Source organism: Flavobacterium sp. ov086 (assembly GCF_900187965.1).
Lineage (GTDB): Bacteria > Bacteroidota > Bacteroidia > Flavobacteriales > Flavobacteriaceae > Flavobacterium.
In genome coordinates, this window is the sequence record NZ_FZNL01000001.1 from 461,372 (window position 1) to 510,870 (window position 49,499).

A 49,499-nucleotide genomic window follows, 5' to 3' on the forward strand; every position below is an offset into this window, starting at 1 on the left:
TAGTTTTATAATGAACCTCAACTTCTTCATAAACTGCAAACGAATCTTCTGGATTTGCACCTAAATTCAGTAACGTTTTTTCAAAATCTGCTTTTGTAGCTCCAATAGGTTTTCCGTGCAATTCGCATTGTCCTTCGTACATTGTTCCATCAGCGGTAACGCAGCCTTTTCCCATAATGGTTCTACCAATAATCAATGTCGGTCGCTCTAATTCGGCGTGCGCTGCGTTTAAAGCTGAACGAATGTGAGTATGATTATGACCATCAATTGTGATTACTTTCCAGCCCCATGATTCGTATTTCATTGCCGTATTTTCAGTGGTAACCTCATCTGTCATTGACGAAAGCTGCACATCATTAGAATCATAAAACATGATAAAATTGTTCAATCCTAAATGTCCTGCAATACGTCCGGCTCCTTGCGAAATCTCTTCCTGAACACCTCCGTCAGTAATGAAACCATATATTTTATGATCAAATAAATTTTCAAATCTTGCTGATAAAAACTTGGCTGCAATTGCCGCTCCAACGCCCATTGCGTGTCCTTGACCTAATGGTCCCGAAGTATTTTCTACACCTCTCTTTACATCAATTTCAGGATGTCCCGGCGTTACAGAACCCCATTGTCTGAAGTTTTCTAAGTCTGATTTTTCATAATTTCCCAACAAATGATATTGGGCATACATTAAAGCCGAAAGATGTCCGGCATCCATAAAAAATCGGTCTCTAAAAATCCAATGCATATCTGTTGGATCATATTTTAGGTATTCAGAATATAAAATATGCATGAAATCGGCGCCACCCATTGATCCTCCCGGATGGCCTGAATTTGCTTTTTCGACCATCGAAATGGCTAAAGCACGTATATTATCTGCGGATAATTGGTCTATTTTGTTGTTCATTTCTAAGTAAAAATTTGAAATCTTTTGGTTTGGTTTAATAGCGTAACTTTATTTGTTTGCTCTGAATTTCAAATAGAAACAACTCTGTAATCTGAAAACAGAAGCAAACCAAATAATAAGTGTAAAATTTACATTTACAAATGTATGTAAAATAATTCCATAAAAACAAAAAAAATGTTTCGTTATTTTTTTTCCAATAAATTGGTCAAACAACCTGATGGGATATAGTCCTTGACAAATTATTCCATTGGAACATTTCATCGGTAGCCAAATAAATACGCATTTTTTACGTTCCACTAGGAACGTTTGATTTTATAAATAATAATAGGGAAAACACATACAGATTAGACACACAATTGGTCAAACGTCCCTACGGGACGAGATTTCTCACGATCTATTTTTTTTCTACCGATGAAATGTTCCGATCGAACAAATTGTTTTTGGCTAATTCTTTTGGATTTTAAAAGTTTGAAACCTCGAAAAACGGATAACGGGATTAGCTCCTGAAAAAGAAATTAATTATAAAACTGCTTCTTACAACGAATTTCTAATAATCAAAGAAGACTTATTTTCTATTTGGTCTTTATTTCCTTTAAGAACCATCTCTGCCAAAATTTTCCCCATTGTTTCAAAATGCGTAGAAATGGTTGTAATTCCGTTTGCGACAATCTTTTTTAATGGGGTTTCATTATAAGATATAATTCCAAAATCGACACCAAGTTTCAAATGTTGATCTCTGGCACTTTCAATTACACGTACTAAATCCCTGTCATTCGGAATAATATAAAGATCGCCTAACGTAATTTCTCTATCTGTAAACTCCGTTATGATTTCATATTCGAATTTATACTCGGTGCAAAAATGTTCAAATCCTATTTTCATTCCAAGCGGTTCTCTAAAACCCGGGAAGATCAAAATTAATTTTTCGTATTTGTTCAGTTTCACTTTTCCTTTAAACAAACCTTCAAAAATATCTTTTTGGTGATTTTGATAAATGGCGGGATATAATTTTAAATCAGGATTGGTCTGATCTAAAATAATTACCTCATTTACTGGTAGGGTTTTTAAAATATCTGCCACACCAGCCAAATTGGTTGGCATGATAATGTATTTGGTATAATTTCCGTTACTGTCGTTTATTAGTTTTCGAAATACCTGAACATTGAAGTGATGGAAGAAAATATCGACTTGTACATTTTTTCCAATATTTTTTAAAAATGAATTATAAATATCTTCTTTAAAAATATTTAACTCATCAAAAAGTAAAAAAATCTTTTGCTTTATGGTGGTTTCAACGCTCTTAACGTAATATCCTTTGCCGGGAATGGCATAAATAATTCCTCTTTTTTTGAGCTCATCATAACCTAACAAAACAGTATCGCGTGACAATGAAAAAGCCAGACAGACTTTATTTACTGACGGAAGTCGGTCTCCTTTAACTAATTTTTCTTCTTCGATTGCTTTTTCTATTGAGAGAATTATCTGCTTATATTTTGGTAATCCTATGTTGTTTTGGATAGAAATAATATTCATAAAAAAATAGATTTTGGTGCAATATACAAAAAACTGGTAGGTACTGGTATGCTAACGCAAATAATGTTTCTATTTTTGGATTTCATTTTTTGCAAAAATAGCATGGAAATAAAACACATATCGCATTTTCAAGATAAAACTATTTCTAATTTATTTGGTTTATCAACTGACAACGAAGAAATTCTAGCTTTTGAATTATTAAACAAAAACGGAATGAAAGTTCAGATTACAAATTTTGGAGCAACGGTTACTTCATTACAAATTCCGGTTACTAACGGAAAACTGGTAGATGTTGTTTTAGGTTTTGATTCGGGAACATCTTATCTGGCTTCTTATAATCTGCCAAGCGCTCCTTATCTGGGAACTACTGTTGGTCGTTATGCAGGAAGAATTAACAAAGGTGTTTTTTCTTTAAATGGTAAAACATTTCAATTAAATACCAATAATAATGGAAATGCGCTACATGGAGGAAATGCTGGTTTTGGAGAAAAACTATGGAACGTTACCAACATAACTTCTGATGAAAATCCGTCGATAACATTCAGTCTTTTGAGTCCTGATTTAGACGAAAATTATCCAGGAGCATTACACGTAGATTTAACCTACACGCTGACTGAAAATAACGAATTGCAACTGGATTATAAAGCTACTTCTACAGAAGATACTGTTATTAATTTAACGCATCACAGCTATTTTAATCTGGATGGTCATGACGGTTCTGTTTTAAATCAGGAAATGTTTATCAACTCTGATAAGATTTTAGAAACGAATGATGAGAATATTCCAACCGGAAATTTCACAGCTCTTTCTAATCATGATTTTGATTTTAGAACAGCCAAAAAATGCCCGGCTTCTATCGACAATTCTTTTGTAATTGAGCCTACGAATGAAGTTGTTGCAAAATTATTCAGCGCAAAAAACAATTTACAAATGAGTGTTTACACTAATCAGCCAAGTGTACACATATATGTAGGCGGAAATTGTTTTGATATTCTTAAAGGAAAAGAAAATGTAACATATCATACGTCAAGCGGAATTTGTTTTGAAACTCAGAATTTTCCGGATGCGCCAAATCATGCTCATTTTCCGAATTCAGTTTTGAAAAAAGGAGCTGAATACAATCAAAAAACAGTTTATAAATTCGAAAATATAAAGTAGTAATTCTAAACAATCGGTTTGCAAAAACTACCAGACAACACTATTACAATTAGACTATAATGAATGATATTTTAATACAAAACACAACGGCATTTTTTGAGAAATCATTTGGATCTGCTCCTCAAAAAATTGTCCTTTCTCCAGGAAGAATTAATATTATTGGAGAGCATATTGATTATAATGACGGTTATGTTTTACCAGCGGCAATTGACAAAGTAATTTGTTTTGCCTTTGAGAAAAACGAAACCAAAAAATCTAAAATAATCGCTATTGATTTAAACGAAGAATTCGAAATTGACTTAACGCAGGAAATTCAATTAAGCGATGTTGTCTGGACGAATTATATCCGTGGCGTTATAAAACAATTGCAGGAGAACGGATTTTCTTTTGAAGGCTTCAATTGTGTTTTTAGCAGTAATATTCCAGTTGGTTCCGGGTTATCTTCTTCGGCAGCTTTGGAGTGTGGAACCATTTTCGGCATAAAAGAACTTTTCGATTTAAAAATTGACAAGGTTGACATTGCTTTATTAGGACAAAAAGCAGAACATTGGGTAGGTATTAATTGTGGTATCATGGACCAGTTTTCTAGTGTTCACGGTCTTGATAATAAAGTAATAAAATTAGATTGTAACACACTTGAATTTGAATATCACAATGCTGATTTTAAAGATTATTCCTTGGTTTTATTTGACAGTAATGTAAAACATTCGCTTTTTACATCTGAATACAATACCAGAAGAATTGAGTGTGAGGAAGGATTGTCGATCATCAAAAATCACTTTCCGGAAGTAAAGAGTTTTAGAGATTGTACTGAAGAACAACTTCTGAGCATTCAGGATAAATTTAATACTACTGTATTTAAAAGAGTACATTATGTTGTAAAAGAAATTAGCCGTGTAACTAAAGCATGTGAGGCTTTGGATAATGGAAATATAGAAATTTTAGGACAATTGCTTTTTGAGACGCATTATGGTTTATCACAAGAATATGAAGTAAGCTGCGAGGAGCTGGATATGCTTGTAGATACCGCAAAAGCTGACGATAAGATTGTAGGTTCTCGTTTGATGGGCGGAGGTTTTGGTGGATGTACCATCAATTTAATAAAAAAAGGGCATGAAAATGAGGTTAAAAGTAAGTTTTCAAATCTTTATTTAAATACATTTGGGATTGAATTAAAATTTTATGATGTAAAAATCTCAAACGGAACAACACTACTTTAAAAACCACCAGAACAAAAATGAAAAATTTTGACATTAACGAGGATCCTCACAGACGTTTTAATCCATTACTAAACGAATGGGTTTTAGTATCACCTCATCGCGCAAAACGTCCTTGGCAAGGACAAAACGAAACAATTTCAACTGAATCTTTACCAAAATACGATGCAACGTGTTATCTGTGTCCGGGAAATGTTCGCGCCAACGGTGTAAACAATCCTAAATATGATAGCAGCTTTGTTTTTGAAAATGATTTTGCTGCCATGAAGCAGGACGAAATTATTTTTGAAGAAGATATCAAGCATACTTTTTTTAAAGCAAAACCAGAGCAGGGAATTTCAAGAGTAGTTTGTTTTTCGCCTAGACACGATCTTACATTACCGGAAATGGAAATTGACGGAATTGAGAATATCATTAGAACCTGGCAAAAAGAATATACTGATTTAGGAAATATCAAGTATATCAATCACGTTCAGATTTTTGAAAATAAAGGAAGCGTTATGGGGTGCAGTAACCCGCATCCGCATGGACAAATCTGGGCACAATCGTCATTACCAACTCAGGTTGAAAAGACACAAGCCAGTTTAAAATATTATTACGATAAAAACAACAGAACTCTTCTTGAAGATTATGTAAAAGCAGAATTAAAAGTTGGGGAACGTATTGTAATCGAAAATGATCATTTTGTTGCATTGGTTCCTTTTTGGGCAATCTGGCCTTACGAAACTATGATTGTAAGCAAAAAAGCGATCAGTAAAATCACTGATTTTAATGCAGAGGAAACTAGCGCTTTTGCTAAAATCTTAAAGCAATTAACAACAAAATACGACAACTTATTTAGTACTTCATTCCCATATTCATCAGGAATTCACCAGTCACCAACAGATGGTTTAGAACATCCTGAATGGCATTTTCATATGCATTTTTATCCACCATTACTAAGATCTGCAACGGTTAAAAAGTTTATGGTTGGTTATGAAATGTTAGGAGAGTCACAGCGAGATATTACTCCTGAAAAAAGTGCAGAAATTTTAAGACAACAGTCTGAAGTACATTATAAAAAAGAGGTGAAAATCAAGTAAAAAAAGGGCTTAACTGAATGTGATTTAAAAATTTAACAGAATATTTTATTTATAAATGTAAAAAACACATTTAAAATAGTGTAGTTCTCATTTTTTATTTTACTTTTGACTTTTATTCTTATTTTCATAAAAAAATAACAGAATAAAAACACATATCATATTTTAAACCAGCATTGGATAACAAAAACAAGTTTGAAGATTTTTCTAATCAATTAATTTTCGAACTTAATTAAACAATCATCTATACTAATTTTAAAAGACTACTAACAATGAACCAGAACCTCGCTTTCGCAGATTATGCGGTTTTTATTATTTACTTTATCGTAGTTTCTGCCTACGGTTACTCCGTTTACCGTAAGCGTAAACAAGACGAACATGATGCCAAAGCTTATTTTTTAGCTGAAGGAAATTTAACTTGGTGGGCCATTGGAGCTTCTCTGATTGCATCAAATATTTCAGCTGAACAATTTATCGGAATGAGTGGTGAAGGTTTCTTTTTAGGAATTGCCGTTGCTGCTTACGAATGGATTGCTGCTATTGCATTGATTATCGTTGCGGTTTGGTTTATTCCGGTATATCTTAAAAATAAGATTTATACAATGCCTCAATTCTTAAAAACACGTTATAATGAATCGACTGCGTTGATTATGGCTGTTTTCTGGTTGTTTTTGTATGTTTTTGTAAACTTAACTTCTATATTATATTTAGGAGCAGTTGCTATTAATGGTTTAGCGGGCGGAGAATATCTGCACGTAATCATGATTGGATTGGCTGTTTTTGCTTTGTTTATTTCTCTTGGAGGAATGAAAGTTGTTGCTTATACTGACGTTATTCAGGTTGCCGTTTTAATCATTGGAGGTTTGGTAACTTCATACATTGCTCTTACAACTGTTGGACAATATTTTGGAGTTGGTGAGAATGCTATCGAAGGTTTCAAAGTTTTAATGAGAGAAGCTCCGGAACATTTTAAAATGATTATCCCAAAACCACACGATACAGTAGTTACGGCCCAAACATCTCAACTAGCTATTGACAAATACCTAACTTTCCCTGGAATATTATCGTACTTGGCTGGTATCTGGATCATCAACTTAAACTATTGGGGTTGTAACCAATACATTACTCAAAGAGCTTTGGGTGCTGATTTACAAACAGCTCGTACAGGTATTTTATTTGCTGGTCTCTTAAAATTATTAATGCCATTAATCGTAATGTTACCTGGTATTGCCGCTTATGTTTTATACCAAAACGGACATTTACCTCAATTAGTTGGAGGAAAAGATGGCGCTTATTCTGCTGTATTGACTTTCTTGCCAACTGGATTAAAAGGACTTTCTGTAGCTGCATTGACTGCTGCAATTGTAGCTTCATTAGCTGGAAAAGTAAACAGTATTTCTACTATTTATACTTTAGATATTCATAAAAAATACATTCAAAAAGAAGCTGGCGAAAAACAACAAGTAAATATTGGTAGAATTGCCGTTTTTGCTGCAATGCTTTTAGCAGTTCTATTTACATGGAATGACCTTTTAGGCATTGGCGGTGTTGGTGGATTCACTTACATTCAAAAATACACCGGTTTTATTAGCCCTGGAGTTTTCGCAATGTTTATTTTGGGTATGTTCTGGAAAAGAACAACTGGAGCTGCGGCAATTGTTGGTGTAATTTTAGGATTCTTATTATCAGTTTTATTCAATGAATATGCTCCGGCATTATTCGGAAATGAGACTTTATTATATACGGCTTACTCTAATGGAAAAGGAGCATTCGAAATTCCGTTCCACATTTGTATGGGATTATCATTCTTCTTCACCACATTAACTATGGTTCTAATTAGTTTTGCAGGACCAAAAGTGAATCCAAAAGCTTTTGAGTTAGATTACGAAATGTTTAAAATAAAACCACAAACAACTGTTTTAATCGTAATCACATTATTATCAATTATTGCATTGTACGTTAAATTCTGGTAGTATAATTTTTTACTATATATTTTTTGAAGATCAAAAGAGGATACCAAATTGGTGTCCTCTTTTTTTATCTCATCTTACCAAATGTGCCTAAAATTTTAACAAGAAAAATAATTTTCTTGTTATCGAATTTTGAATTACATTCGCTCCTAACTTTTAACCAATATTAAAAAATGAAAAAACTAATATTTACTTTATTCCTTATTTCCGGAGCTGTTTCTGCACAGGACATGACTGTTGTTCAGGGAAACTTCGCTTTTTTAAAAGATCAAAAAGAAATAAATATCGAATTTGATTATAGTAATTTCACTATGATGAAAGAGAATAAACCCGAAGCACAATATGTAGAAGAACACAAAGCCGACTTAGACAAGAAAGCAAAAGGTAATGGAAACATTTGGCAAAAAAAATGGATCGCTGCCAAAGAGCAAATCTGGACACCAAAATTTTTAGAAATTGGAAATATTGTATTGTCTAAAGCAGGTAAAGAGATGAATTTTCAAGAAGGATTAAACACACCTTATACATTAATTGTAAAAACCATTTGGATTTATCCGGGTTGGGATGCCGGAATTATGAAACAAGAAGCAAAAGTTACTACCAATTTAAAATTTGTTGATACAGCAGACAAATCAAAAGTATTGTTAGAAATTAACAGCGAAGAAGCTCCAGGAGATCAATGGGGAAATAATTTCAGTAATGAATCAAGAATTGGTGAAGGATATGCTAAAACAGCCAAATCACTTTCGAAAATGATTATCAAAAAAGCATATAAATAAAAATCATTTAATATTCCGCAGGAATATCTCATCGGTAGAAAAAAAATAATTGTTTAGCATTGTGTCCTGTAAGGACACCTGGTTTTACAGAAATAACACATTTACCCAATTCAAACGTTCCTACGGAACGATGTATAACCGCAATTCAAATTCAATTCCTACCCAACAGACATTCCTACGGAATGATTAAAAGAACAAAGCCCTGATTATTCAGGGCTTTGTTCTTTTTGCATATTTAGTAAATACGCCATATTTTTGATCACGTGATCGTGTTTCTTTACAAATGGATTTTCTTCATTCCAAACATAACCTGCCAAAACTGAGCATATTTTTTCTTTTACATCTGGATTTTCGGGTTGGTGAAAAAACAAAGTCTGAAGATTTCCTGTGTACCATTCTTTCACGTAAGTGGTAAAAACCGCAATTCCGCGTTTCATATATTCTGTAAATTCAACTTCCCAGTCGACTTCAATTCCTTGTGATTCTTTAATATACAATTTTGCCGCCAACATTCCTGATTCTGTCGCAAAGGCAACTCCTGATGAAAAAACCGGATCTAAGAATTCAGAACTATTTCCTGTCAAGGCAAAACCATCGCCATACATTCTTTTTACAGCTCTCGAATAATTTTCGAGTTTCACTGGTTCAAATAAAAACTCTGTTCCTTTAAATCTTTTGATATAATAATCTGACTTCAGAATTGCATTTCTTAAAGCTTCAGCATTATCTTTATTTTCAGAAAGTGAATTGATAAAATCTGTTGGTCCAACAACTCCCAAACTTGTATTTCCATTCGAAAACGGAATTACCCATAACCAAACTTCGGTTTCCAGAATATCAAACGAAATCTGAGTTCCTTCCTCTCCTTCTTCTCTATTAATATCTTTTACGTGGGTAAATATAGATGAGTGTGGATCTAGTTTTGATGGTGTGTCAAGATCTAAAAGTCTTGGTAAAACCCTACCGTATCCGCTGGAATCAATTATAAATTTGGCGTAGATTTCTTTTAAATTTCCGGCTGCATCTTTTACGATTGTTTTAGAATTTTTCCCTTCAAAAGAAACCTCCAAAACCTCCGTTTCAAATTCCAGATCAATTCCTTTTCTAAGCACTTCCTGCGCCATTGTATTATCAAAATCTGCACGGGGAACCTGCCAGGTCCAATCCCAGCCTTCACCAAATTTCTGACTGAAATCAAAAACACATATTTCTTCGCCTCTAATAAAACGAGCTCCGAGTTTTTTCTCAAAATTCATTGCATCAAGACTTTCAAAAAGCTCAGCTTCAGCAAAATGATCCATAACTCTTGGTATTAAGCTTTCGCCAACAACAAGTCTTGGGAATTTTGTTTTTTCTACTACTTTAACTTTAACATTATTGTTATGAAGATGCGATGCCGAAACACATCCAGACGGTCCCGCACCTATCACTAAAACATCCACAAACTCCTTTATCATAATAAGAATGTTATTAATTATTAACTTACATTTGCCATCATCAAAATAACTACATTTATTTTGATAAATAAAATTAAATTAGCGCAACAAAAAACGATTTAATGAATACAATTAATGAATATTTAAGTTTAGGAGAATTTGAGTCCATTATTTTTGGAAATAACAAAGTTGCAATCAGCGATGTAGTCCTAAATCGAGTAAATGAAAGCTTTAATTTCTTGAAAGAATTTTCAGGAAATAAAATTATATATGGCGTAAATACAGGCTTTGGGCCAATGGCTCAATATAGAATTAAAGAATCTGATCAAATCCAGTTACAATACAATTTAATCAGAAGCCACTCCTCCGGAACAGGAAAACCTTTAAGCCCGGTTTGTGCAAAAGCTGCAATTTTGGCTCGTTTAAATACCTTATCATTAGGGAATTCAGGAGTTCATCCTTCGGTCATTCACTTAATGGCAGAATTGATCAACAGAGATATTACACCTCTTATTTTTGAACACGGAGGCGTTGGTGCGAGCGGAGATTTAGTACAATTATCACACTTGGCTTTAGTTTTAATTGGCGAAGGCGAAGTTTTTTATAAAGGCGACAGAAGACCAACTCAAGAAGTTTTTGAGATCGAAGGTTTAAAACCAATTCAGGTAGAAATCAGAGAAGGTCTGGCTTTAATAAACGGAACTTCTGTAATGACAGGAATTGGAGTTGTAAATGTGCATCACGCTAATAAATTATTAGATTGGTCCCTAAAATGTTCTTGTGCCATAAACGAATTGGTTCAGGCATATGATGATCATTTCTCTGAAGAATTAAACCAAACCAAACGTCATAAAGGACAACAGGAAGTGGCTTTAAGAATGAGAAAAAATCTTTCGGACAGTACTTTAATCCGTAAAAGAGAAGACCATTTATATTCTGGTGAAAACACGGAAGAAATCTTCAAGGAAAAAGTTCAGGAATATTATTCGTTACGTTGTGTACCACAAATTTTAGGTCCGGTTTTAGAAACCATAAACAATGTTGCTTCTATTTTAGAAGACGAATTTAACTCGGCAAACGACAATCCTATTATAGATGTAAAAAACAAACACGTTTATCACGGAGGAAACTTCCACGGCGATTATATTTCGCTTGAAATGGATAAACTGAAAATTGTTATTACCAAATTAACGATGTTGGCGGAACGTCAATTGAATTATTTATTGAACTCAAAAATCAACGAAATTCTTCCTCCGTTTGTCAATTTAGGAACTTTAGGATTTAATTTCGGAATGCAGGGCGTTCAGTTTACGGCAACCTCAACAACTGCCGAAAGCCAAATGTTATCAAACCCAATGTATGTTCATAGTATCCCAAACAACAATGACAATCAAGACATTGTAAGTATGGGAACAAATGCAGCAGTAATTACCTCAAAAGTTATCGAAAATGCTTTTGAAGTTTTGAGCATCGAGATGATTACAATTGTTCAGGCAATTGATTATTTAGAACAAAAAGACAAAATATCATCAGTATCCAAAAAATGGTATGATGATGTTAGAAACATAATTCCTGAATTTAAAGAAGATCAGGTTATGTATCCGTTTGTTCAAAAAGTAAAAGATTACCTGATCAACAGTTAATTTTAAAATTTCTAATCTTACCAAAAAATATGAAAAGAATATTTCTCTTATTATTAATCTGTATTCAATTAAGCAACGCTCAAGAACTGGCTTTGGTTAAAAAAGGTGGAAAGTTTGGTCTCCTTACCAAAGAGGGAACTTTTGCTGTTGAACCAAAATTTGATAGCGCCAGAGATTTTTCTGATGGTTTGGCTGCCGTTAAAGAAAACGGAAAATGGGGATTTATAGACGACAAAGGTACGTTGGTAATTCCAGCAACTTTTGATAATGCAAAAGATTTTGGCAGCGGAATTTGTATTATACAGCAAAACAACATTTGGTCTTACATTAATAAAAAAGGAGAAATTCTAAAAGGAAACCCGGCATCAGATAAATTATTTGATTTTAATAATGGAGTAGCCTTTTTTAGACAAGCCGATAAAGTTGGACTTATAAATAATAAGTTCGAAATTGTTCTTGCTCCAAAATATGACGTTATAAGAACCTTTTATAAAGGTTACGCAAAAGTGGCAATAAATGACAAATGGGGAATCATTGATCCAACCGGAAAAGAAGTTGTTGAAGCTGCTTATGATGAAGTTGGAGATTATTACAACAATACAACCTGGGTGAAAAAAGGAAAGTTTTTCGGACTTGTTCATAACGGGCAATTTATTAAAATAGATGGCGTAACTGCATTTGGATCTTTTGGAACGCAAGATATAATTGCTGCCAAAAAAGACGGAAAAATGGGATTTGTAAATTTTGACGGACAATGGATTATTAATCCACGATTTGACAAGGCAAAAGGTTTTTCTAAAAACTTAGCTCCCGTTTGTGTAAAAGAAAAATGGGGATACATCAATTTAATTGGCGCATGTATTGTAGAACCCATTTATTCTGATGCAGAAAATTTTAGTGAAAATGGTCTCGCTGCTGTAAAAAATCTTGATGGCTGGGGATTTATTGATGAAAAAGGAAAATTAGTTATTCCAACAAAATATGAAATTTCAGTAGCATTTGGAAACTACTTCCGTCAGGAAAAAGGATTTATTGACGGATTAGCAAGAGTAAAGCTTAGCGGCAAATGGGGTTTTGTTAAACCAGATGGTCAGCTTATTGGCGAATGGTTTCAAAATGCAGAGCTTTTTCAGAAATAATAAAAACAACTTCACATTATTAATATTGAACCTTTAAGACCATGAAAAAAACACTTATTTTTTTATTCGTATGTTGCATTCAATTTGTTAATAGTCAAGAATTGGCGTTAGTTAAAAAAGACTCTAAAATTGGATATATTTCTAAAGACGGAAACTTTAAAATTGAGCCTCAATATAAATCTGCAAAGAGTTTCTCTGAAGGATTAGCTGCCGTAGAAAACGGTGGAAAATGGGGTTTCATTGATACAAAAGGAAGCTGGATAATTCCAGCAACTTTTACGGATGCTAAAGAATTTAACAGTGGAATCGCAGTAGTAAAAAACGATAAAGACTGGGTGTATATTAATACTAAAGGCGAAATTCAGAAAGCACCAACTTCTGAAAAATTATATGATTTTGATAACGGGGTTGCTTTCATAAAACAAGGAAACAAAATTGGGTTAATCAACTCAAAAATGGAGGTAGTTTTAGAACCAAAATATGATATAATCAAGCCTTTTGAAAATGGTTTTGCAAGAGTAGGAAGTAATAAAAAATGGGGAATTATTAATACTTCGGGAAAAGAATTAATAGAACCTGCCTACGACGAAATAGGAAACTATTTTAAAAATACATCTTGGGCAAGAAAAGACAAAACGTTTGGAATTGTAAGCGCAGGAAGTTTTATTCCCGTTGATGGTGCCGAAAAAATCTGGGATTTTGAAACTCAGGATTTAACGTTTGCCAAAAAGAATGGAAAAATTGGATTCATTGACTTAAAAGGAAATTGGATTATTACTCCTATATATGATAAAGCAAAAGCTTTCTCGAAAAATTTAGCTCCGGTTTGCGTTGGATCTAAATGGGGATATATTAACCCAAAAGCAGAATTTGTAATTGAACCAACTTATAGTGATGCAGAAGTTTTTAGTCCCAATGGATTGGCTCCTGTAAAAGAAAAAAACTGGGGATTCATCAACGAGTCAGGAAAATTAGTTATTCCAACACAATATGGAATTACCGCGAACGGAATTATTGCCATGTTTGTACAACAAGATAAAGGTTTTATTGGTGGCGTTGCAAGAGTAAAAAACGAAGGCAAATGGGGATTTCTTAAACCAGACGGAACGGTATTAAGTAATCAATGGTTTGAAAACGCTGAATTATTTTCGAAATCATCAGAAAGAATTCAAACAGCCGAAATTGCTGCTGAAAAACCAAAACAAGAAATAAAACAAGCAAAGCCGGCAACCAAACCAGCAGCTAAAAAAAAGAAATAATAGTTATCTCCAACAAGAGGATAACATCTATTAAAAAATAAAATTTACATATGAAATGTATATTAGTAACAGGTGGTTCGAGAGGAATTGGCAGTGCTATTTGCAAAAAATTAGCCGTTGAAGCCAGCTATCATATTCTGATTAATTATCATTCGAATAAAACAGCTGCCGAAGAAACACTTCAGGAAATACAAAAATTAGGAGCAACGGGAGAAATCTTAGGTTTTGATGTTTCTAATTATGAAGAAGTACAAAGTACTTTAACAAAATGGCAGGAAGCAAATCCTGAAGCAATTGTTGAAGCGATTGTAAACAATGCCGGAATTACAAAAGATGGTCTTTTTATGTGGATGACTCCCGAAGACTGGAATGGTGTTGTAAACACCAGCTTGAACGGTTTTTTTAATGTAACACAGTTTTTTATTCAAAAAATGTTACGCAATAAATATGGCCGAATCGTAAATATGGTTTCTGTTTCTGGTGTAAAAGGAACAGCCGGGCAAACCAATTATTCGGCAGCAAAAGGCGCGATTGTTGCAGCTACAAAAGCATTAGCACAAGAAGTTGCTAAACGAAATATCACTGTAAATGCAGTTGCTCCGGGTTTTATCAGAACAGATATGACTAGCCAATTAGACGAAAAAGAATTACTAAAACTAATTCCGGTAAATCGTTTTGGTGAAGCCGAAGAAGTGGCAGATTTGGTAAGCTTTTTGATTTCTAAAAAGTCAAGCTATATTACAGGAGAAATTATCAACATAAACGGAGGAATATATTCTTAATAGTTCCTATGTTTGTGAGACTATTTTAAGTTTTTTAAACGTTGAAAATTGCTCGCAAAGACGCAAAGTCGCAAAGCTTTATTTAAATAATCTTAAAAAAGAATAAACTTTGCGACTTTGCGTCTTTGTGAGATTAAAAAAAATTACACTTTAAGGATAAAAAATACTTTGAAAGATGATGAATAAGAGAGTTGTAATTACTGGAATGGGAATTTATTCTTGTATCGGAACTTCTTTAGACGAAGTAAAAGAATCTTTGTATAACGGAAAATCCGGTATTAAGTTTGACGCCGAAAGAAAAGAATTTGGTTTTCAATCTGCCTTAACAGGAATAGTTCCGAAAGCGGATCTGAAAAACTTATTGACCCGCAGACAACGTATGAGCATTGGCGAAGAAACCGAATATGCTTATATGGCTACAATAGAAGCTTTGAAAAATGCCAATATCGACGACGCTTTTTTTGATAATCGTGAAGTGGGAATCATGTATGGAAATGATAGCGTTTCAAAAGCTATTATTGATGCTACGGATATTGTTCGCGAGAAAAAAGATACCGCATTAATAGGTTCCGGAGCTATTTTTAAATCAATGAATTCAACGGTAACAATGAATTTATCTACGATTTTTAAACTCCGCGGAATCAATCTTACTATAAGCGCTGCTTGTGCAAGTGGCTCACACTCTATTGGGTTAGCTTATTTTTTAATAAAAAGCGGCTTCCAGGATATTGTTATTACCGGAGGAGCTCAGGAAATCAACAAATATGCGATGAGCAGTTTTGATGGTTTAGGTGTTTTTTCGAGTAGAGAAAACGAACCTGAAAAAGCTTCCCGCCCATTTGATGCTGATCGCGACGGATTAATTCCGAGTGGTGGCGGTGCAACGTTAATTCTGGAAAGCTATGAATCAGCAATTGCACGAGGCGCCAATATTATTGCCGAAGTTGTAGGTTACGGGTTCTCATCAAACGGTGGACATATCTCTACGCCAAATGTAGAAGGACCGTCTATAGCCATGCAACGAGCGCTTGACGACGCACAATTAAAAGCAACTGATATTGATTATATAAATGCACATGCAACCTCAACTCCGGTTGGAGACGGAAACGAAGCAAAAGCAATTTTTGAAGTTTTTGGTGAGAAAAATCCTTACGTAAGTTCTACAAAATCAATGACAGGTCACGAATGTTGGATGGCTGGTGCGAGCGAAGTAATCTATTCTATCTTAATGATGCAGAACGATTTCATTGCTCCGAACATCAATTTGGAAAATCCTGACGAAGATGCTTCTAAATTAAATTTGGTCAAAACTACTTTAAACAAAAAATTTGACATATTTTTGTCCAATTCCTTCGGATTCGGAGGAACCAACTCGGCGTTGGTGGTTAAAAAGTTTAAATTGAACGATGAATAAAGAAGAGATTATAGCAAGAATTAATGGTTTTTTGGTTGATGAATTTGAAGTAGATAATGATGATATTGAACCAGATGCTAATCTAAAAGATACACTTGGGTTAGATAGTTTAGATTATGTAGATTTAGTAGTTTCTATTGAATCTAACTTTGGTGTAAAACTGGTTGAAGCTGATTTTGTTGGTATTGCTACATTTCAAAATTTTTATGACCTTATAGAAACCAAACTAAAAGCTAAAGCTGTTTAATGAGTCAATGGGATGGCAAATCAAAAGGAACAGTTTTAGGCTATAGAATATTCGTTTTTTTAATACAAAAAGCGGGTGTCAAGTCTGCTTATGTCTTACTTTATTTTGTTGCTTCTTACTACTTTTTGTTTCTAAAGAAAAGCAATCAGGCTATTTTTTATTATTTTAAAGAAAGACTGAACTATTCCTATTTCAAATCAAAAAAAATGGTTTTCAAAAGTTATTACACTTTTGGGCAAACCATCATTGATAAAGTTTCCATTTCGGCAGGAATGCGAAATAAATTCACCTATGAATTTGACGGAATAGAAACTCTCAAAAAGCTTCTGGCCGAAAAAAAAGGTGGAGTTCTTATTAGCGCTCATATAGGAAATTTTGAAATTGCCGAACATTTTTTGGGCGATATTGATCTTAATTTTCAAATCAATCTCGTTACAACAGATTTAGAACATTCGGCTATTAAGAATTATCTGGAAAGTGTTACCCAAAAACCAACCGTAAAATTTATCATTATCAAAGACGATTTATCTCATATTTTTGAGATCAATGCGGCTTTGGCCAATAACGAATTGGTTTGTTTTACGGGAGATCGTTATTTTGAAGGAACCAAATCCCTTTCAGAAGAAATTCTGGGTAAAGAAACCAACTTCCCGGCAGGTCCATTTTTAATTGCTTCACGCTTAAAAGTTCCTGTTGTTTTTGTTTATGTAATGAAAGAACCCAACTTACATTATCATTTGTATGCCAGAGAAGCAACCGTAAAACACCGCGACGAAAAAGGATTATTGAAAGAATACGTAAAAAGCGTAGAAAGCATTTTGCAGAAATATCCTTTGCAATGGTTCAATTATTTCGACTTCTGGAACGATCTTAAAGCATAAGAAGTTGCCACAAATTTTCGCGAATTATTTTTAGCAATTCTGTATGTAATTCCTTTAATTAAAATCAATTTAAGCATAACCAAATTAGTGAAAATTTGTGCAATTCGTGGCGAAAAAACACAACACTATTACCGCTTTATAACAAATCTTAAACAAGAAAATTCGTTTAAATAAATTTACTTATTTTTGCTTACCACCAAAGTAGCTAACCTAATGAAAAATGTTCTCGTTATTTTTTATTCCCAATCCGGACAACTAGAATCGATTGCGAAAAACATTGCAAAACCATTCTTAAATTCAGAGGAAATAAATGTAATTTTTCACGAAATACAATTAGAAAAACCATTCCCGTTTCCGTGGAATAAGGATTCTTTTTTTGATGCCTTTCCGGAATCTTTTTTACAGATTCCGACAAAACTTAAACCAGTTTCTGACGAAGTTTTAAACACAAAATTTGATTTGATTCTTTTTCATTATCAGGTTTGGTTTTTATCACCTTCAATTCCAATCAACTCGTTTTTAAAAAGTACAGAAGCCAAGACAATATTAAACAATACTCCCGTTATAACTATTAATGGTTCTCGTAATATGTGGATTATGGCGCAGGAAAAAATTAAAGTTTTATTGCGTGACGTCAATGCAAAATTGGTTGGAAATATTGCATTAGTCGATCGTGTTGGAAATTTAATCAGCGTGATCACAATTGTAAATTGGATGTTTTCTGGTGTAAAGAAACGATATCTTGGATTTTTTCCACTTCCGGGAGTTTCTGATAAAGACATTCAGGAGTCTGATAAATTTGGAGAAATCATACTTTCCCAATTTAAACAAAACAAACTAGACGATTTACAGCCAAAATTAGCCGAAATAGGTGCCGTAAAAATCAGTCCTTATTTAGTTACTGTAGATAAAACGGCCAATAAGATTTTTAATAAGTGGTCGAATTTGATTCACAAGAATCAAAAAAACAGGAAAACGCTTCTTAAAATATTTTATGTTTATTTATTCCTTGCTATATGGCTAATCTCGCCAATAGTATATATATTGCACCTTATTACCTATCCATTCAAGTTCAAAACCATAAAAAAAGAAACTCAATATTATCAAGGAGTTTAGAAGACGAAATTTAATTATGTTTGACGTATATATTACCAAAGCCGCAAAATATTTGCCAAATGAAGCTGTTTCAAATGATGAAATGGAAAGCTATTTAGGCCTAATAAATGACACCGCCTCAAAGGCAAGACGTATTATTTTGCGTAATAATAAAATTACAAGCCGATACTACGCCGTAGATAAAAACGGAAAAAGCACACATAGTAACGCTGAGTTAACACACAATGCCGTTTTACAACTATTTGATAATAACTTTACAGATCAGGATCTTGAAGTGCTTTCCTGCGGAACCTCATCACCTGATGTTTTAGCCCCATCACATGCTGCAATGGTTCACGGTTTATTAAAAAACAGATCGGTAGAGCTAAATTCTTCGATGGGTATTTGCTGTTCAGGAATGAATGCATTGAAATATGGTTTTCTTTCTATAAAATCAGGAAACTCAAAAAATGCCATTTGTACAGGATCAGAAAAAGTTTCGACCTGGCTTTCTTCTCCAAAATACAAGCATGAAGTAATCAATTTAAAAAATCTTGAAGAGCAACCAATAATCGCCTTCAAAAAAGATTTTTTACGTTGGATGTTATCTGATGGAGCCGGAGCCTTTTTATTAGAAAATAAACCAAGCGGCGAAATTTCATTAAAAATCGAATGGATGGAAGCGTATTCCTATGCATTCGAATTAGAAACTTGTATGTATGCCGGTGGAGATAAATTAGAAAATGGCGAAATCAAAGCCTGGAGCGATTACAATCCGGAGCAATGGTTAAACGAATCTGTATTTGCTGTTAAGCAGGATGTAAAAATATTAGACGAATTTATATTACCAAAAGGTGTCGAAAGTATGAGCGATGCAATGGCAAAGCACAACATTACGGCAGATCAGGTTGATTATTTTTTACCTCACGTTTCTTCTAACTTTTTTGTAGAAGGTCTAAAAAACGGATTAAACGAAAAAGGAATTGTACTTACAGACGAAAAATGGTTCATGAACCTTTTAAGAGTTGGTAATGTAGGTTCTGCCTCAATTTATATCGCCCTTGAAGAATTAATGTATTCAGGTAAACTAAAAAAAGGAGATCGCATTTTATTATCAGTTCCGGAAAGCGGAAGATTCTCTTTTGCCTATGCATATTTAACGGTTTGCTAATGGAAACAATATGTCTTTTAAATAAAGAAGCAGTCGAAAATTTATTGCCACAAAAGTTCCCTTTTGTTATGGTTGATAAAATGTATTCTTATACCGAAACATCATTGGTTTCCGGTTTAAAAATTCAGAGCGACAATATCTTTGCAAATAATAATTCTTTTTTAGAAGCAGGTATAATCGAGCATATGGCACAATCTGTGGCGTTGCATACCGGATATCATTTTTTTTTGAAAAACGAAACAGCCCCAACAGGTTACATAGGTTCTATAAAAGATATTGAAATAAAACAGTTTCCAAAAGTCGACGATACCATTCGATCAACCGTAACTATTTTGCAGGAATTTGCCGGAATAACTTTGGTTGATATTGTGACTACTTTAAATAATGAAGAAATTGCCCGCGGACAAATGAAAACCGTTTTGGCAAAATAATATACGTATGAAAATCGGAGTTGACATACAAAATTACCTTCCGCACCGAGCGCCAATGCTCATGGTAGATCTAATTTTGGATATAGATTCCAATTTTGTAGAAACGACATTCCTGATAAAAGAAGACAATATTTTTATTGATAATCATATTTTTATCGAAGCTGGTTTAATCGAAAACACAGCACAAACCTGCTCAGCAATTGTTGGCAAAAAGTATTTTTTTGAGGAAGACGGAACAGAAAATGAAAACGTAAATGTTATTGGTTTTATCAGCGCCTTAAAAAATCTGAAAATACATTCGCTGCCAAAAACCGGCGATACAATTATTACCAAAGCAAACTTAATGTCAAAATTTGTTGGCGACGATTATACCTTATGTACGATGAGCTGCCAAAGCTTACTCGAAGACAAAATACTTTTAGAATGTGAAATTAATTTGTTTATTCAAAAAACAGTTTCGACAACAACATAATTCTGATCGAAAATAAAACCGTCATGGAAAAAGAAAATGTACCTCAGCACGATGGAAATTTAAGCAAAAAGAACCTCAAAGAACTTGTTTATGCTACTGATGAAAATGGCAATTATACCACCGCATTAAGTACCGGTTGGGAACCAAAAGCCATTGCTCTTTCAAACGCAATTGATGATATAAAAGAACGTGCGGAAGAAGCTAAACTGAAGGTTCAGATTGGCGAATTAAGTCCGATTTGTTATTATATGGAACTCAATAAAATGGATCTTACTATTCTTGCCGGCTATGTCGATATGTGGAAATGGCGCGTAAAAAGACATTTTAAACCCACTATTTTTGCCAAATTGAGTGACAAAATTTTACAGAAATATGCCGACGCTTTTGAAATTTCAATAGCCGAATTAAAAAATATTAAAAACGATTAATGCAAACGACTTTCACACACCATCAATCTGCTCATTGTGAAAATGGAGTGGCTTCAAATCTCTTAAAAAACAGCGGATTAAATATCAGCGAACCTATGGTTTTTGGAATTGGTTCCGGACTTTTGTTTGTGTATTTACCTTTTATAAAAGTAAATCATGCACCGGCAATTAGTTACAGAACTTTGCCTGGACAGATTTTTAATAAAGTTGCCAATCGTTTAAATTTAAAAATAAAAAGACAAAAATTTTCTTCTGTTCCAAATGCCAGTAAAGCTTTAGACGAAAATTTAAAAAACAATATTCCAACCGGATTACAAGTTGGTGTTTATCATTTAAGTTATTTTCCTGATGAATATCGTTTTCATTTCAACGCGCACAATTTAGTCGTTTACGGAAAAACCGAAACTGATTATTTAATCAGCGATCCTGTTATGGAAACCGTGACTACTTTAACGCACGAAGAATTAGACAAAGTACGTTTTGCTAAAGGTGCGTTTGCGCCAAAAGGCCAAATGTATTATCCAATTCAGGTTCCGAGTGAAGTTGATTTCAAAAGTGCCATCATCAAAGGAATCAAAGATACTTGTCGCACTATGCTGGCACCCATGCCAATTGTAGGTGTTCGCGGAATTAAATTTGTTTCTCGCCGAATTAGAAAATGGCCTGCAAAACACGGCGTTAGAAAAGCCAATCATTATCTTGCACAAATGGTGCGAATGCAGGAAGAAATAGGAACCGGCGGCGGAGGATTCCGTTTTATTTATGCCGCTTTTCTACAAGAAGCTTCAGTTATTTTAAACAATGATGAATTGAAAGTGCTTTCGAAAGAAATGACTCAAATTGGAGATTCGTGGAGAGATTTTGCTGTTGAAGCTTCCCGTATTTATAAAAATAGAAGTGCCAAAGAAGACGCTTACAATGCCATTGCCGATGAACTTCTGGACATTGCTAATCGCGAAGAAATCTTTTTCAAAAAACTAAAAAAAGCAATTAGCTAACTATATTTTGCAAACTGTTATAAAAATAGAATCTCTTTCGAAAAAGTACAAAGATGCAGAACTGTATTCTTTGAACGATGTTTCGCTGGATATAAATCAAGGTCAGATTTTTGGCTTATTAGGTCCAAATGGTGCCGGAAAAACCACTTTAATCTCCATGCTTTGCGGATTGATAAAACCAACTTCGGGACATTTCACGATTGATGGTTTGAACTATGCTGGCCATTCCACCAAAATCAAAAAAATTATTGGAGTTGTACCTCAGGAATATGCTTTATATCCTACGTTGACAGCGAGAGAAAATCTACATTATTTTGGAAGCATGTACGGTTTAAAAGGTTCTGACTTAAAAGACAAAGTAATTGAAACTTTAGATCTTTTGGGTTTATTAAAATTTGCCGACAAACGCATTGAAACTTTCTCAGGCGGAATGAAACGCAGAGTCAATTTGATTGCGGGAATTCTCCACAATCCAAAAGTTTTATTTCTGGACGAGCCAACTGTTGGTGTTGATGTGCAATCTAAAAATGCAATTATAGATTATCTCAAACTTTTAAATCAAAACGGAACTACAATTATTTATACCTCGCATCATTTGGCTGAAGCCGAAGATTTTTGCACGACAATTGCCATTTTAGATCAAGGCAAAATTTATGCACAAGGCACACCATCAGGTTTAATCGCTTCTACCGAAAAAGCAAGAAATCTGGAAGAAGTTTTTATTTCATTAACCGGTAAAGATCTGAGAGATGATATATAAAATTTGGATGTCCGTCGTAAAAGAATTTCTCCTGCTCAAACGAGATTTAGGAGGTTTAGTCATTTTATTTATAATGCCTTTGGTTTTGGTTATCACCGTAACGTTGATTCAGGACAGCACTTTTAAAACCGTTAGCGATACTAAAATTCAGATTTTATTGGTCGACAACGACAACGGTTCCGTTTCTAAAACTGTTTTTGATAATCTCGAAAAGAGTCAGCTTTTTAGTGTTGTTACTCAAATAGACAACAAACTACTTACAGAAGAAGTTGCCAAAGAAAATGTTTACAAAGGAAAATTTCAATTGGCGATTATAATTCCGAAAAATCTAAGCACAGATTTACAAGCCAAAATCGATCAGAATGTAGAAAACATTGTGAGTAAAATGGGCTTCTCAGATAGTATTGCAAAACCGCAAACTTCAAAAATAATTCAGCAAAAAGAAGTAAAATTATATTTTGATCCAGCAGTTCAGCTTAGCTTCAAAAACTCTGTGATGAGTTCGATTGATAAAATGATTTCGCAAATCGAAACAAAGTCAATTTATACGACTTTCCAAAATCAATTGGGGGAAGAAAATACCAAATTCGAGCAAAAGAGTTTTATTACATTTAAAGAAATTATTCCAAAAGTAAACAACAAAGAAGTGCTACCAAATTCGGTACAGCATAACGTTCCGGCTTGGACACTTTTTGCGATATTTTTTATCGTAATTCCGTTGTCTATCAATATTGTAAAAGAAAAATCACAAGGAACTTTTGTTCGATTATTGACCAATCCGGTTTCGAATTTAATTGTCATTATCGGAAAAACCATTACATATTCAATCATTTGTATGATTCAGTTTTATATGATGGTTGCCGTTGCAATATTTTTATTTCCGTATATTGGTTTGCCCCCCTTAAATATCGAAGGGCACTTATTTTTAATGAGTGTTGTTGCTTTATTTTCAGGATTTGCCGCAATTGGTTTCGGAATTTTATTAGGCACAATTGCGAATACACAAGAACAATCGGCTCCGTTTGGCGCAACAAGTGTAATCATCCTTGCTGCTATTGGCGGAGTCTGGGTTCCCGTTTTTGCGATGCCAAAAATCATGCAGCTTATTGCCAAATCATCACCAATGAATTGGGCTCTTGAAGCTTTTTATGATGTTTTATTACGCAACGTTTCTTTCCTGGAAATTATCCCAAAAATAAGTTTGCTATTTTTGTTCTTTATAATCACAACATCCATCGCATTATTCTATGACAAAAAGAAAAGAACAGTTTAACGAGGCAACTGAATTAACGGTCACGCACGAAATCAGAATTCGTTTTAACGAAACTGATCCACTCGGAATCGTTTGGCACGGCAATTATATTACCTATTTTGAAGATGGACGCGAAGCGTTTGGACGCCAACACGGACTTACGTATTTAGATATTGCCAAAACCGGATTTACAACGCCAATCGTAAAATCAAAATGCGAACATAAATTGTCTCTGCGTTATGGCGATGTCGTAACAATTGAAACAACCGTTGTTGATACGCCCGCTGCCAAAATGATTTATCGTTTTAGAATTTTAGATGACAAAGGCGAAATTGCCTGCACCGGCGAAACCGTTCAGGTCTTTCTGGATAAAGAAGGAAATCTAATGCTAACGAATCCTCCTTTTTATGAAGAATGGAAACGAAAAGTGGGATTATTAATGTAAGCACGAATCCCTTTCCTGCAAGGTTTTCAAAACCTTGTAGGTATAAATACAAAGCATCATATAAATCTGCTTAATCTGCAAAATCTGCGTGAAACTTTTTTCAGACAAAGCTTTAAAATGAACACCTACAAGGTTTTGAAAACCTTGCAGGAGAGATCGAAAATCATAAAATGATAAGAGAAGTATATATAAATGAGACCAATTGTATCACCCCTTTAGGTTTTGATGTTGAATCAAACATCGAAGCGATTCTTCATGGTGAATCCGGTATTCAATTACATGAAGATACTACTTTAATGCCGATTCCGTTTTATGCTGCAATTATTAGTGATGAAAAAATAAACAGTGCTTTTGAAAAAATCAGTACTGACGGCAACTACTCTCGTTTAGAGAAAATGATGATTTTGGCTTTAGAGCCGATTATCAAAAAATCAGGAATTGAGTTAAATTCAAAAACTGCCTTTATACTTTCGACTACAAAAGGAAATGTTACAGCATTAAAAAATGATTCGGAAGAAAGTTTTAATAGTGCCCATTTAGATGTTTTGGCTCAAAATGTAGCCAATTATTTCGGGTTTAAAACACAACCAATTGTAGTTTCAAACGCTTGCGTTTCGGGAATTTTAGCTATTTCTGTTGCCAAAAGAATGATTCAGTCTGAACTTTATGATAACATATTTGTTGTTGCCGGCGACGAAGTTTCAGAGTTTGTTTTGTCCGGATTTAATGCTTTTCAGGCAATGAGTGATTTGCCTTGTAAACCGTATTCTAAAAACAGAACCGGTGTAAGTTTAGGCGAAGCAACCGCAGCTGTTTTAATTTCGACGGAAGCCAAAAACGCTAAAATAAAAGTTATTGGAGACAGTTCGATAAACGACGCCAATCATATTTCGGGTCCTTCAAGAACCGGTGAAGGTTTGTTCAGAAGTATTCAAAATGCGTTGAAAGAAGCGCAAATCAATTCAAATCAAATCGATTATATTTCGGCTCACGGAACCGCAACTCCATTCAATGACGAAATGGAAGCGATTGCACTAAATCGTTTAGATTTACAAAATGTTCCGGTAAATAGTTTGAAAGGATTTTACGGTCATACTTTAGGCGCTTCAGGATTATTAGAAACGGTAATTGCAATTGAATCGGCCAATCAAAATATGCTTTTTGAATCGAAAGGTTTTGACGAAATCGGCGTAAGCGAAACGATTAATATTATTGAAAAAAATGAAGAAGTAAATATTGATTTTTTTTTGAAAACAGCTTCTGGTTTCGGAGGTTGTAATACAGCTGTAGTTTTTGAAAAAATATAAATGAGAAGGTTAAAAAACTTAAATATTAGGAAAAGTATCGAACAAAATAAATTGGTCTATTCTGAAAATTGGTTTGATAAATTCGATACAATAACAATATATCTATTTTTTACTTGGGCATTTTTAACGCCTTTTTTGGTTTATTTTAATCCTTATCGGGATAAATCTAAAACTGGAATTGAATTTTATTTATTTTTTATTTTTAGCTTTTATTCTTTGTATGTGATATATAGAAAGGCAACTGAGAAACATCTCACGAAAATTACCAGCAAATACAATAAAGAAGAGAACAAATTACTGATTAATGAATATTGCGAAAAAAAAGGTTTTGAAAAACATAGAAACTCTGGAAATCTGATAATTTATAATAACCTTAATTATCTCGCAATTAATTCAAGATTTCAAACAAGTAGAATATTTATTTTAGACAAAAATGATATTTATTTAACAATAATAAAAGAAAATCAAAAGATGAATATTCCTGTTCTTTTTTCACAAATTAGTTTAAAAAGAGATATTAAAAAATTATGTCAATAAGGTTTATGAAGTTATCTAAATTCATATTTATAATTTTTCTTTCTCTTTTTGGATGTAAACAAAAGGAAATTGAAAAAGTCGATGAACTACGATTTGAAAAAAACGTGTTAAAGAATGTTTTTGTAGAAATTGTAGATTCTATTTATATGGATAGAAGAATAATTCTTCCACCTCCACCAACTAGATTTAATTCAGAAACTAATAGAGTAGATACAACTGGGCATCATGCTGAATTAAAAGAATATTGGCGTTATCGCGACAGCATCAAAAATGATAAAACAAGAATACTTCTTGGTGTTTATGCCGATGTAGAGAAAATTAGTTCTTTTGAAACTGAAATGATAGATAGACAAATTAATATTTCAGCGTATACTTACGACATTTCAAAAGAAACAGACAGTTACAAATTTAATTTAAAAGCTTTTGAAAATAACAAAAAGTTTAATTTTCAAAACACATTAAAATATCCTCACGAAAAAAATTGGAATTTAAATGACACAAGTAATTTACGATTTCCCGTTGGAACTATTTCAGTATCAAGAATTCAATTTAATAAAACAAAAACGAGAGGAATTTTATCCGCTGGCGCTTCTTGTGGTGGAGGAAGATGTGGAAGAGGTTTTATAATTATAATTGAAAACAAATCTGGAAAATGGAAAATTGCCGAAGTTATTCCTACTTGGGAGTCTTAAATTATAAAACTAATTTTCAAGATTAGTTAGTTTAATTTTCAAACCAATAACCAATCCATGCAAATTAGTGCAATTAGTGTTTAAATAAAATGACGCAAAAAACCTACATACAATCCTACATTACCATCCAAAACAACGAAATTGTTTTGAACGGAGCTTCTATATTCAAAATTGAACCAACCAATTTTGCTGATTTTTCCAAACAAGCCTATCGTAATTTTGACATTCAATATCCAAAATTTTTCAAAATGGATGCTTTGAGTAAGTTGGCTTTTTTAGGTGCCGAATTGCTTTTAAGCCCGATAATTTCTTCTGAACACGAAAATAATATTGCTTTGGTTTTGGCCAATAAATCATCAAGTTTAGATACTGATGTAAAATATCAGGAATCTATTTCGGACAAAGAAAACTATTATCCAAGTCCGGCAGTTTTCGTTTATACTTTGCCAAATATTTGCTTGGGAGAAATAAGTATTCGTCATCAGCTGAAAAGTGAAAATTCTTTCTTTATATTTGATGCTTTCAACACAGAATTTATATCGAATTATTCGAATATTTTGCTGAATTCAAACAAATCCGATACAGTTCTTTGTGGTTGGGTTGAATTTTTTAATGACAATTATAAAGCTTTTCTTTGCACAATTAGTAAAGAAGAAAGCACAAAATATACGAACGAAAATATCAATACATTATATAATAAATAATCATGGAAGCATTAAAAGAAGAATTAAAAAACAAAATCATTACCACTCTTAATCTTGAAGATATCGCAATCGAAGACATTGCTGATAACGATCCTTTGTTTGGAGACGGTTTGGGTTTAGACTCAATTGATGCTCTTGAATTGATCGTGATTCTGGATAAAGATTACGGAATTAAACTGGTTGACCCAAAAGAAGGAAAATCAATTTTTCAGTCTATTGAAACAATGGCGGCTTATATTAATACCAATAGAACAAAATAATACTGCTTAGACTGGCTTAGATTTTTAGACAACTTAGACAAAAACTGTCTAAATCTAGAAGTTACAAAATCTAAGAAGTCTAATGTCTAATAATCTAAGCAAGTCTAAAAATGAAAGGTGTTGCAATAACGGGAATGGGAATTATCTCTTCGATTGGAAATTCAGTCGAGGAAAATTTTATTTCGTTAATCGAAAATAAAGTTGCTATAACTCGCATCGAAAACATTTCAACCGTTCATGTTGATGTTATTAAGGTTGGAGAAATTAAGAAAACTAATGCTGAATTGATCGAAGAATTAGAACTTTCTGAAGACAATAACTTTTCGAGAACGGCTATGATTGGTGCTTTTGCAGCCAAACAAGCGGTTCAAAATGCCGGAATTACATCAATCAACGAATTTAGAACCGGACTTATTTCGGCGACAAGTGTTGGCGGAATGGACATGACCGAAAAGCATTATTACAATTATTTTAAAGATCCTGAACTTGTTAAATATATAAGTTGTCATGACGGTGGCGATGTTGCCGAAAAGATTGCTGAAGAACTTGGCTTGAAAGGAATGGTTACTACTATAAGTACCGCATGCTCCTCTGCAGCAAACTCAATTATGTTGGGCGCGCGTTTGATTAAAAACGGAAAACTGGATCGTGTTATCGTTGGCGGAACTGATGCATTGGCAAAATTCACCATCAACGGATTTAAAACTTTGATGATTTTATCTGACGATTACAACAAACCTTTTGATAATAACAGAAAAGGGTTAAACCTTGGTGAAGCCGCTGCATATCTGGTTTTAGAATCTGATGAGATCGTTGAGAAACAAAACAAAAAAGTTTTGGCTCGCGTTTCAGGTTACGGAAATGCAAACGATGCTTTTCATCAAACTGCTTCTTCAGAAAATGGTGATGGCGCTTATTTGGCAATGAAAAAAGCCTTTGAAGTTTCGGGTTTAAAACCTAGTGATATTGATTATATCAACGTTCACGGAACTGCAACGCCAAACAACGATTTATCTGAAGGAAGGGCTTTACTCCGAATTTATGGAGATGAAAAAGTTCCTGATTTTAGTTCTACAAAACCTTTTACGGGACATACTTTGGCCGCAGCAGCAGCAATTGAGGCCGTTTACAGTGTTTTGGCAATTCAGAATAATGTGGTTTATCCAAATTTGAATTTCGAAACTCCAATGGAAGAATTTGATCTGGAACCACAAACTGCTACAAAAATGAAAAATATCGAACACGTTTTATCCAACTCTTTTGGTTTTGGAGGAAATTGTTCAACACTTATATTTTCTAAAAGCGAATGAAAAAGACCTATATAAATGGAGTAGGTTGTATTTCGACTCAAAAAACATTTGATACTGTTTTTTTGGAAGAAGCGGTGCACAATCAAAATGACACTATCCTTTCGATAGTTGCTCCGGTTTACAAAGATTTTATTACACCAGCCGCGATTCGTAGAATGGCAAAAGGGGTGAAAAACGGAATTGTAGCTTCGGCATTGGCATTGAAAGATGCTCAACTTGAAAATTTAGATGCAATCATTACCGGAACAGGTTTAGGATGCATTGAAGATTCTGAAAAATTCCTGAAAAACATTCTCGACAATAACGAAGAATTCTTAACGCCAACTTCCTTTATACAATCAACTCACAATACGGTTGGTGCACAAATTGCTTTATCATTGCAATGCAAAGGATATAATTTTACGTATGTAAACGGAGCCGTTTCTTTTGAGTCGGCACTTTTGGATGCTAAAATGCAAATCGAGGAAAATGAAGCCAATTCGGTTTTAGTGGGTGGAATTGACGAAAATGGCGAATACACGACGTCACTTTTTAAACTGATGGGCCGAATTAAACAAGATGGAAATCAGCCTTATGATGTTTTAAATCCAACTTCGACAGGAGCTGTTTTTGGTGAAGGTGCTAGTTTTTTTGTTTTAGAAAATGAAAAAAAGAGCACTACTTATGCGCAGGTTTTAGATGTTGAAATTAAAAACACTTTAGAAGAAAACGAAATTGAAGGAGAAATAATTACTTTTTTAAACGCCAATAATTTACAGATTTCAGATATTGATGCTGTAGTTTTGGGTTTAGACGGTAACATTACTTTCGATTCTTATTATAAAAATTTAACTGAAAATGCTTTCGCAAAAACGCCTCAGTTGTATTACAAACATTTGAGCGGCGAATATGATACGGCTTCGGCTTTTGCTTTATGGATGGCTGCCAAAGTAATCAAGACTCAGGAAATTCCTGAAATTATAAAAGTAAATTCGGTTGAAAAACCAGCTTATAATACCATTTTATTGTACAACCAATTAAACGGAAAAAATCATAGTTTTACGTTACTTTCAAAATGATAACGCATAAAAACATATCGCTTTTTTTCATTTTTCTATTGCTTTTATTATTTCTTCTGAACTTTTATATCGCAATAAATATTTGGTGGTTTGTAGCAATCATTTTGGTTTGGTTGGGAATAAATGCATTTGGTTCTTCTCGAATTTCATCCAATTATCACGTAAAAGCATTCTGCAATAATCCTTTCGAAAAGGAAAAAAAAATCGCGATTACTTTTGATGACGGACCGAGTGTTTTTACTTTGGAAGTTTTAGAATTACTAAAAAAATACAATGCTAAAGCGACTTTTTTCTGCATTGGAAAAAACATTGAAACTCATCCTGAAATTGTAAAGCAAATTATTGCCGAAGGTCATTTGGTAGGAAATCATTCTTATAGTCATTCGAAATTTTTCGACTTTTATAATGCAAAAAAGATTACTGAAGAACTTCAAAAAACAGATTCTCTTCTCGAAAAATTCACTTCAAAAAAAATCAACTTTTTTCGTCCGCCTTACGGAGTTACGACACCTTCGATTCGTAGAGCTCTGCAACTTACCGGTCATAAAGTTATTGGGTGGAATATTCGTTCGCTTGACGGCGGAACAAAAAATCAAAATTTAATTTTCAATCGCATTATAAAACGTGTTTCTCCCGGCGGAATTGTACTTTTGCACGATACGGGATCACACTCTGTTTTAGTATTGGAACAGTTTTTGCAATTTTTACAGCAAAACAATTATGAAGTGATTTCGGTAGAAGAACTTTTGAATCTAAAAGCTTATGAAGATTGAACGCTGATGAAACGGATTCGCTAAAGCGAAAACGTGGATAAAAACGGATTTAAAATCTATTTAAATCATTTAATCTGTGGCAAAAAAAACACAATTTTTAACAAAATATGAAAACTAAAATAGCACTCTTAATTCTATTTATTTCAGGCAATTTGTTTGCTCAGGAACAAAAAATGTCTGACGCAGAAATCGCTGCTTTCAAGCAAGATGTAAATGTAGTTTCGAATAAAATCAAAACCTTAAGTACTGATTTTATTCAATACAAACATTTAGATTTTTTATCGAAAGACATTGAGACTTCTGGTAAAATGATTTTTAAAGAACCGAGTTTGCTTCAATGGCAATACAAAAAACCATACAATTATAGTATTGTTTTCAAAAACGGAAAAATCCTGATTAACGACGAAGGAAAGAAAAGCGCCGTTGATATTGGAAACAGTAAAATCTTTGGTCGTATCAATAAATTAATCGTTGGAAGCGTAAGCGGAAATATGTTTGACGACAAAGAATTTACGATTTCATATTTCAAATTAAAAGGACAAAATCTGGCGAAATTTGTTCCGAAAGATGCAACGTTGAAAAAATACATCAAACAAATCGAACTGACTTTTGATAAAGAAGAAGCTACAGTTGTGCAAGTTAAACTACTGGAATCATCTGAAGATTATACTAGAATTGTTCTTAAAAATAAAGTAATCAATGCAAAAATCGACGATTCAGTTTTTACTAATTAATTGCCTTGTGGCATTGGTTTTAGTTTCTTGTGGCTCGGTCACAAAAAACTATACTCCCAAAAAATTAGACAAAACCTCTTATCAGGTTCCTTATTTTACAGACTCAAAAACCGATTATGTTTACAAAACGAACATCACGGTTTACGGTCATGAAATATCCGGAATTTTTATTGCCAAAAAAATAAATGATACGACACATCGCATTGTTTTTACAACCGAATTTGGTAACAAATTATTAGATTTTGAAATTGCAGAAAAGACTTTTAAAGTAAACTCAATTATATCTGAATTAGACCGAAAAATTTTGATCAATACATTGACCGAAGATTTTCGTTTGCTTCTTAAAAGTGAATATTTGATTCAGGAACAATTCGAAAATGAATCTTACAATATCTATAAATCGGCAGATGGAAATCGCGATAATTACCTTTTTATTTCCAAAAATGGATCAAAATTTGAGAAGGTCATTAATGCATCTAAAACAAAAGAAAAAATAACACTGCTTTTTAGTTCAGAAAACAATATTTTTGCCGAGAAAATTCAGATTATTCATCAGAATATCAAGTTAAAAATTGAGTTAAACTATTTTAAATCAGAGTAAAAACTTAATCAAAACCTAAACTTAAATCAAATAAAAAATGAAAAAAATAACCGTAATTGCCTTTGTTTTCTTTATTGGAATTATAACATCAAATGCACAAGTGAGAGTTAGCCCTGGAATTCGTGGAGGTTTAAATGTATCAAGTTTTACCAATTTTGGAGATAGTGACCCAAAAACAGATTTTTATGTTGGTGGTTTTGTGGCTATTAGATTTAATAAATATTTTACACTTCAACCTGAATTAACGTATACCAGACAAGGTGCCGAAGTGCGTGAATATGAAATAAATGGATATGGATCTCGTTCAACTAATTACGATTTAAATTATCTGTCATTGGGAGCTGTGGGTAAGTTTCATATTGGCGGAAAAGGTTTTCATATCTTAGCTGGTCCATCTTTAGATATAAAAACAGATGACAATTTTCCTGCATACGATTATAATCCTGTTGGTGTTGACTTAGCTTTGGTTGCCGGTGTTGGGTATTCTTTGCCTAACGGATTAACTTTTGAAGCGAGGTTTAAACAAGGAATGATTGATATCTATGGTTATGATGGACTTGATAACGGAAACAATAATTATTACTATGATGATATTATCCTAAATCAGGTTTTTCAAATTGGTATCAGTTATACTTTTAAAGTAAAATAAGGAATGAGAAAAATAATATTAGTTACATTAATTTTATTGATCAGTATTACAACAGTACACGCACAAGTAACTTTTAGACCGGGAATTCACGCCGGGGTTAATATTTCTAAGTTCACAGATTCGCAACTTAACAGTAAAACAGATTTTTATATTGGTGGTTTTGGAGCCTTAAAACTTTCTAAATTTTATACAATACAAGAAGAAATAACTTATTCACGACAAGGAGCAAAAGGTACAACCAGTATGGGAACAACTGATACTTATAGCCCTCAAACAAACTCATATACCACTACTTATGACAACGGAACTGTTGATGCTTCATTACAATATCTTTCAACAGTTACCATAAATAAGTTTAATTTTAATGAAAGTTTTTATGCTTTAGCAGGACCTTTTTTAGATCTATTAATTGCGGATGATATTAAAGTAGATCCAAAAGTAAAAGAATCAAATTTTAATAAAGGCGATGATATTGATTTAGGAATTGTAGGAGGACTGGGTTACGGTTTGAAAAATGGTATTGCATTTGAAGCAAGAGTAAAAAAAGGATTTACAAATGCTTTTACCAATTATTATGCTGATGCAACAAAAAATAACAATGTTGTGTTTCAATTTGGTGTAGCTTATACTTTTGGAAAAAAATAAAACAATGGTTTTAAAAGATTTTTATAAAATACTTTCCGAAGAAAAAACGGGAGATTCAAAATATAATATCACGATTTTGATCAATGAAAAACATGAAGTTTTCAAAGGTCATTTTCCGGGAAATCCAATTATGCCGGGAGTTTGCATGATTCAGATTATTAAAGAACTTACAGAGGCAATTACCAAAAGTACTTTGATGATTCAGACGCTTGCCAATGTAAAATTTATGGCATTGATTAACCCTGAAACTAATCCTGAATTACGTTTAGAACTTGATATTACAACAACCGAAGATGATTTGGTTAAAGTAAAAAACACATCTTATTTTAACGACACTGTCGCTTTGAAACTAAGCAACGTGTACAAAAAAATATAATTATGAAACTGCTGCTGTCTTTACTTTTGTGGATTAATTTTGGCGGAACTCCAGATTTGGTGACCGTTAGAAAAATGTATACAGGCGTTACAAAATCAGAAAGTAATGCCAAAGAATTTTTAGAAAAACTGGCAACGGTTTCAGACAATGATGCAAAAATTTTAGTGGCTTACAAAGCAGCTTCCATTTTGCTGGATTCTAAGTTTGAGAAAAAACTAAGAGATAAAATGGATCGTTTTAAACAAGGTGCAACTCTCCTTGAATCGACCATAAAAAGCGAGCCTAATAATATCGAAATCAGAATGATCAGGTTGAGTGTTCAGGAAAATGTTCCCGGAGTTACTGGCTATAAAAAAAATATTAAAGAAGATAAAAATTATATTACAGCACATTATGCAGAGCAAAATGGCGCTTTAAAAGATTATCTAAAAGACTTTGTTTTACAATCGAAAAGCTTCTCTGAAAAAGAGAAACAATTCGTAAAGTAAGCTGAAGAAAACCTCCAAATGAAACCTATTTTATCACAGCAGGAATTGCTCAATTCGACTCATTTTTGTGTTATTGTACCCACTTACAATAATCACAAAACTTTAAAAAAAGTGCTGGATTCTATTTTAGATTTCACTACCAATATCATTATCGTTAATGATGGATCGACCGATGAGACTTTCGGTATTTTGCAACAATATTTGCAACTCACTCAAATTCATCATCCTAAAAATTTAGGAAAAGGACGAGCGTTAAGAAATGGTTTTAGAAAAGCAATTGAAATGCAGTTTGAATATGCGATCACAATTGATTCTGACGGACAACATTTTGCATCTGATATTCCGAAATTTATTGCCGAAATTCAAAAAGAACCAAATTCTTTATTGATTGGAAGCCGGAATATGACACAAGAAAATGTGCCTAAGAAAAGTAGTTTTGGAAATAAATTTTCGAACTTTTGGTTTAAGTTCGAAACCGGAATTAAACTCGATGACACACAATCCGGTTTTAGATTGTATCCTTTAAAATTGATTCCGAAACAATTTTATACCAATAAATTTGAATTCGAAATTGAAGTAATTGTTCGTTCAGCGTGGAAAGGAATTGTGGTCAAAAACATTCCGATTCAAATTTTATACGATCCTGTAGAACGCGTTTCTCATTTTCGTCCGTTTAAAGATTTTACAAGAATTAGTATTTTAAATACCGTTTTGGTCATCAACACATTGTTGTATATCAAACCGCGAGATTATCTTAGAAAAGCAAAAAAAAAAGGTTTTAAAAAATTTTTCCTTGAAGATATTTTAGAAAGCAGTGATTCTAATTTCAAAAAATCAGCCGCAATTGCGTTAGGTGTTTTTATCGGAATTTCTCCGTTTTGGGGATTTCAAACGATATTACTTTTTACTTTTGCTGCCTTGTTTAAGCTCAACAAAGTCATTGCTTATCTGTCTTCAAATGTGAGCTTCCCTCCTTTTATTCCGTTCATAATTTATGGCTCATTAAAAATGGGAAGTTATTTTGTGTCCAACGACGCGCCTTTGATTTTAGACAGTTCCATTACACTCGACGATATTCAAAAAAATGCAACACAATATATAGTAGGAAGTCTTATTTTAGCATCTGTTTCAGCGTTATCTGTTGGACTTTTAAGCTATTTGCTTTTAACAGCTTTTAGTAAAAAACGCACAGAATAAAATACATTTATTTTCCGCCACAAATTTCACAAATTAACGCAAATCAATTCGTGAAAAATTCGTGAAATTCGTGGCGAAAAAACTTTAAAAAATAATTATGCATCAATATTTCTACGCCATTCATTTGTTTGTAAACCGAAGAAAATCTCTCTCGGTTGTATTGGCAATTCTGATGCTTTTTGCGTTTGGTTTTTTTGCTTCTCAAATTAAATTTGAAGAAGACATTACCAAACTTATTCCAACAAACGATAAAAGTGATGTTACGTCAAAAGTCCTCAAACAACTTAATTTTGCCGATAAAATTACCGTTATTTTCAAACTCGAAAAAAACGGAACCGACGAAGATTTAAAAGAAATGGCAACTGCTTTTTCAGATAGCGTTGCCAAATCCTGCAAACCTTACGTAACCGGAATTCAGGGAAAAGTTGACGAAGAAAATATTCAGGAAACTATTGATTTTGTTTACAATAATTTACCGCTTTTTCTAGACAATAAAGATTACGCAGCTATTCAGGAAAAGCTTCAAAAAGATAGTATTGCTGCAACTGTTCAGGGAAATTACAAATCGATTATTTCGCCTTCTGGATTTATCACCAAAGATTTTATTCTGCAAGATCCGCTTGGGATTTCTTTTATTGCTCTTAAAAAATTACAGCAACTTAATATTGGTGACGATTTTACGCTCGATAATGGTTTTGTAATGACTAAGGACAAAAAGAAATTACTGCTTTTTATTACCTCAAATCTTCCTTCGAGCGAAACAGAAAAAAACACACTTTTTGCCGAAAAACTTAAATCAATTCAGGATAATCTAAATCAGAAATTTAAATCCAAAACTTCGATTAGTTATTTTGGTTCGGCTTTGATTGCGGTTGCCAATGCCAATCAAATTAAAAGCGATATTATTTTAACAACAACTATCGCAATGATTACGCTGATGTTGATTCTGATTTTATTTTATCGTAAGGTATTAATTCCGCTAATTATTTTTCTACCAACCGTATTTGGAGCTTTGTTTGCCGTGGCATTTTTATATTTTGTAAAAGAACAAATTTCAGCCATTTCACTCGGAATTGGATCTATTCTATTAGGAATCACAATCGATTATTCGATACATATTCTAACGCATTACAAACATAATAGTGATGTAAAAACTTTGTACAAAGACATTACGATGCCTGTAATTATGAGCAGTTCAACAACTGCTGTTGCCTTTTTATGTTTGCTTTTTGTAAAATCTGATGCGTTGAACGACTTAGGAATTTTTGCTGCTGTAATCGTTATGGCAACTGGATTTTTTTCGCTTTTAATAGTTCCGCATTTATATAAACCGAAAGAAAACAATTTTGATCACAAGAAAAATGTCATTGATAAACTGGCTCATTTCTCGTTTCATAACAATAAAATTCTAATTGGTTTTTGCGTTTTAATAACGATTATTTGCTGTTTTACTTATAATAATGTTGGCTTCAATAATGATTTATCGCAATTAAATTTTGTTCCAAAAGAAATTAAAGCGGCCGAAAAAGAACTCGAAGAAAGTACAAGTTTAACTTCAAAAACTATTTATGTGGCTTCATACGGAAATAGTATGGAGGAAGTTTTGCAAAACAACAGTCAGCTTTTTGCCGATTTATCAAAAGAAAAACAACAAGATAAAATCTTAAATTTCAGTTCTGTTGGTGGAATTATGCTTTCGCAGAAGGAACAAAAACAGAAAATTGATAAATGGAATTCATTCTGGGATGCTAATAAAAAACAACTTTTAAAATCCGGATTAATTGCTGAAGGTTCAAAACTTGGATTTAAACCCACAACATATTCGCTATTTTTTGATCATTTAGATTTTGATTTTAAACCTATAAAAGCTGAAGACTATTTAAAAATTCAGGCTTTACAACTGAAAGAATTTGTAACCGAAAAAAATGGATTTTTCACGATTTCGACTTTAGTAAAAGTGACTCCGCAACAACGTGATTCTTTTGTAAAATCGGCTTCAGCCAAAAATAATCTGATTGCGATTGATCGTCAGCAAATGAACGAGACTTTTTTCAGCACTTTAAAAACTGATTTTAATTCATTGGTTAATTATTCTTTTGTTGCTGTAATCCTGATTCTGTTTTTCTTTTTTAGACGAGTCGAATTAGTCATCGTAAGTTGTATTCCAATTGCCTTAACGGGAATTGTTACGGCAGGAATTATGGGCATCTTTGGTATTCAACTGAATATTTTCAGTATGATTGTCTGCACTTTAATTTTTGGTCATGGTGTCGATTTTAGTATTTTCATGACGAGCGCACTTCAAAAGGAATATACAACGGGTAAAAACGAAATTGCCATTTACAGAACTTCAATTATTCTGGCAGTTATTACGACTATTTTAGGAATTGGTGCCATGATTTTTGCACAACATCCAGCATTGCGATCCATTTCATCGGTTTCGTTAATTGGAGTTTTTGCTGCCTTGATTATTACATTTATTTTCTACCCAATTCTCTTTAAATTATTCTTATCCAATCGACCAAAAAACGGAAATGCTCCTTTTGAGTTACGATCGTTTTTACATGGTGTTTTATCTTTTTCTTATTACGGACTTGGCGGTATTTTAATGTCTCTTTTCAGTTTGATCATTATGCCGATAATTCCGTTAAATGAAAAAACAAAAATGAAAGGATTTAGATATTGCATTTCAAAATTCATGAAATCAGTATTGTATTCAAATCCATTTATTCATAAAAAAGTCATCAATAAGTTTAATGAAAATTTCGAAAAACCTGCAATAATTATTGCCAATCATTCTTCATTTTTAGATATTTTAGCAATCGGAATGTTGAGTCCAAAAATTATTTTTCTGGTAAATGACTGGGTTTATAATTCACCTATTTTTGGTGCTACAGTTAGAAAAGCCGGTTTCTATCCCGTTTCTGAAGGACTTGAAGAAGGTGTTGAACATTTACGACAAAAAGTAAACGAAGGTTATTCACTAATGATTTTTCCTGAAGGAACTCGTTCTGAAAGTAATCAGATTAAACGTTTTCATAAAGGTGCTTTTTATCTTGCCGAAGAATTCAATTTAGACATTCTTCCGGTTTTAATTCATGGTGCTTCAGAAACACTTCCAAAGGGTGATTTTGTAATTCATGACGGCAGTCTTACGCTTTCTATTTTAGAAAGAATTGCACCAAAAAATCTGTCTTTTGGAAAAAACTACGCCGAAAGAACAAAACAAATAAGTGCTTTCTTTAAAACTGAATTTTGTAAAATCCGTCAGGAATTAGAAGGCCCCAAATATTTCAAAAAAATGCTTCTTCATAGCTACGACTACAAAGAAATTGAAGTCGTAAAAGGAGTCAAAAATGATTTAAAAAAGAATCTTGAAAATTATCATCACTTAAATCAGCACATTTCGGCGAAAGCCAAAATAGCTCATTTCTCTAATGATTATGGACAACTAGATGTATTACTGGCCTTGCAGGAACCACAACGAAGAATACATTCATACAATACCGACGAAGAAAAACGCGAGATTTCTAAAACCAATTATATCGTTAAAAAAAGAAAAATCTTTTATGAGGAAAATCTCGAAATCCTTCTGGAAAATCAATTTGATGTCGTTTTAATCTCTGATGAAAGTTATAAAAATGATCTTGAAAAAATCGTTTCTACGACTTCTTGTGTTATTTTAATAAATAGTTCTAATTTAAAAACCACTTTGATTAACTTTGGTTTTGATTGTCTTTTTGATGAAAATTCTATAATCGTATTAAAGAAAAACTAGTATGAAAGAGCATTACGATGTAGTAATTATTGGCAGCGGTTTGGGCGGTTTAGTATCGTCTATTATTCTGGCAAAAGAAGGTTACAGCGTTTGTGTGCTCGAAAAAAACAATCAATACGGCGGAAATCTACAGACTTTTGTACGAGACAAAACCATTTTTGATACCGGAATTCACTACATCGGAGGCCTTGAAAAAGGTCAAAATTTGCATCAATATTTTAAATATATTGGTATTATAGACCAACTAAATCTAAAAAAATTAGATGAAAACGGTTTTGATATTATCTCTTTTGAAGATGATAAAAACGAATATCCACATGCACAAGGTTATGAAAATTTTGTCGATCAATTGGGTGTTTATTTCCCTGATGAAAAAACAAATATTGCAGCATATTGCGAAAAATTAAAAACAATCTGCGACTCTTTTCCACTTTATAATTTAAACTGGGAAGGGAAATATGACAATGAAATTTTGGCGCTCAACGCCAAAGAAACTATCGAATCTTTTACTGAAAATGAAAAACTAAAAGCAGTTTTGGCAGGCTCAAATTTTCTATACGCAGGGATTCCGGATAAATCGCCTTTTTACGTTCATGCCCTTTCGGTAAATTCGTATATTCAAAGTTCATGGCGCTGCATCAACGGCGGAAGTCAGATCACGAAACAACTTTTAAAACAGCTCAAAAAATACGGTGGTGAGTTTTATAAATACAAAGAAGTTACTCGTTTTAATGTTGAAAACAACAAAGTAACATCCGTAGAAATGAAAGACGGAACTACCGTTTCCGGAACTCGTTTCATCTCTAATATAGATCCAAAAGCTACCCTGAAACTTGTTGGCGAAGAGAATTTCAGAAAAGCTTTTTTTAGCAGAATTCAGAGTCTTGAAGGCGTTATTTCAGCCTTTAGTTTATACATTGTTTTTAAACCTGAAACTTTCAAATATCTGAATCATAATTACTATCATTTTAAAAAAAGCAGCGAAGTCTGGAATGCGCATGATTATGATGAAGACTCTTGGCCAAAAGCTTTTATGGCTTCTATGAATGCCTCCAAAAAACAGGAAATATGGGCCGAAGGAATGACTTTTATTACTTATATGAAGTATGATGATGTTGCGCCCTGGATTGATACTTTTAACACAACTGTTGAAGAAAATGATCGTGGAGAAAGTTATGAGCAATTCAAATCGAGAAAAACTGCTAAATTTCTTGATGAAGTCGAACTAAAATTTCCGGGTATAAAAGATTGTATTCGGTCAATTCATACCTCTACTCCGCTTTCGTATCGTGATTATATTGGCGGTCACAATGGCAATATGTATGGTTATGTTAAGGATTCAGACAATCCTATGAAAACCTTAATTCCTTCAAAAACAAAACTTGACAATTTGTATCTTACCGGTCAAAGTATCAACATGCACGGCGTTCTTGGTGTAACTATTGGCGCTGTTGTAACGTGTTCAGAAATTATTGGAAAAGAATATTTGGTGAATAAAATTAATCAGGTTTCTGCTGAATAAATGTGCGTATGAAAAACCGAATTACTTTCCTTCTTTCGATCGGTTTTTTATTGATACTCGCTTCTTGCGGTACCTCAAAATCAATGAGCCATCTGCCCGATATTTCTAATTATGATACTATAAAACCTATCGTAATTAAACAATCTGGAAACTTATTTATCTCTGGAAAAAGTTCACTTTTAAAAAACAAACAAGGTCTTTGGGAATTGTATGTCGAAGGCGATCCGTTACAACTTGGATTAACAACCGGAGCTTTGTCGGATTCACTTCTTAAAAAACAAGAGCAGATATTTTTCTCCAAAATAAAGGATTTAATTCCTTCAAAATTTGAGCAAAAAATGTTGCGTTATTTCCTAAAATGGTACAATCGGAAGTTATATTCGAATGTTACTCCAGAATATCAATCGGAAATTTATGGTGTTTCACAATATACTTCACATGATTTTGATAACATTGCACCACAATATCAGCGAAGTTTATACTTGCACGCCGCACATGATATTGGTCACGCTTTGCAAGATCTGGCTTTGGTTGGCTGCTCGTCTTTTGCGGCTTGGGGAGAAAAATCCGAGACCGGAAGTTTAATCCTCGGGCGTAATTTTGATTTTTATGTAAGTGACGCTTTCGCGGAAAATAAAATCATTGCGTTTATAAATCCAAAAGAGGGTCACAAATTTATGATGATTACCTGGCCCGGAATGATTGGAGCGGTTTCTGGTATGAATCAGGAAGGTTTGACGATTACGATTAATGCCTCAAAATCAAAAATTCCGATGATTGCAAAAACGCCAATTTCAATTGTGACCCGCGAAATTTTGCAGCACGCAGCAACTATTGATGAAGCAATTGCAATCGCAAAAAAAAGAAAAGTGTTTGTTTCAGAATCTATTATGGTGGGAAGCGCGAAGGATAACAAAGCCGTTTTGATTGAAGTTTCGCCCAAAAAAATGGATGTTTATGATGTTCCAAACAGCGATCAGTTAATTTGTTCAAATCATTTTCAAGGTGAGGATTTAAAAGACGAAAAGCGAAATCAACTTCAAATTGCTAATAGTCATTCTGAATATCGCCTTGAACGAATGGAAGAACTTTTTGCAGAAAACCCTAAAATCAATCCAAAAATTGCTTCCGAAATTTTACGTAATAAAGAAGGTTTGCATAATATTTCCTTAGGTTATGGTAACGAAAAAGCACTAAATCAATTAATGGCGCATCACGGAATTATCTTTGAGCCCAAAGAAAAATTAGTTTGGGTTTCGGCAAATCCATATCAATTAGGTGAGTTTGTTTGCTATAATCTTGATTCTATTTTTAAAGAAAGAAAAACAAGTTCTGTGATTTCATTTCAAGAAGAAAATCGCAATATTGCAAAAGATCCTTTTCTGAAAACTACGGCTTACGCAAATTATCAAAAATTTAGAATTGAAAACGATAAAATAGATTGGTATCTAAAAAAGAAAGAAACAATAAGTCTGGAATTTATCCAGAACTATCAATCCTTAAACCCTGATTATTGGGTTGTGTATTACAAAGCAGGGTTGTACTTTTATCAAAAAAAAGAATATCAGCTAGCTCAATCTAATTTTGAAAAAGCTCTGACCAAAGAAATTACAACAGTTCCTGATAAAGCAGAAATTGAAAAATATTTAAAAAAACTCAAAAGAAAATTACAATGATTCCAGCAATAGAAAAAAATTCTTTAGAAGAAATTAAAATTTTTCAAGAACAAAAATTAGCCGAACTTTTACAGTATATCAGTCAAAATTCTCCTTTTTACAAACGTCTTTTCGCAGGACAAAATATTGATCTTTCAAAAGTTAAAACACTCGAAGATTTACAACATTTACCCGTAACCACAAAAGAAGATTTACAAGAATACAACGATGATTTTTTGTGTGTTCCGCAACATAAAATTATTGATTATGCCTCGACTTCAGGTACTTTAGGCGATCCTGTTACTTTTGGTTTAACCGATTCTGATTTGGATCGATTGGCATATAATGAAGCAATTTCGTTTGCCTGCGCCGGAATTGCAGAAGGCGATGTAGTACAATTAATGACTACAATCGACAGAAAATTTATGGCTGGACTGGCCTATTTTCTTGGATTACGAAAATTAAAAGTTGGCGTAATTCGAGTTGGTGCCGGAATTCCGGAATTGCAATGGGATTCTATTTTAAAATATAAACCTTCTTATTTAATTACGGTTCCTTCTTTTCTTTTGAAATTAATAGAATATGCCGAAATTCACGGAATTGATTATAATAATTCAAGCATAAAAGGCGCTATTTGTATTGGAGAGTCTTTGCGAAATGAAGATTTTTCGATGAATACTTTATCTCAAAAAATTATCGAAAAATGGAATATTAAGTTGTTTTCAACTTATGCTTCTACAGAAATGAGTACAGCTTTTACAGAATGTGAACACGGAATTGGCGGTCATCATCATCCCGAATTGATTATTGTTGAAGTTCTGGATGAGAATAATATTCCTGTAAAAAATGGCGAAGTTGGCGAATTGACTTTTACCACTTTGGGTATTGAGGCAATGCCTTTATTACGCTTTAAAACCGGAGATATTGTTCAGCTTCATAACGAGCCTTGTGCTTGTGGAAGAAATACTTTGCGCGTTGGTCCGGTAATTGGACGTAAAAAACAAATGATAAAATACAAAGGTACAACGCTTTACCCACCTGCAATGAATGATGTTTTGAGTGGTTTTGATAATATTGAAAATCATATCATAGAGATTTCTACCAACGATTTAGGAACTGATGAAATCGTGATAAAAATTGCCGTAAAAAATCAAACTCCTGAATTTTTACAAGAAATAAAGGACCACTTTAGAGCGAAATTAAGAGTAACGCCAAAAATAGAATTTGCTTCAAAAGAAACTTTGAATCCGTTGGTTTTTAATCCGATGAGTCGAAAACCAATTCGATTTTTTGACTATAGAACTTAATATTAGGTACAAAGCGACAAAGGTTCAGAGGAACAAAGGTTTTCTCATTAGCCTGATAAAAAACCTTTGAACCTTTGCCTCTCTGAACCTTTGAACCTCAATTTGGTACAAATTGAACTAAATGTTGTAATTTTGCAAAAAATATTGAAGATGGTCAAGATTGGCAACATAGAATTACCCGAATTTCCTTTATTACTCGCACCGATGGAAGATGTGAGCGATCCACCGTTTCGCAGATTATGCAAAACGCATGGCGCTGACATGATGTATTCTGAATTTATTTCATCAGAAGGATTAATTCGTGATGCTATTAAAAGTAGAATGAAGTTGGATATTTTTGATTACGAACGCCCCGTTGGAATTCAGATTTTTGGTGGTGATGAAGAAGCAATGGCGCTTTCGTCTAAAATTGTTTCTACAGTAAAACCAGATTTAGTGGATATTAATTTTGGATGTCCGGTAAAAAAAGTAGTTTGTAAAGGTGCCGGAGCCGGAGTTTTGAAAGATGTTGATTTGATGGTGCGTTTAACAAAAGCTGTAATTAGAAGCACCGATTTACCAGTTACTGTAAAAACACGTTTAGGTTGGGATGACAACTCTATTAATATTGATGAAGTTGCTGAAAGGTTACAAGATATTGGTGTTCAGGCTTTGACGATTCACGCCAGAACTCGTGCTCAAATGTATAAAGGCCATGCCGATTGGTCTCATATTGCTCGTGTAAAAAACAATCCTAGAATTACAATGCCTATTTTTGGAAATGGCGATATCGACAGTCCTGAAAAAGCATTAAAATATAAAAATGAATACGGCATTGACGGAATCATGATTGGTCGTGCCGCAATTGGTTATCCGTGGATTTTTAACGAAATCAAGCATTATTTTAAAACCGGAGAACATTTACCTGCTCCAACCGTTGTTGATCGTGTAGAAGCCGCAAGAAACCATTTAATGTGGTCGATGGAATGGAAAGGTGAACGTTTAGGAATTGTTGAAATGCGTCGTCATTATACCAATTATTTTAAAGGAATTCACTCTTTTAAAGAATTCAAACAAAAACTGGTTACAACTGATGCACCTGAAGATTTATTCAATATCATGAAAGAAATTGAACAGGTTTATGCAGGATATGAGTTTGCTTAAAATAACATAATCTTTGTCAAAGTTTGAAACTTTGACAAAGATCTTTAATACAAAAAAAGACCTTCAAATTTGAAGGTCTTTCTTTATTATAAACTAAACCTGAACACGTTTCCACTTTCCTCTTTTGTAAAAGAAAATCCCTGCGAGTGTAATAGCGGTTTCAGCAACCGGAATTGCAATGAAAACACCTGTTGGTCCCATATTAAAATGTTTGGCTAATACATAAGCAAGCGGAATTTGAAACAACCAAAACCCAAAGAAATTAATTCCCGTTGGTGTCCAGGTATCTCCTGCTCCATTGAAAGTGTTAATCAAAACCATCCCTATTCCGTAGAAAATAAATCCGATGCTCATAATTTGTAAAGCTTCGACTGCGATGACTTTCACCATTTCATCATTGGTAAAAAATGAAATAATATATTGACCAAAACCTAAGGTAATCACCATAATACTTGCCATAAAAATGACATTGTATTTTGCGGTTGTGTATACTGATTTTTCGGCACGTTCGATTTGTTTTGCTCCTAAGTTTTGCCCAACCAAAGTTGCTGCTGCATTACTTAATCCCCAAGCCGGAAGTATAAAAAACATCATAATTCTCAAAGCTGTCTGATAACCTGCTGAACCATGATCTCCACCGGTTGTAGCAACTAACTGTGCCAAAAAAATCCAGCTGCAAGATGCAATTACAAATTGTAAAATTCCCGGAGCTGCAATTTTTACCAATGCTTTTATCTGTTTAAAATCAGGGATAAAATAAGAGATCTTAATCTTCAAAACTCCATTTCCTGAAAACAAATGATAGACTTGGTATAATACTCCAATACTTCTTCCTAAAGTAGTAGCCAAAGCTGCACCAATTAATCCGAAGGCTGGAATTGGACCAAATCCATTAATTAATATTGGACATAAAATAATGTTGCAAATATTGGCCAACCAAAGACTTTTCATGGCAATTGCAGCATTTCCTGCTCCACGAAATATTCCGTTTATTAAAAATAAAAGCATAATACACAAACTTGAACCAATCATAATTTGTGTAAATCGATAACCGTGTTCAGCAGCATCTACAGATGCACCCATAAACAATAGAATGTCTTTGGCGTATATAACTCCAAAAACACTCATAATACTGTTGATAACGCATGCAACAAGAATAGCCTGCATTCCTGCTTTTGAAGCAGCAACGGGATCTTTTTCACCAATTCGTCTGGCTACAACTGCAGTTGCTGCCATGCTCATCCCTATCGCTAATGAATATATAATAGCAAGTACAGATTCTGTTAATCCAACGGTTTGAATAGCAAAACTACTGTGCTCAAGGTGCCCTACGAAATATAGGTCGACTAAGGCAAAAACCGATTCCATCATCATTTCTAAAACCATTGGAATGGCTAATAGAATAACGGCTTTTTTGATGCTTCCGGCGGTATAATCAAAAGATTCATCTCCTTTGATTGCTTGTTTTAATGTGGTAAAAATTTTAGAAAATAGACTTTTCTTTATAATAGTTTCTGTCATGATATATTAGGATAAATGATAAAATTAGTCCAGATATAATAATCTGAACTGAAGAAAAATAAACGTAAGTATCCTAATTATTTGAAAAATAAAATAGGATTAGGCAGAAACAATCATATGCTGTAGATTTTTGAGACGATAAATATAGGTAATATTTTTTGAGTAGAAATACTAATCTAACAGCTTTTTACTTACTCGGCTACTGGCAATCAATGATGCAACAAAACCAAGAGAAACAATTGTTCCCATAACGATAAGTACATTTTCCACGGTAAAAACTACCGGATAAGCCAACGTTGGTGTGAGCATAATCATTTCATATTTTTGTTGCAGGACTACCAAAATGATTCCCAGAAGAAGTCCGATCAAACCTCCAAAAACACTTAATAAAGTTCCCTGAAGCAAAAATATTTTTCGCAAATGGTTGATTTCTGTTCCAAGATTAAAAAGGGTTTTTAGGTTTCCTTTTTTCTCTAAAATCATCATTATTAAAGCTCCAATCAAGTTAAAAAGTGCTACAATAATTACTAAAGTAAAAATCAGATAAACGGCAATATTTTCGGTGTTAAGCATTTTATACAAAGACTCATTAAGCTGTGCTCTGTTTCTAATTGTGATTTTATTTTGAAAGATTACTTTAAGTTTTGCATCAATAGCAGCTTCATCTGCATTATCTTTCAAATTAAATTCGACTCCGGAAATCTGATTGGGTTTGTACATCAATAATTCCTGAGCTAAACCCAGATCGGCAAACACATATTTCGAATCCAAATCTTCGCTGATAGAATAAACTCCAACTGGTAAAACATCTGTTTTATTAAATGCTTCTTCAGGATTTTCAATAGTTCCTTTTCCTGGTTTAGGAGCAAATATTTGCAGTGGATTTTCGAAATCAAGAATTCCTAAAGAAAAATCGCGAGAAATCCCATATCCTATAACAACCTGATAGGTATCCGCTTTTAGCCATTGTCCGTTAAAAAGTTTCTTCTTGATATCGTTAACGACAGCATAATTACTGTCAACACCTTTTAGATACGTTACTTTTTGTTTGTCTTTAAACAAAAACAAAACACGTTCTTCAATAATTTTGGTGTATGAAACTATACCGTCAATTTTTTTAATCTGACTTTCCTGATCCAGCGTAATCAAAAAAGATTTACCTAAAGTACTGGTAATTTTTAGATCCGGATCTATTTCATTGGTGAAAGAAAGACTGAATACTTTTAGTCCGCTAAAAACAGACAAAACTACAAACAAAGCCATTGTGCCAACAATAATTCCCATGCTGGCAATGCGATTAATAATATTTATAGCATTGTTTTTACTTCTGCTAAAAATATAACGTTTGGCTATGTAAAGGGGGAAATTCAATTTATGATTTTCTTCTTTTTTCTAAAAGATCACGGTTTTCGATTGGGTTTTCTCTGTTTGATAAAGCGTTGTCAATTTTTTCAATGTAATCTAAAGAGTCATCGATAAAAAACACCAAATTTGGTACACGACGCAATTGCAAACGCACGCGCTGAGATAAATCATGTTTAATTAAGGTTGTGTTTGATTTTATACCTTCTAAAGTTTCTTTTGCTTTATCTTGAGGAAAAATGCTTAAATACACTGTTGCCACAGATAAATCTGAAGTAACACTAACCTTGGATACCGAAATTACCAAATTACTAATTCCGTTTTTTCGCACTTCACCTTGCAAAATATCAACCAAATCTTTTTGGATGACACCGCCTATTTTTTTCTGTCTATTTGTTTCCATAATGCAAAAATACTATTTTTAAATTTCAATCAATACAATTTCAAATGAACAATAGGATCATTTTTGCATTCTAACTCACTTTTGTTCAATTTTAAATGCTTTTTCTAATAAATATCCAACAACCAGATCATTAGTTTATCATTTCTTCTTGATTTAGCCAATGATAAAAGTCATGTTTTTCATCAGATTTATTCTACATATTTGATAGAAATATAACAACACATTTATTATGAAAAAGAGAGAACCAATCAGTCATATCATGACTAAAACCGTAATTACTGTAAACGAGAATGATAATCTTAGAAAAGTAGTAGAGACGCTAAAACAAAATTCAATTCGCCACATTCCTATTATTAAAGGCAAAGAAGTAGTTGGTATTATTAGCCGTACAGACATAAACCGGTTAACTTTTGGCGCTTTATTTGAAGGTCAGGAAGGCGCAGATGAAGCTATTCTGGATATGTTAACTATTTCTCAGGTAATGACTTCAAGACCTAAAACTGTTTCATCGGATACTATTATAAGAGATTTAGCCGAAATTTTTGTGAAAGAAGAATTCCATGCTTTACCTGTTGTAGATAATGGAGAATTAAAAGGTATTGTTACTACTACAGATGTCGTGAAATACTTTCTAGAACAATATGATTAAATGTCTCGTCCTAAAAAAACGACACTGATTATTAGATAAAAATAATTAATTAAACAGTTGCAAGAACGTTCTTGCAACTGTTTTTGTTTTTATAGGTTCTTATTTGGATTTGATTTTGACAATGCATTTGATTTGGTGTTAGCATATGATTAGAATAATGTGGTCTTTGTTCATTGTAAATATTGATCGATTCTTTTATAATTTGTTTTGTAATTTTTATTTTTTGATGATATTTATCGATCATAAATTCTTGTTTTAAAATTCCATTAATTCTTTCTGCTACGGCATTTTCATACGGGTCTGAGTTTTGGGTCATACTGCATAAGACTTTATTTTTG

Annotated in this window: 48 protein-coding genes (1 of these 48 cut by a window edge); 41 read left to right on the forward strand and 7 right to left on the reverse strand. The window is 33.2% G+C overall.

The genetic code is table 11. From position 1 onward, the window contains the following. Together CHB81_RS02020 and CHB81_RS02025 are read right to left on the reverse strand one after the other, a co-directional pair. Window positions 1-901, reverse strand: partial view of a transketolase gene (locus tag CHB81_RS02020; protein WP_089350210.1) — the beginning only. Its footprint begins 1,154 nt before the window's first position; only the first 901 of its 2,055 coding nucleotides appear in the window; it begins with the start codon at window positions 899-901; its stop codon lies off the left edge, out of view. Between the two features lie 534 nt (window positions 902-1,435). Beyond that, window positions 1,436-2,434 (reverse strand): GntR family transcriptional regulator, encoded by a 999-nt coding sequence (locus tag CHB81_RS02025; protein ID WP_089350211.1) that lies wholly within the window; start codon window positions 2,432-2,434, stop codon window positions 1,436-1,438. Window positions 2,435-2,536: 102 nt separating this feature from the next. Between CHB81_RS02025 and CHB81_RS02030 the strand changes: the two genes are divergently transcribed. The 5 genes from CHB81_RS02030 to CHB81_RS02050 all read left to right on the forward strand — a co-directional run bounded on the left by CHB81_RS02030 (window position 2,537) and on the right by CHB81_RS02050 (window position 8,637). Beyond that, entirely contained in the window at window positions 2,537-3,592 is a 1,056-nt protein-coding gene (locus CHB81_RS02030; protein ID WP_089350272.1) for an aldose epimerase family protein, read from the forward strand. A 59-nt stretch (window positions 3,593-3,651) separates the two neighbouring features. Continuing rightward, entirely contained in the window at window positions 3,652-4,812 is a 1,161-nt protein-coding gene (gene galK, locus CHB81_RS02035; protein ID WP_089350212.1) for a galactokinase, read from the forward strand. 17 nt (window positions 4,813-4,829) lie between these two features. Continuing rightward, window positions 4,830-5,891, forward strand: a complete 1,062-nt coding sequence (locus CHB81_RS02040) for a UDP-glucose--hexose-1-phosphate uridylyltransferase (protein WP_089350213.1) — start codon at window positions 4,830-4,832, stop codon at window positions 5,889-5,891. A 269-nt stretch (window positions 5,892-6,160) separates the two neighbouring features. Continuing rightward, complete coding sequence (locus CHB81_RS02045; RefSeq protein ID WP_089350214.1) at window positions 6,161-7,861, forward strand: sodium/sugar symporter; 1,701 nt, start codon at window positions 6,161-6,163, stop codon at window positions 7,859-7,861. A 170-nt stretch (window positions 7,862-8,031) separates the two neighbouring features. Continuing rightward, on the forward strand, window positions 8,032-8,637 hold the full coding sequence (locus CHB81_RS02050; RefSeq protein WP_089350215.1) for a hypothetical protein: 606 nt from the start codon (window positions 8,032-8,034) through the stop codon (window positions 8,635-8,637). 206 nt (window positions 8,638-8,843) lie between these two features. Here CHB81_RS02050 and CHB81_RS02055 read toward each other — a convergent pair whose 3' ends face one another. Continuing rightward, entirely contained in the window at window positions 8,844-10,094 is a 1,251-nt protein-coding gene (locus tag CHB81_RS02055; RefSeq protein WP_089350216.1) for an NAD(P)/FAD-dependent oxidoreductase, read from the reverse strand. Window positions 10,095-10,195: 101 nt separating this feature from the next. On the opposite strand from CHB81_RS02055, the gene hutH reads away from it, so the two are divergent. The 35 genes from hutH (at window position 10,196) to dusB (ending at window position 45,226) form a co-directional block, all read left to right on the forward strand. Further along, a complete protein-coding gene (hutH, locus tag CHB81_RS02060; RefSeq protein WP_089350217.1) occupies window positions 10,196-11,716 on the forward strand; it encodes a histidine ammonia-lyase in 1,521 nt (506 codons plus the stop codon). A 29-nt stretch (window positions 11,717-11,745) separates the two neighbouring features. Next, window positions 11,746-12,855, forward strand: coding sequence for a WG repeat-containing protein (locus CHB81_RS02065; protein ID WP_089350218.1), 1,110 nt, complete (start codon window positions 11,746-11,748; stop codon window positions 12,853-12,855). A gap of 41 nt (window positions 12,856-12,896) precedes the next feature. Beyond that, window positions 12,897-14,114, forward strand: coding sequence for a WG repeat-containing protein (locus CHB81_RS02070; RefSeq protein WP_089350219.1), 1,218 nt, complete (start codon window positions 12,897-12,899; stop codon window positions 14,112-14,114). A gap of 50 nt (window positions 14,115-14,164) precedes the next feature. After that, window positions 14,165-14,896 carry a 3-oxoacyl-ACP reductase FabG gene (gene fabG / locus CHB81_RS02075; RefSeq protein WP_089350220.1) on the forward strand — a complete coding sequence of 244 codons (732 nt, stop codon included), beginning with the start codon at window positions 14,165-14,167 and terminating at the stop codon, window positions 14,894-14,896. Window positions 14,897-15,074: 178 nt separating this feature from the next. Then, window positions 15,075-16,310: a beta-ketoacyl synthase gene (locus tag CHB81_RS02080; protein WP_089350273.1), complete on the forward strand. Its 1,236-nt coding sequence runs from the start codon at window positions 15,075-15,077 to the stop codon at window positions 16,308-16,310. Further along, the gene (locus CHB81_RS02085; protein WP_057115545.1) at window positions 16,303-16,557 is read left to right on the forward strand and encodes an acyl carrier protein; all 255 of its coding nucleotides are present in this window, start codon (window positions 16,303-16,305) and stop codon (window positions 16,555-16,557) included. Before CHB81_RS02080 ends, CHB81_RS02085 begins: the two co-directional genes overlap by 8 nt. Next, window positions 16,557-17,438 carry a lipid A biosynthesis acyltransferase gene (locus tag CHB81_RS02090; RefSeq protein ID WP_089350221.1) on the forward strand — a complete coding sequence of 294 codons (882 nt, stop codon included), beginning with the start codon at window positions 16,557-16,559 and terminating at the stop codon, window positions 17,436-17,438. Before CHB81_RS02085 ends, CHB81_RS02090 begins: the two co-directional genes overlap by 1 nt. Window positions 17,439-17,651: 213 nt before the next feature. After that, window positions 17,652-18,554 carry a hypothetical protein gene (locus tag CHB81_RS02095; RefSeq protein WP_089350222.1) on the forward strand — a complete coding sequence of 301 codons (903 nt, stop codon included), beginning with the start codon at window positions 17,652-17,654 and terminating at the stop codon, window positions 18,552-18,554. Between the two features lie 16 nt (window positions 18,555-18,570). Continuing rightward, the gene (locus CHB81_RS02100; protein WP_089350223.1) at window positions 18,571-19,704 is read left to right on the forward strand and encodes a beta-ketoacyl-ACP synthase III; all 1,134 of its coding nucleotides are present in this window, start codon (window positions 18,571-18,573) and stop codon (window positions 19,702-19,704) included. Beyond that, window positions 19,704-20,135, forward strand: a complete 432-nt coding sequence (locus CHB81_RS02105) for a hypothetical protein (protein WP_089350224.1) — start codon at window positions 19,704-19,706, stop codon at window positions 20,133-20,135. Before CHB81_RS02100 ends, CHB81_RS02105 begins: the two co-directional genes overlap by 1 nt. 7 nt (window positions 20,136-20,142) lie before the next feature. Then, a complete protein-coding gene (locus CHB81_RS02110) occupies window positions 20,143-20,607 on the forward strand; it encodes an ABC transporter permease (protein ID WP_089350225.1) in 465 nt (154 codons plus the stop codon). A 23-nt stretch (window positions 20,608-20,630) separates the two neighbouring features. Beyond that, complete coding sequence (locus CHB81_RS02115) at window positions 20,631-21,035, forward strand: hypothetical protein (protein ID WP_089350226.1); 405 nt, start codon at window positions 20,631-20,633, stop codon at window positions 21,033-21,035. Continuing rightward, a complete protein-coding gene (locus CHB81_RS02120) occupies window positions 21,035-22,033 on the forward strand; it encodes a BtrH N-terminal domain-containing protein (RefSeq protein ID WP_089350227.1) in 999 nt (332 codons plus the stop codon). Before CHB81_RS02115 ends, CHB81_RS02120 begins: the two co-directional genes overlap by 1 nt. Window positions 22,034-22,040: 7 nt before the next feature. After that, a complete protein-coding gene (locus CHB81_RS02125) occupies window positions 22,041-22,793 on the forward strand; it encodes an ABC transporter ATP-binding protein (protein ID WP_089350228.1) in 753 nt (250 codons plus the stop codon). Continuing rightward, window positions 22,783-24,066, forward strand: coding sequence for an ABC transporter permease (locus CHB81_RS02130; protein ID WP_176427472.1), 1,284 nt, complete (start codon window positions 22,783-22,785; stop codon window positions 24,064-24,066). Before CHB81_RS02125 ends, CHB81_RS02130 begins: the two co-directional genes overlap by 11 nt. Further along, on the forward strand, window positions 24,041-24,490 hold the full coding sequence (locus tag CHB81_RS02135; protein WP_089350229.1) for a thioesterase family protein: 450 nt from the start codon (window positions 24,041-24,043) through the stop codon (window positions 24,488-24,490). The genes CHB81_RS02130 and CHB81_RS02135 overlap by 26 nt, the downstream gene beginning before the upstream one ends. Before the next feature lie 170 nt (window positions 24,491-24,660). Next, the gene (locus CHB81_RS02140; protein WP_089350230.1) at window positions 24,661-25,797 is read left to right on the forward strand and encodes a beta-ketoacyl synthase N-terminal-like domain-containing protein; all 1,137 of its coding nucleotides are present in this window, start codon (window positions 24,661-24,663) and stop codon (window positions 25,795-25,797) included. A 683-nt stretch (window positions 25,798-26,480) separates the two neighbouring features. Beyond that, window positions 26,481-27,026 (forward strand): hypothetical protein, encoded by a 546-nt coding sequence (locus CHB81_RS02150; RefSeq protein WP_132022407.1) that lies wholly within the window; start codon window positions 26,481-26,483, stop codon window positions 27,024-27,026. 89 nt (window positions 27,027-27,115) lie between these two features. Then, on the forward strand, window positions 27,116-27,730 hold the full coding sequence (locus tag CHB81_RS02155; protein WP_089350233.1) for a 3-oxoacyl-ACP synthase: 615 nt from the start codon (window positions 27,116-27,118) through the stop codon (window positions 27,728-27,730). A gap of 2 nt (window positions 27,731-27,732) precedes the next feature. Then, entirely contained in the window at window positions 27,733-27,990 is a 258-nt protein-coding gene (locus CHB81_RS02160; protein ID WP_089350234.1) for a phosphopantetheine-binding protein, read from the forward strand. Window positions 27,991-28,100: 110 nt separating this feature from the next. Then, window positions 28,101-29,300, forward strand: a complete 1,200-nt coding sequence (locus tag CHB81_RS02165; RefSeq protein WP_089350235.1) for a beta-ketoacyl-[acyl-carrier-protein] synthase family protein — start codon at window positions 28,101-28,103, stop codon at window positions 29,298-29,300. Continuing rightward, a complete protein-coding gene (locus tag CHB81_RS02170) occupies window positions 29,297-30,358 on the forward strand; it encodes a beta-ketoacyl synthase N-terminal-like domain-containing protein (protein ID WP_089350236.1) in 1,062 nt (353 codons plus the stop codon). Before CHB81_RS02165 ends, CHB81_RS02170 begins: the two co-directional genes overlap by 4 nt. After that, the gene (locus CHB81_RS02175; RefSeq protein ID WP_089350237.1) at window positions 30,355-31,131 is read left to right on the forward strand and encodes a polysaccharide deacetylase family protein; all 777 of its coding nucleotides are present in this window, start codon (window positions 30,355-30,357) and stop codon (window positions 31,129-31,131) included. The genes CHB81_RS02170 and CHB81_RS02175 overlap by 4 nt, the downstream gene beginning before the upstream one ends. Window positions 31,132-31,238: 107 nt before the next feature. Further along, entirely contained in the window at window positions 31,239-31,865 is a 627-nt protein-coding gene (locus CHB81_RS02180; protein WP_089350238.1) for an outer membrane lipoprotein carrier protein LolA, read from the forward strand. Beyond that, complete coding sequence (locus CHB81_RS02185; RefSeq protein WP_089350239.1) at window positions 31,831-32,466, forward strand: hypothetical protein; 636 nt, start codon at window positions 31,831-31,833, stop codon at window positions 32,464-32,466. Before CHB81_RS02180 ends, CHB81_RS02185 begins: the two co-directional genes overlap by 35 nt. A 37-nt stretch (window positions 32,467-32,503) precedes the next feature. Next, entirely contained in the window at window positions 32,504-33,115 is a 612-nt protein-coding gene (locus CHB81_RS02190; protein ID WP_089350240.1) for a porin family protein, read from the forward strand. A 3-nt stretch (window positions 33,116-33,118) separates the two neighbouring features. After that, a complete protein-coding gene (locus CHB81_RS02195) occupies window positions 33,119-33,760 on the forward strand; it encodes an outer membrane beta-barrel protein (RefSeq protein WP_089350241.1) in 642 nt (213 codons plus the stop codon). 4 nt (window positions 33,761-33,764) lie between these two features. Further along, window positions 33,765-34,136 carry a 3-hydroxyacyl-ACP dehydratase gene (locus CHB81_RS02200; protein ID WP_089350275.1) on the forward strand — a complete coding sequence of 124 codons (372 nt, stop codon included), beginning with the start codon at window positions 33,765-33,767 and terminating at the stop codon, window positions 34,134-34,136. Window positions 34,137-34,138: 2 nt separating this feature from the next. Then, window positions 34,139-34,624: a hypothetical protein gene (locus CHB81_RS02205; RefSeq protein WP_089350242.1), complete on the forward strand. Its 486-nt coding sequence runs from the start codon at window positions 34,139-34,141 to the stop codon at window positions 34,622-34,624. Window positions 34,625-34,642: 18 nt separating this feature from the next. Beyond that, a complete protein-coding gene (locus tag CHB81_RS02210) occupies window positions 34,643-35,821 on the forward strand; it encodes a DUF2062 domain-containing protein (RefSeq protein WP_089350243.1) in 1,179 nt (392 codons plus the stop codon). A gap of 97 nt (window positions 35,822-35,918) precedes the next feature. Next, the gene (locus tag CHB81_RS02215; RefSeq protein ID WP_089350244.1) at window positions 35,919-39,599 is read left to right on the forward strand and encodes a 1-acyl-sn-glycerol-3-phosphate acyltransferase; all 3,681 of its coding nucleotides are present in this window, start codon (window positions 35,919-35,921) and stop codon (window positions 39,597-39,599) included. A gap of 1 nt (window position 39,600) precedes the next feature. Beyond that, window positions 39,601-41,121, forward strand: a complete 1,521-nt coding sequence (locus CHB81_RS02220) for an NAD(P)/FAD-dependent oxidoreductase (protein WP_089350245.1) — start codon at window positions 39,601-39,603, stop codon at window positions 41,119-41,121. Window positions 41,122-41,129: 8 nt separating this feature from the next. Continuing rightward, window positions 41,130-42,797: a C45 family peptidase gene (locus tag CHB81_RS02225; RefSeq protein ID WP_089350246.1), complete on the forward strand. Its 1,668-nt coding sequence runs from the start codon at window positions 41,130-41,132 to the stop codon at window positions 42,795-42,797. Then, window positions 42,794-44,083 (forward strand): phenylacetate--CoA ligase family protein, encoded by a 1,290-nt coding sequence (locus CHB81_RS02230; RefSeq protein WP_089350247.1) that lies wholly within the window; start codon window positions 42,794-42,796, stop codon window positions 44,081-44,083. The genes CHB81_RS02225 and CHB81_RS02230 overlap by 4 nt, the downstream gene beginning before the upstream one ends. A gap of 150 nt (window positions 44,084-44,233) precedes the next feature. Continuing rightward, window positions 44,234-45,226 carry a tRNA dihydrouridine synthase DusB gene (dusB, locus tag CHB81_RS02235; protein ID WP_089350248.1) on the forward strand — a complete coding sequence of 331 codons (993 nt, stop codon included), beginning with the start codon at window positions 44,234-44,236 and terminating at the stop codon, window positions 45,224-45,226. Between the two features lie 93 nt (window positions 45,227-45,319). On the opposite strand, the gene CHB81_RS02240 is transcribed toward dusB, so the two are convergent. From CHB81_RS02240 to rbfA, 3 genes are all read right to left on the reverse strand, one after another. Continuing rightward, the gene (locus CHB81_RS02240; protein ID WP_089350249.1) at window positions 45,320-46,747 is read right to left on the reverse strand and encodes an MATE family efflux transporter; all 1,428 of its coding nucleotides are present in this window, start codon (window positions 46,745-46,747) and stop codon (window positions 45,320-45,322) included. 171 nt (window positions 46,748-46,918) lie between these two features. After that, a complete protein-coding gene (locus CHB81_RS02245) occupies window positions 46,919-48,118 on the reverse strand; it encodes an ABC transporter permease (protein WP_089350250.1) in 1,200 nt (399 codons plus the stop codon). 1 nt (window position 48,119) lies between these two features. After that, on the reverse strand, window positions 48,120-48,512 hold the full coding sequence (gene rbfA, locus CHB81_RS02250; RefSeq protein ID WP_042564857.1) for a 30S ribosome-binding factor RbfA: 393 nt from the start codon (window positions 48,510-48,512) through the stop codon (window positions 48,120-48,122). Between the two features lie 229 nt (window positions 48,513-48,741). On the opposite strand from rbfA, the gene CHB81_RS02255 reads away from it, so the two are divergent. Further along, a complete protein-coding gene (locus CHB81_RS02255) occupies window positions 48,742-49,161 on the forward strand; it encodes a CBS domain-containing protein (protein ID WP_089350251.1) in 420 nt (139 codons plus the stop codon). Between the two features lie 49 nt (window positions 49,162-49,210). On the opposite strand, the gene CHB81_RS02260 is transcribed toward CHB81_RS02255, so the two are convergent. Next, window positions 49,211-49,499: integrase core domain-containing protein (locus tag CHB81_RS02260; RefSeq protein WP_141130349.1), on the reverse strand; the 289-nt coding region annotated here is incomplete at its 5' end.

Bases quoted from the DNA above. Each gene is read 5' to 3' on its own strand.
- CHB81_RS02100 (WP_089350223.1), top strand. From the start codon at position 18,571: ATGTTTGACGTATATATTACCAAAGCCGCAAAATATTTGCCAAATGAA.
- CHB81_RS02205 (WP_089350242.1), top strand. From the start codon at position 34,139: ATGAAACTGCTGCTGTCTTTACTTTTGTGGATTAATTTTGGCGGAACT.
- CHB81_RS02230 (WP_089350247.1), top strand. From the start codon at position 42,794: ATGATTCCAGCAATAGAAAAAAATTCTTTAGAAGAAATTAAAATTTTT.
- CHB81_RS02045 (WP_089350214.1), top strand. From the start codon at position 6,161: ATGAACCAGAACCTCGCTTTCGCAGATTATGCGGTTTTTATTATTTAC.
- hutH (WP_089350217.1), top strand. From the start codon at position 10,196: ATGAATACAATTAATGAATATTTAAGTTTAGGAGAATTTGAGTCCATT.
- CHB81_RS02185 (WP_089350239.1), top strand. From the start codon at position 31,831: ATGCAAAAATCGACGATTCAGTTTTTACTAATTAATTGCCTTGTGGCA.
- fabG (WP_089350220.1), top strand. From the start codon at position 14,165: ATGAAATGTATATTAGTAACAGGTGGTTCGAGAGGAATTGGCAGTGCT.
- CHB81_RS02150 (WP_132022407.1), top strand. From the start codon at position 26,481: ATGGATAGAAGAATAATTCTTCCACCTCCACCAACTAGATTTAATTCA.
- CHB81_RS02065 (WP_089350218.1), top strand. From the start codon at position 11,746: ATGAAAAGAATATTTCTCTTATTATTAATCTGTATTCAATTAAGCAAC.
- CHB81_RS02160 (WP_089350234.1), top strand. From the start codon at position 27,733: ATGGAAGCATTAAAAGAAGAATTAAAAAACAAAATCATTACCACTCTT.
- CHB81_RS02190 (WP_089350240.1), top strand. From the start codon at position 32,504: ATGAAAAAAATAACCGTAATTGCCTTTGTTTTCTTTATTGGAATTATA.
- rbfA (WP_042564857.1), bottom strand. From the start codon at position 48,512: ATGGAAACAAATAGACAGAAAAAAATAGGCGGTGTCATCCAAAAAGAT.
- CHB81_RS02175 (WP_089350237.1), top strand. From the start codon at position 30,355: ATGATAACGCATAAAAACATATCGCTTTTTTTCATTTTTCTATTGCTT.
- CHB81_RS02105 (WP_089350224.1), top strand. From the start codon at position 19,704: ATGGAAACAATATGTCTTTTAAATAAAGAAGCAGTCGAAAATTTATTG.
- CHB81_RS02080 (WP_089350273.1), top strand. From the start codon at position 15,075: ATGAATAAGAGAGTTGTAATTACTGGAATGGGAATTTATTCTTGTATC.
- CHB81_RS02210 (WP_089350243.1), top strand. From the start codon at position 34,643: ATGAAACCTATTTTATCACAGCAGGAATTGCTCAATTCGACTCATTTT.
- CHB81_RS02180 (WP_089350238.1), top strand. From the start codon at position 31,239: ATGAAAACTAAAATAGCACTCTTAATTCTATTTATTTCAGGCAATTTG.
- CHB81_RS02110 (WP_089350225.1), top strand. From the start codon at position 20,143: ATGAAAATCGGAGTTGACATACAAAATTACCTTCCGCACCGAGCGCCA.
- CHB81_RS02070 (WP_089350219.1), top strand. From the start codon at position 12,897: ATGAAAAAAACACTTATTTTTTTATTCGTATGTTGCATTCAATTTGTT.
- galK (WP_089350212.1), top strand. From the start codon at position 3,652: ATGAATGATATTTTAATACAAAACACAACGGCATTTTTTGAGAAATCA.
- CHB81_RS02095 (WP_089350222.1), top strand. From the start codon at position 17,652: ATGAAAAATGTTCTCGTTATTTTTTATTCCCAATCCGGACAACTAGAA.
- CHB81_RS02085 (WP_057115545.1), top strand. From the start codon at position 16,303: ATGAATAAAGAAGAGATTATAGCAAGAATTAATGGTTTTTTGGTTGAT.
- CHB81_RS02170 (WP_089350236.1), top strand. From the start codon at position 29,297: ATGAAAAAGACCTATATAAATGGAGTAGGTTGTATTTCGACTCAAAAA.
- CHB81_RS02090 (WP_089350221.1), top strand. From the start codon at position 16,557: ATGAGTCAATGGGATGGCAAATCAAAAGGAACAGTTTTAGGCTATAGA.
- CHB81_RS02225 (WP_089350246.1), top strand. From the start codon at position 41,130: ATGAAAAACCGAATTACTTTCCTTCTTTCGATCGGTTTTTTATTGATA.
- CHB81_RS02040 (WP_089350213.1), top strand. From the start codon at position 4,830: ATGAAAAATTTTGACATTAACGAGGATCCTCACAGACGTTTTAATCCA.
- dusB (WP_089350248.1), top strand. From the start codon at position 44,234: ATGGTCAAGATTGGCAACATAGAATTACCCGAATTTCCTTTATTACTC.
- CHB81_RS02025 (WP_089350211.1), bottom strand. From the start codon at position 2,434: ATGAATATTATTTCTATCCAAAACAACATAGGATTACCAAAATATAAG.
- CHB81_RS02240 (WP_089350249.1), bottom strand. From the start codon at position 46,747: ATGACAGAAACTATTATAAAGAAAAGTCTATTTTCTAAAATTTTTACC.
- CHB81_RS02195 (WP_089350241.1), top strand. From the start codon at position 33,119: ATGAGAAAAATAATATTAGTTACATTAATTTTATTGATCAGTATTACA.
- CHB81_RS02030 (WP_089350272.1), top strand. From the start codon at position 2,537: ATGGAAATAAAACACATATCGCATTTTCAAGATAAAACTATTTCTAAT.
- CHB81_RS02130 (WP_176427472.1), top strand. From the start codon at position 22,783: ATGATATATAAAATTTGGATGTCCGTCGTAAAAGAATTTCTCCTGCTC.
- CHB81_RS02155 (WP_089350233.1), top strand. From the start codon at position 27,116: ATGACGCAAAAAACCTACATACAATCCTACATTACCATCCAAAACAAC.
- CHB81_RS02115 (WP_089350226.1), top strand. From the start codon at position 20,631: ATGGAAAAAGAAAATGTACCTCAGCACGATGGAAATTTAAGCAAAAAG.
- CHB81_RS02165 (WP_089350235.1), top strand. From the start codon at position 28,101: ATGAAAGGTGTTGCAATAACGGGAATGGGAATTATCTCTTCGATTGGA.
- CHB81_RS02120 (WP_089350227.1), top strand. From the start codon at position 21,035: ATGCAAACGACTTTCACACACCATCAATCTGCTCATTGTGAAAATGGA.
- CHB81_RS02135 (WP_089350229.1), top strand. From the start codon at position 24,041: ATGACAAAAAGAAAAGAACAGTTTAACGAGGCAACTGAATTAACGGTC.
- CHB81_RS02215 (WP_089350244.1), top strand. From the start codon at position 35,919: ATGCATCAATATTTCTACGCCATTCATTTGTTTGTAAACCGAAGAAAA.
- CHB81_RS02140 (WP_089350230.1), top strand. From the start codon at position 24,661: ATGATAAGAGAAGTATATATAAATGAGACCAATTGTATCACCCCTTTA.
- CHB81_RS02220 (WP_089350245.1), top strand. From the start codon at position 39,601: ATGAAAGAGCATTACGATGTAGTAATTATTGGCAGCGGTTTGGGCGGT.
- CHB81_RS02055 (WP_089350216.1), bottom strand. From the start codon at position 10,094: ATGATAAAGGAGTTTGTGGATGTTTTAGTGATAGGTGCGGGACCGTCT.
- CHB81_RS02255 (WP_089350251.1), top strand. From the start codon at position 48,742: ATGAAAAAGAGAGAACCAATCAGTCATATCATGACTAAAACCGTAATT.
- CHB81_RS02050 (WP_089350215.1), top strand. From the start codon at position 8,032: ATGAAAAAACTAATATTTACTTTATTCCTTATTTCCGGAGCTGTTTCT.
- CHB81_RS02200 (WP_089350275.1), top strand. From the start codon at position 33,765: ATGGTTTTAAAAGATTTTTATAAAATACTTTCCGAAGAAAAAACGGGA.